Source organism: Paenibacillus sp. FSL P2-0173, from assembly GCF_038008045.1.
Lineage (GTDB): Bacteria > Bacillota > Bacilli > Paenibacillales > Paenibacillaceae > Paenibacillus > Paenibacillus polymyxa_B.
The window spans coordinates 1,265,198-1,322,868 of sequence record NZ_JBBOYK010000001.1 but is presented as its reverse complement, the minus strand read 5'-3'; the positions used below and the strand labels follow the sequence as shown (position 1 = coordinate 1,322,868).

Below are 57,671 nucleotides of genomic sequence, written 5' to 3'. Positions count from 1 at the left end.
CAACTGTCAGAGCAAATGCAACTGGCGTATGCTGAGAAGTTTGTAGGTCAGGTGCTGGAGGTCATTCCGGAAGTTGCGCCGAAAGGGACCGAAGATAGCGGCATACTCCATGGATATAGTGACAATTATATCCAACTGGCGTTTGAAGGTACTGAGGATCTGGTTGGCAAGGTATGCCGCGTGAAGCTGACGAAGGCAGGTATTAATGAAAGTGAGGGCCAATTGGTCCGCGTACTAGAGAATGGGCTGCAAACAGCTCTGTAAGAACAAAAAAAGCCTGAACAGGCAATAGAGATGGCAGACAAGGATTTCGCCTTTCCTTACAGAGAGGACGGAATCCTTGTTGCGCAAGGAAGGGAGATTACAGGATGGCAGCAAAAAAGGAAATTTCCGCAGGCGGCGTTGTGTTTCGCAAACAGGGGGAGCAGCTTGAAATTCAGCTCATTACTGACCGATATGGTAAGGTATCCTTGGCTAAAGGGAAAATGGAGTTGGGAGAAACAATCGAACAGACGGCTTTACGTGAAATTCGCGAGGAAACAGGGTTGAACGGGCGGATTATCCAGCATGTAGATATGATTGCTTATACGTATCAGCATCCAGAATTTGGGGAAGTAGATAAAGAAGTACACTATTATCTCGTAGAGGCACTGGATGGGGATTTACAGGCACAGATCGAAGAAATTAAAGGAGTTGCGTGGCATACGCCTGAGGAAGCATGGCGTCTCCAGCGCCAGGGTGGATATGACAATAATGATGTCATTTTAAGCAAGGCGCTGTCCATGCTAGGAATTAACGTTTGATTCTGTGGGGAGATATACGATCCTCTAAACGCGTCCACACAGGTAGATAGCAGAGAGGCAAAACCAGCAGAGAGCTAATAACGTTAAACAGAGTTTGGGCATGGGCTACTTTAGCTCCGGGCTCGGTAGATATCCAGGCAGCGGCCATCTCCAGACCAGGGATCAACGGCATAAAGAGCAAGGCTCCGCCTACGTTCAGCAGCACGTGGGACCAGGCCACAAATTTGCCGGACACGCTGCCGCCAACAGCGGCAATCAGGGCGGTTACGCAGGTGCCTACATTGGAGCCGATGACGATGGCGATCCCCACATCGGCTGGCAAGGCTCCCGCAGCGGCAAGGCTAATCGCCATGCCAATGACGGCTGCGCTACTGTGAACCAGCGCGGTCAGACAGGCTCCAGCAGCGAAGGCCCACCACATGTTGGCCGCAGCGTGATCAAGAAACCAGCGGAATAGTCCGGCCTGCTCAATCCAGGGGCCGACTGTTTGCATTACGCGGATACCTGCCAGAATCAGCGAAAATCCAGCAAAGACGAGGCTGATATATTGTACAGCCTGCGGACGGCTAAGCCCATTGGAGCCGGGTGAAGCTCCGGCGGACGCATACTGGCGATTGGGGACAGCTTCACCCCACAGGACGGCAGTGCTCCAGCATAGCAGTGAGCCGCAGAGCAGCGGAACAGCCAGCATGCCAAGCTGGAGCCCCATCAGCTCAGTGGTCAGGCAGGTGCCGATATTGGTGCCGAGAATGATGCCGAGCGTGCGGCCGTAGGTCAACAGCCCGGCGTTGACCAGTCCGATCGTCAGCACCGTTACGGCGGTGCTGCTTTGCAGCAGGGCCGTAATGCCTGAGCTGAACAGCATGCCCCGCCAAGGGGAAACTGTGGCGCGGTTCAGCCAGCGGGTGAGGAAGGGGCCGGCTAAATGCCGGAGGGCTGCTTCCATCAGCTTCATCCCGCCCAAAAAAATAAACAGCCCGCCGCACAGTGGGAGTATAACATGTATAAACACGGGCATAGCCCCCTTTTCTAGGTAAAAATACTTATGTAACAGCCTATGATCTGTCGGGGACAGCCATGACAAGCATGGCTGAGCTCTTTTTTACGGAACGATATTAAGGACTTTGAGTAATCCAAGAATGGGAGTGAAGGATTTTGCCTTCAGTAATATTAGAACGCAGCCGTAAAAAAAGGCTGGAGCACGCACACCCTTGGGTGTTTAAAAACGAAATAGCCAAGATCGAAGGGGACCCAGAGGCAGGCGATTTGGTCAGTATCGTTAACCATCAGGGGCGTTATTTGGCGACAGGTTACTATAATCCAGCTTCACAAATTACAGTGCGTGTGATGTCCTACGAGCCGCTGGAAGCAATGGATCAAAACTTTTTTGCCCAACGCTTGCGCAAATGTCTGGAGCACCGCGAACGTTTTGTGACCGGGGGAAACGCTTATCGGTTGGTGTACGGCGAGGCTGATTTTTTGCCTGGACTGATTGTAGATCGATTTGGTGATGTGTTAGTCGTGCAGTTGTTAACGCTTGGCATGGATCGGCGCAGGGAAGAAATCAGGGATGCGCTCGTTGAAGTAGTGGGTCCTGTTGGTATATATGAGCGAAGTGATGTATCCATCCGTGAGCTGGAAGGATTGGAACAAACGAAGGGTCCTTTGTACGGTGATTGCCCGCGTCATGTGGTAGTGACGGAAAATGGCCTGCAAATCAAGGTTGATATCGTAGAGGGCCAGAAGACGGGTTATTTCTTTGACCAGCGTGAAAATCGTGCGGCCATAGCACCGTTGATGACAGGTTGGGGAGCACGTAGTGGAATTACGCTACAAGAAGTAGCTGCAGACTCAGGGGATGCGGGCACAACGGTCATGAAGCCAGTGAATAAAAGTGGTAAGGTTGTTGAATTCCCATTCTGGGATGGCGCAACCGTATTGGAATGTTTTTCGCACACGGGAAGCTTTACGCTCAATGCATGTAAACATGGTGCTAAAAAAGTAACTTGTCTTGATATTTCTGAGCATGCGATTGAAAGTGCGCGGGATAATGTCAAGCTGAACGGTTTTGAGGAACGCGTTGAGTTTGTCGTCGACGATGCTTTTCAATATTTGCGCAATCAAGTGAAAGGTGTAGAGGAACGCAATGCACGAGCCGGGGGCAAAGGAGATACATCCAAGCCGCTGACAGCAGGTGGCGGACGCACCTTTGACGTGGTCATTCTTGATCCGCCAGCCTTTGCCAAAACGAAGAACGCTGTCAAAGGAGCTACACGTGGATATAAAGATATCAACCTGCACGGGATGAAGCTGGTCAATGAGGGCGGCTATCTGGTGACAGCGAGCTGCTCATTCCATATGCGGCCAGAGTTGTTTTTAGATACCATTAAGGAAGCGGCGGCAGATGCCGGCAAAATCCTTCGTCTGGTAGACTGGAGAGCGGCTGGTAAGGACCATCCTCAAATTTTGGGTGTGGAGGAAGGCCATTACTTGAAATTCGCCATCTTTGAGGTGCGCAGCCGGACACAGCTGTAGGTTTCATACAAGGTCAAAGTCAATCGCCTTTTTGGTGATTAAATAGGTAAAATAGACTCGTTTAGGTATAAATCAGTCCTGTAGAGAAGGCATGCACCAAGCCAATCTGCGGGACTGATTTGTTTTTTTAGAGGGAGGAAGAATTGCTACAACATGGCAAACGTACGTTCTTTTCTCCCTTGCCTGATATGCTATACTGTTTAATAGAATGTTGTTCGTTGGAAAGGAGGCCGCATCATGTCGGTTCGCTTGTTGATTGGCCGCTCTGGGAGTGGTAAAAGTACGTTAATCCGCAATGAAATGACGTCTATGTTACGCGAGGAGCCGCTAGGTAAGCCTATGCTGTTACTTGTACCGGAGCAATCGTCATTTGCTTCTGAGCATGCGTTACTTACAGAATCCGGAAACGGTATTCAGGGGTCGGTGCGCGCCCAAGTGATGGGATTTCATCGTCTTGCCTATTTAGTTATGCAGGAAACCGGGGGTTCAGCACTGGTGCCTGTAACGGAAGAAGGCAAGAAGATGCTTTTATATAAAATTATTCGTCGTCGCAAGGATGAACTGAGTTTGTTTAAGGATTCGGGAGACCAGCTCGGCTTTGTGGATCGGTTGAATACATTGTTTACGGAGCTAAAGCAGTATGGAAATGATACTCGGTCTGTACCGGAGCAACTGGAGCGAATGAACGCTGCTGGAGAGTCAACTCCGATTTTGCGCGGCAAGCTCAAAGATATCAGTCTAATCTATGAGGATTTTGAACGAGAGCTGACGCTTAAATATATTGACGGTGAAGATACGCTGCGCATGCTGGCAGAACAGATTGCTGAGTCTTCCCTTGTGCGTGGGGCAGATATTTGGATGGATGGCTACCGCAGGTTTACACCACATGAATACAAGGTGGTGGAGCAGCTTATGCTGCACGCTTCTTCGTTGACGGTGGCGCTGACTTGCAACCGCAGCTACGAGAGCGGACAGCTTCCGCATGAGCTGGATTTGTTTCATCCCTCAGCGGCTACGTATGTAAAGCTCAAAGGAATGGCAGACGAGCTGATGATAGAGACGCAGACACAATTACTGCGCCCTGATCCGCTGCCGAGATTTAAGGAGCGTCCGGCGTTGGCGTATTTGGAGGCTAACTTTGAACATCGTACAGGGTTACGGAATCAGGAACAATGGATGCGGCTGCAGCAGCTACGAGAGCAGTGGACAGAAGAACAGCCGGAAGGCATAAAACTGTACACTGCGGCTAATCGCCGTGCAGAGCTGGAAGGGGCTGTACGCGAAATGCGTCGTCTGGCCCGAGATGAGGGCGCTCGTTATCGGGAGATGGCCCTGTTTGTACGTCATATTGAAGATTATGAGCCATGGGTGGAACCGATATTCAAACAATATGAGGTTCCAGTATTTCTGGATCAGCGGAGAAGTGTTTTGCATCATCCCTTAGTGGAATTGATTCGGGCTTCGCTGGATATCGTGCAGCGTCGTTGGCGATATGAGGATGTATTCCGTGCGGTCAAAACAGACCTTCTCCTGCCGCTGGATGGTCGGGTAAGTCGTGAGGAGATGGACCGTTTGGAAAACTATGTACTAGCCTGCGGAATACAAGGCAGCCGTTGGACAGACGGTCGCCCGTGGCAGGCTGTGCCCAGCTTGTCACTGGAGCTGGAGGAGCAGGAACGGAGCCGTCAACGGGATGAAACGTTGGATTTGATGGAACTGTGCCGGGATGTGATCGTGACGCCTTTACGTGCGTTTGAGAAACGTGTCGGCAAGGCACGAACTGCACTTGAGAAGTGTGAAGCGGTATATCTGTTACTGGAGGATGCAGAAATCGGCCACAAGCTGGACGCCTTCATTCATCAGGCAGAGGAAGCAGGAAAACCTGAGCAGGCGAAGGAGCATCGTCAAGTATGGGATGCGGTGCTTGAACTACTGGATCAAATTGTCGAAATGATGGGTGATGAGAGGCTGGATACCTCTTTGTTTGCGGGTGTGCTGGAAACGGGATTGGCTGAGTTCCGTATGGGACTTGTTCCGCCAGCTCTGGATCAGGTTCTAGTCGGAAACACGGACCGTACACGTGTGTCCGGTATTCAACATGCCTTTGTACTAGGTATGAACGAAGGTGTGATGCCGGCTGTGTTCCATGAGGACGGTGTGCTGAATGAGCAGGAGCGTACGGCATTAAACGAACGAGGCGTAGAGCTGGCGCCGGATATGACAAGACGTCTGTTGGACGAACGTTTTCTCGCTTATACGGCCCTTACTTCAGCCGGTAAAAGCCTGTGGATGAGCTATGCAGTGACTGATGAAGAAGGGAAGTCGTTGCTGCCGTCTGAGTTAGTACGACATGTGCGGCACCTGTTTCCTAGTCTGGACGAGCGTCCACTGGCTGGATACCCTTTGCCTGGAGATGCTTGGACGACGCAATGGGAGTATGCTTCTCATCCGTCTGAGGCATTGCCGCAGCTCATTGCGCAATTACGACATTGGCGACGTGGCGGTGACATTTTATCTCCTTGGTGGGAGGTATATAACTGGTATGCAAGCCAGCAAGGGCGTGAGAAAGACAAGCTGCGTCAGCTGTTGACCTCACTTTTTTACGAGAACCATGCCGAAATGCAGAAAGAAACGAGCCGCCGTCTGTACGGCAGCAAGCTGCGTACCAGCGTATCTCGTATGGAACGTTTTGTGGCATGTCCATTTTCGCACTTTGCCTCTCACGGTCTTCGTTTGAAGGAACGTCAAATGTATCGCCTGAAGGCCCCGGATATCGGACAATTATTCCATGCAGCGCTTGGAGAGATGGCGATCAATTTGCGTAAACGCAATGTCAGCTGGGGCAGTCTCAGCACGGAGGAATGCCGCCAAGAGGCGGAAAGTACAGTGGAGCGTTTGGCTCCTCGTCTGCAAGGCGAGATTTTAATGAGTTCCAAGCGGTATGGCTACATTTTGCGTAAATTGAAAGACATCGTGAGCCGTGCCTCGTTGATTTTAGGTGAACATGCGCGAAGAGGTAGCTTTGAGCCGATTGGGCTGGAGTTGGACTTTGGGCCGGGTCAGCAGCTTCCTCCGTTAAGCTTCCGGTTAGATAACGGCGTTGTGATGGAAATTGTCGGACGGATTGACCGTGTAGATGTGGCAGAGGGAGAAAAGGGGTTACTTTTGCGTGTCATCGATTACAAATCTAGCCAAAAGGATCTCAAGCTGCATGAAGTGTACTATGGCCTGTCCTTGCAGATGCTCACCTACCTGGATGTGCTGCTGAATGCGGCGGAGGAATGGTTGGGCGAGACGGCTTATCCAGCGGGTACACTGTATTTTCACGTCCACAATCCGATGTTGCAGTCGCCTAACGGTCTTAGCGCAGAACAGGCCCGTCAGGAGCTTTTAAAACGTTTTAAGATGAAGGGATTATTGCTCGCGGATCGGGATGTAGTTGGGCAAATGGATACAGCATTGGACAAGGGATATTCCTCTATTTTACCTGTTGCGGTGAAAGCAGACGGCAGTTTTTATAGCAGTGCTTCGGTTGCTTCGCCGGAACAGTGGGACAGCCTGCTAGCTTCGGTACGTCATAATATCCGGACGATTGGCACACGGATGACAGAGGGCGATGTGGCCATTGAACCTTATCGTATCCAGCAAGAGACGGCTTGTACCTTCTGTTCTTTTAAGCCTGTTTGTCAATTTGACGACAGTCTGGACGGTAGTGGCTACAATCAATGGGGTAAACCCGGTAAGGATCAGATCTGGAATCTGCTGGGTCATACACAGGAAGGGAAAGGAGGAATGGACCAATGATAGGCACGTCAAACACTAAAGGCATGCCGAAGCCGGAAGGCAGTATGTGGAGTGATGACCAGTGGCGTGCAATTTCGGAATCTGGTAATAACATGCTGGTCGCGGCAGCGGCAGGGTCTGGTAAAACAGCGGTGCTCGTAGAGCGTATTATTCGTAAAATCGTCGATCCCCAGCTCGGCTTCAGTGTGGATCGGTTACTGGTAGCGACCTTTACGAAGGCTGCCGCCGCCGAAATGCGTCAACGGATACGCGAAGCGTTGGAACGTGTACTGGAGCAGGAACCGGAAAGTGAGCATGTACGCCGCCAGCTATCGTTGCTGAATCGGGCCTCGATTACGACGCTTCACTCATTTTGTATGGAGGTCATCCGCAGGCATTATCAGGCCATTCCCCTTGATCCCGGTTTTCGGATTATGAATGAGCATGAGACAGAATTGCTGCGTCAGGAGCTTCTAGAAGAACTGTTTGAGGAGAAATATGAGGCTCATGATGAAGGCAGTACATTCCGCAGACTGGTCGACTGGTTCAGTGGAGAACGCACCGATGATGCAATGTACGTGCTTGTTCAGCGGCTGTATGATTTTTCTCAAAGTCATCCTTGGCCAGAACATTGGCTGCGGGAGACAGCGGCAGCATTTCGTGTACAGGATGTAGCCGCTTTGGGAGAGACTCCCTGGGTTCGCAGTATTTTGGCGGATGCTGCACTTTCATTGCGTGGAGCAGCGAGCTTGCTGGAACAGGCGCATGAAACAGCTATGCAGCCTGGCGGTCCTGCACCTTATGCCGTGACGCTGCAAGAGGATGCGGCGATGGTGAAGGGATTGTTACAGGAGCTGGAGACACAGCCGTGGGCATCTCTATATGATCATTTTCAGACAGCTTCCTTCGGTAAGCTCAAGCCCGTCAAAAAAGATCAGACCGAGCCTGCATTGCAGGAACGGGTTAAAACGCTGCGTGAAGCAGCCAAAAAAATGATTACAGATATGAAGGCTTCCCTGTTTGGCAGGAGAGCAGAAGCCTATTGGGAGGAGCTGCACGCCGCGGCTCCGCTGATGGACGAATTGATAGAAACCGTGATTGTATTCGGGGAACGATTTCAACAACACAAGCAGTCAAAAGGGTTGGTGGACTTCGGGGATTTGGAACATTATTGTCTGAAAATATTACGACATCCCGATTCTACTCCGTACAAGCTACTACCTTCCGACGCTGCGCTCGAATATAAGGCGCAATTCGACGAGGTGCTGTTGGATGAGTATCAGGATACGAATACCGTACAGGAAGATATCGTTAGGCTGGTATCACGGGAGGAACCGGGTAACCGTTTTATGGTGGGCGACGTGAAACAGAGTATTTATCGGTTTCGGCTGGCGGAGCCGGGTCTGTTTTTGAATAAGTATCAACGGTACGGCATGCAGGAGCAGGAAGATGGCTTATTAATTGATCTGGCGCGTAATTTCCGCAGTCGGGAGGAAGTTGTCGATGCGGTCAATTTGGTGTTCCGCCAGATTATGAGTGTGGATGTGGCGGAAATTGAGTACGATGAACGAGCATGGCTGGTACACGGCGCATCCTATCCCGACCAGTCGGATCAAGACCCTGCATCTGTATATGCACCTGAGCTGCTGTTAGTTGATAAGGGTGGACATGGTCTTTCTGAGGCTTCGGAGCTGTCCGAAACGGGGGACGAATCTGCTTTACAGGAAAGTGAGCTGGCTGAGCTTGTGGAGTTAGAAACGGCACAGTTAGAGGCTCGTGCGATCGCGCAACGGATTAAAGAACTGACCGGAGACACTGGACAACCACTGTTGATTTACGACAGAGGATTAAAAGCGATGCGTCCGGCAGTCTACGGTGATATCGTCATTTTGCTTCGTTCCGCAAGCGTGTGGGCCCCCCTAATTGTGGAGGAACTGCGGCTTGAGGGCATTCCGGCCTCCGGGGAGCAGACGACAGGCTTTTTTAAAGCAACGGAAGTTGAGGTAATGTTGTCTCTGCTGCACATTATTGATAATCCGCAGCAGGATATCCCGCTTGCATCAGTGCTTCGTTCGCCGATTGTCGGCTTGACCGAAGATGAACTGGCACAAATTCGGTTGGAGAAGCCAGATGGATTGTTTTATGGCGCATTGCTGGCGGCGGCTGAGGCTGACCCACTGGAAGAAAGCGAAAAAGGGATTTCAGCTGAGATCATGGAGTTGGATATTTTCCCAGAGGACTCTTTATCTTCATCTGACTTTGGTAATAGAAATGACGGGAATACATTGTCTGCCCGACTACGTTCATTTTTGCGTAATTTGGAAGCCTGGCGGCATGAAGCCAGACAAGGCAGCTTAAGTGCATTGATTTGGAATGTGCTGGAGGAAACAGGATATCTGGATTGGGTCGGTGGACTGCCTGGCGGCTCACAGCGCCAAAGCAATTTGCGGGCGCTATATGACCGAGCGAGACAGTATGAGACTTCTACGTCCAACCGAGGATTGTTCCGATTTCTGACCTTCATTTCCCGTCTACGGGAGCGAGGCGGTGATTTAGGATCAATTAGCGGAGGGACTGAACCCGATCAGGCTGTCCGCATTATGACCATTCATAAAAGTAAAGGACTTGAATTCCCTATCGTGTTTATTGCCGGGACAGCAAAAATGTTCAATCAACAGGATCTCAATGCGCCGTTTCTTATGCACAAGGAGTTGGGGTTTGGTCCTAAATATGTGGAGGAACAAAATCGTGTCAGCTACCCTACGCTGCCTAATTTAGCGATCCGCCGACGCTCACAGCTGGAGCTATTGGCTGAGGAAATGCGGGTGTTATACGTGGCGCTTACACGTCCGCGCGAAAAGCTGATTATGACCGGAACCGTGAAGGATCTCGCTTCGCGCGCAGCGGGTTGGGCACGTGCCAAAGAACATACGGAAATTGTCTTACCAGACTATATGCTGGCGGCAGGCCGCAGCTATCTGGACTGGGTAGGTCCCGCTTTGATTCGGCATCCTTCTGCTACTTTGTTGAGGGAAGCCGCAGGTGATCAGGATGGGTACTATCACAGGCTGGAACATATGCTGGGAACAGACTGGTTATTTAAAATCGTGGCCTCGGAAACACTTTCCGGCTCTCGTGTGAACTCAGATCATGAGGAAGAGGTGTCGGGAGAAGAGCGCCAAAAGAAGACAGAAGCACTGAGAAATGCGGAGCTAATCGACTTGAACGAAGAGAGTGAAACGGATATTGAAGCTGCTCTTTCCTGGATTTATCCGTATGAACGGGCTGGCAAGACGGCAGCCAATACATCGGTTACTGAGATGAAAAGATGGCTGGAAATGCAGGAGATGGGTTCGGACGATTGGCTGAATCTATCTACCTCCCTACTAGCAGAGTTACCGGAGGATCGGGAGGATTCTCACACTGGGGGAAGTCAATTACACTTGCGCAGACCTAAGTTTATGGGGAATCAGCGTCTGACTCCAACGGAACGAGGAACAGTCTATCATACGTTGATGCTGCATTTGCCACTAGATGGGGGGATGAGCGCCGAAGTTATTGAGGAAACCAAGGCTCGTTTGCTCAATCAGCGTATGTTACTGGATGTTCATGCAGAGGCGCTAGATACGGATAAAATATTACGCTTTTTCACTAGTGAGCTGGGTAGCAGAATGCTGGGAGCATCCCATGTTCAAAGAGAGCTTCCGTTTACTTATACCATGCGGGCAACCGATTACTGGAACCACAGCTTACCATCGATGTCACCAGGACAAGAAACAGATTCGGAAGGTAGACAGGACGGCGATAAGGTGCTGATGAACGGGATTATTGACTGTCTATTTGAAACTCCTGAAGGACTCGTACTGGTAGATTATAAAACAGATCGGATATCTGAATATCGTACACTGTCCCATTTAACAGACCAATATCGATTTCAATTGGAGCTGTATGCCCGTGTGATCGAAGAGATTACAGGCAAGAAGGTTGCTGAGAAGTGGCTGTATTTTTTAGAAGCTGGAGAGAGTGTACGGCTGTAGTTATATAGATAGGGAGAGGAGGAATAGCATGCGGATTTTGCATACAGGTGATTGGCATTTGGGCCGCACGTTGGAAGGACGCAGCCGTTTAAAGGAGCAGGAGGCGTTTTTGGAAGAATTGGCGAAAATGGCTGACGATCAGCAGGCCGATTTGATTATGATGGCTGGAGACGTATACGACTCAGTCAATCCATCGGCCGCAGCCGAGCAATTGTTTTATGAAACGTCTGCCCGTCTTACGGCTGGAGGAAGACCACTAGTCGTCATTGCGGGCAATCATGATCAGCCGGAAAGGGTATCCTCGGTCACACCGCTGGTGAGCGGGCGCGGAATTACATTGCTGGGACTGCCCCATGGGGAAGCGGTACGCGTTCATACACCGCGAACGGGTGAAATGGCATGCATTGCAGCCTTGCCATATCCCTCCGAGTCTCGTCTGAACGAGCTATTGTCTGAAGACGGAGATGAAACAGTATTGCGCGAGGCATACAGCCGCCGTGTGGGCTTGCTGATGTCACAGCTGGGTACAGCATTTCGGCCTGACACCGTTAATTTGTCGATGAGCCATATTTATGTGCTCGGCGGGCTGGAATCGGACTCGGAACGTCCGATTCAGGTCGGGGGGGCGTATACCGTAGATCCGTCTGCTTTGAGCATTGGGGCACAGTATACGGCTCTAGGACATTTGCATCGTCCCCAATATGTGAAGGGAGACGGGCTGATGCGTTACAGTGGCTCGCCGCTGGCTTATAGCTTTTCCGAAGCCGGACAAGCCAAATCGGTTACGTTAATTGACGTGGTTGCTGGCAAGCCTGCTCAGGTCGAGGAACTGTATATTACCAGTGGACGCCCATTAGTGAGGTGGCGTGCACGGGGAGGTCTGGAGGAAGTATATCGCTGGCTGGACGAAGGACTGGATGCCGATGCCTTTATTGATCTGGAAATTACGCTGGATGAAGCGATGTCGATGGGAGATATTCAGCGGCTGCGCAAAAGCCGTGAAGGCATCATTCATATTCGCCCAATGTATCCAGAAATGGCTGCCGCACAGCTGGAGCACCAACGATCAGAACTGCCAGTGCATGAGTTGTTCCGGGCATTCTATCAGCGGCAGACAGGTGGAGCACAGCCAGATGACGGATTAGTGCAGTTGTTTCTGGAACTGGTGGAACAGGATGATGCAAGAGAGCACGCTGAGGAGGATGACGCATGAAACCAATCCTTCTAAAACTGGCGGGGTTGCAAAGCTACCGGGAGTCACAGGAAATTCGCTTTGACGATTTGACCGAAACTGGACTGTTTGGAATTTTTGGCCCAACGGGTAGTGGAAAATCAACGCTGCTGGATGCCATTACGTTGGCTATGTACGGTAAAGTGGAGCGGGCAGTGAATGGTACACAAGGCATTATGAATCATGCTGAGGATACGTTGTCTGTTGCGTTTACGTTTGAATTAATGTCAGCTCAAGGGCCTCGTCGTTACCGTGTAGAACGACGTTTCAAACGTGCTGGAGGCGTATCGGTTAATAATACGCTTAGCCGTTTTATTGCGTTAACAGAGGATGGCGAGGAAGTGCTTGCCGATAAGGTGCAGGATGTGACGCGCTGTGTAGAGGAGTATATCGGCCTGAAAATGGACGATTTTACACGAGCTGTTGTATTGCCGCAGGGAAAGTTTGCGGAATTCTTGTCCTTAAAAGGCAGTGAACGTAGACAGATGCTACAGCGTTTATTCCATCTGGAGAAGTACGGAGATCAACTTGCACAGAAGCTAAGCCGTCGTGTGAAAGATAACGATAGCGCACTGAAAGCGTTAGAGGCGGAGCAGCAAGGGCTGGGGGATGCGAGTGCTGAAGCGCTTGAACATGTAGAGTTGCGTCTCAAAGAGGCGATTGCCAATGCAGAAGCTTCGCGTCGCGAGCTAGAGCGTGTCTCACGTGAATCGGAGGCGCTAAACAAAACCCGTGAGCTGGTCATCGAGCTCAGCCAAAGATCGAACGAGCTGGAGCAGTTGGCAGCACAGGAGCCGGGCATTGCTTTGCTGGAGCGCAAGCTTCGACAAGCAACTGCAGCCGAGGCATTGCTGCCTGCGCTGACGGATTGGAAGGAAGCCATTGCTGAAGCGGAAAAACGGCAAAAGACTGCCGAAGAAATGGAAGTCCTGGCCGCTACCGCGCAGGAGGCTGCGCTTGTGTCTGCGCAAGCAGATGAGCAGGCCCGGCAAGCACTCAGTGCCGAAGAACCGAAGCTATTGCTTCGGATCGACCAACTAGAGCAGGCGCTTCAACTGGAGCGTGATACGGAAGCGTTGCGGACCGAACGGGAACGTCTGGCGGCCGAGCTTGTGCAAAGCGAACAAACCCTTGCTGAACATGCAGAAGGACTCGCAAAGGAACAAGAGCTACAGACGCGAGGCTTGAAGCGACAGCAAGAGCTTCAACAGGAGCTAAAGCAAAATGAAGTGCGGGCAGATGAGCGGCGTATGCTGCAAGAGGCTGTGCAACGGCTGCAACAGCTGGAAGTCGCGAATGAGCAATTGCGTGAAGCTGAACTGGAGTACACCGCTCAGGAGAATCGGCTTGCGCAAGCTGACGAACGTTTACAGCTGACGGACCAGGAGACACAGGAGACAGAGGCACGGCGTTCTGCCCTTGCTGCACAGGCAGCTGATGGCATTGAGGCATTGCTGACGTTGGAGGCAGAGATCACCGTCGATATGTCGTCACTGGCCTCCGAGGAAGAGCAACTGCGCCACGAGCTCCGTGCCGAGGAGCTGGGCCGTCTTGCTCAGCATCTCGCTGCCGAGTTGCGCGAAGGCGAGCCGTGCGCAGTGTGCGGCTCGTTGCATCACCCCGCGCCTGCCGTCGTCGCGGCGCATAGCGCGGATGCCGCTGCGCCAGATGAGCTGCACCGCCTGCGGCTCGGTTTGCAGGAGCTGCGCCTTACACTGCGCCAGCAGTTGCATGAGCAGCGCAGCTTGCTGGCACAGCCCGCCACCGCAGACAGCGGCGCTGCCGCCACGGGCGAGCCTTTCACGCCTGCGGCAGCGCCAGCAGAGCCACGCGGTGCCGCCGCTTGGGCGGAGCGCTGCACGGCGCTGGAGCGTGCTGCGGCAGAACTAGCCGCACGTGCGCATATGCTGCCTACCGAGGCACAGGCGCTGCGCGAGGCAGACGCTGCCGGACAGCAGCGGCGTATCCGTGCTGCCGCCGAGCAGGAGGCAGCTGCCGCAGCGCTGACGCAGGCACGCAGCAAGCGCGAGGCATGCACCACGCGCAGCGAGGGGCTACGCGCCGAATGGGCGGCGCAGCTGCCGGATGTCGCTCCGGGCGAAGCCGCGGAGCGTTACCGCGCCATGCAGGAGCGCGACGGGCGTGCGGAAGAGCTGCGGTCCCGGCTGGAGACGAGTGTGACCTTCCTCGAAGGAAAGGCGGCGCGTGTTCAACAGATACAGCAGAGTATCATCGAGGAGGATAAAATCATTATTGCCCGCCGTACAGGGCTCCAAAGCAAAGATGATTCGCTTCGTGAAAAGCTAGCACAGCTCCGAAAGTGGGTTGGAGATGGCCAAGCGGCTTCATTGCTGGAAGAAGCGACCTCGCGACTGTTGGGACTTAAAAACGGAGCCGAAGCCGCGGCACGCCGCCGTACCGAAGCGGAAGAACGCAAGCAGCAAGCCGTTCATGCTTCACTGATTGCCCGGCAGGCCTCCGACTCGGCAGAAGAAAGACGTCAGATGGCAGAGTCCCGTTGGGGCAGCCGTCTGGAAGCATCCTCCTTCGCTACGGAAGCAGAGGTCATGGAATGCTGCCTGGGACCGGAAGAAGCCGCACGCTATGAGCGTGAAGTGAGTTTGCATCGAGAACGGGAAAAAGAGCTGTCTTCCCGCTTAAAACATGTCAAAGAGCAGCTGAATGGAGCAACGGTATCAGAGGAACAGTGGGAAACGGCCACTGCACAGCTACGTGATTGCCGTGCACGCGATGAAGAGGCGCTTCAGAATCGCGCCAAGGCTGAGCGTGATTTAGAGGACTTGCAGCATCGGCACGTCCGCTGGATGGAGCTGGAGTCCAATCGTATACATTTGCGTAGCGAAGCGGAAAAAATGTCCAAGCTCCAGTCTGTTTTTCGCGGCAATGCCTTTGTTGAATATATTGCCGAGGAGCAGCTCATGCAGGTCAGTCAGTCGGCTTCACGCCGCCTGCGTTTTCTGACCAAGCAGCGTTACGCGCTAGAGGTAGATTCCAGCGGTGGATTTGTCATTAGTGACGATGCCAACGGTGGGGTCAAACGTCCGGTATCGACCTTGTCCGGTGGCGAAACGTTCCTGACCTCCTTGTCGCTTGCGCTTGCGCTGTCGGCTCAAATTCAATTGCGGGGCCAATACCCTCTGCAATTTTTCTTTCTGGATGAAGGCTTTGGAACGTTGGACCCTGAGCTGCTTGACACAGTGATCACCTCACTGGAAAAGCTGCACCACGATCAATTGTCTGTTGGTGTGATTAGTCATGTGCCTGAACTACGGGCCCGTCTTCCGCGCAAGCTAGTTGTTCTGCCAGCAGAGCAGGCTGGAGGCGGCTCACGTGTGGTTATGGAAACTTTTTGAAGCAATGTGATACAGGTCACAGATACAGTTTCAAACTATTGTTATAATACAGCCAAGCCGACAAGTTAATCATACAGCACCCCGGCGGACGTATGCTGCGGAAGAAATCTTCCCATCATACGTCCGTTCAGAGGGGCTCTGCCAAGAGCTCCCGGGGTGCTTCTTTTTTTTTGCAAGCCGGAATTCGCCCAATTTGATGTAGCAAATAGCCCGTTTTTGAATAACATACGGTATACATGCAAGAGCCTAGGAGGAAACAACCATGGAAAAAAGCATGACAACCGAAAAAGTTACAGCACCGGAACAGACGGATGCTAAAACACTATGTCAAAAGCATATGCATCGTTATGTATGCGTATGGGTGAAGGACGGGACAATGTATGACGGCATTGTAGAGCATGTGGATGATGAAAAGATATACTTAGCCGTTCCTATGGGTGGAGACGAGATGGAGAATGTCAATGTTAATCTCCCATATCCGCCTAATAATTGTGGCTGCGGCTCCCGTGCATATGGTGGCTATGCGTCTTATCCTCCGTATCCGTACCCGTACCCGTATCCAGCACCCGCTTATGCATATGGGTTCCCATACGGACGCCGTCGCTTTAATCGTTTGATTCTGCCACTTGCAGCGTTGACAGCGATTAGCTTGCTGCCTTATTACTAATCCTATTTTCTTAGTCGTCAGACATAGTGAATTCCTGCTCTCTCCCGCCTACAGTTCTTGTGCAGTACAAGTGACTTTAAGGCGCATCCATACATTATCACCATGCAAGGCTGCTTCTTCCATTATGAAGAAACAGCCTCTTTTTCACGTAAAACATCCCGAATATGATTCAATGATTGAAACTGTATTAGTACAGTTCAATGAAATGAGGTATCCTGTTTATTCATAAACCATGGTAACATCTAGCGTGTAAAGAAACATAAGACGGAATAAGCATGTAATGAGTATGTAAAGAGCAGGTGGGAGGATATTGTGAAAAAATACGTTTCAATTTTATTGGATATAGAACTTAAAATTCGCGAGGGACAATATAAATCAGGTTACAAGTTGCCGTCGGTCCGTGAGGCTTCTGAATTATACAGGTGCAGCAAAAGCACGATTCTGCGGGCATATGCTGAACTTGAAAAGAAACACGCCATCTATTCCATACCGCAAAGTGGATACTATGTAGTGGAAAATTCGGGCGATTTACACCATAGCCATATTCAAGACTCCGTTGATTTTGCTTCGGCCTCCCCGGATTTGAATGTATTCCCTTATCTGGATTTCCAACATTGTTTGAATCAGGCTATTGACACCTACAAATATCATCTGTTCACTTATGGCGATTCGCAAGGGCTGGAAACACTGCGTCATACGTTGGTTTCCCATTTGGCTGATACTCAGGTGTTTGCAAAAATGGATCGGATTATCGTTACTTCGGGTGTTCAGCAGGCATTGGAGATACTCGCTAAAATGCCGTTTCCCAATGGCAAAGAAAAGGTTTTGGTCGAGCAGCCAAGTTACGATATATATTTGCGTTTTCTGGAGGAAGAGAACATACCCGTCAGTACCATCGTCCGGACAGCGGAAGGTATGGATTTTCACGAATTGGAGAATCAATTTAAGAACGAGAGCATCAAGTTTTTTTATACCATGTCAAGATATCATAATCCATTAGGAGTCTCTTACAACACAGAGGAGCGAAAAGCGATAGCTGCCTTAGCCGCCAAATATGATGTGTACATCGTAGAAGATGACTATATGGCAGATTTGGGGGCCGATCATCTTTTTGATCCCATTTATGCATACGACCAGACACACCATGTTATTTATTTGAAAAGCTTCTCGAAAATCATTTTCCCCGGCTTGCGATTAGGAGTTGCGGTATTGCCAGAAGTCCTATTGAAGACGTTTAACACTTATAAAAGATATGTCGACACATCTATATTGTCTCAGGCGGCGCTTGATATTTATATTAAAAATGGAATGTATGAACGCCACAAGCACACGATATATAAACTGTATTCGGAGCGCGTTCGTGCTCTTAACAAGGCTGTGGAACGATACAATCAGGCCGGATACGTTCAGACTTCAGCTGTAACTTCAGGAGTTTATATGCAGTTTAAACTGCCTCGGACGGTGAATTTGGAACGCTTGGTACAGTGTCTTTCCGCGAGGAACATCCAGGTTGTAGCTGGCAAAGGCTTTTATTTATCAGGCTATAGGGAACAAGAGAAATTTTTGCGCATAAGTATTTCGCGCGCACAGTTGGATCAAATTGATGCAGGGGTGAAAGCTATTATAGAGGAAGTTAGTAAGGGAAACTGGTATTAAGACCCTTTTTCCGTTATGATACATAAAGAAACATAAGTATAACCAAACATGGCTGTATATGTTTCTATTCAGTGTGGGAAATACATAACTTTGAATGCCGAGAGCAAGGGCTGTTTTTGTCTATTTGCTTATGATCGGCTCACTGCCAAAGGAGGGTTTTGAATGGACGATCTGTTTTTGAAAATTGTGGATGGAACCATCCCCAGCAAGAAGGTGTTGGAAACCGACAATGTGCTCGCATTTCATGACATCCAGCCTGCGGCGCCAGTACACGTGCTCATTATTCCAAAAAAATATATTCCTTCGATGAACGCTGTGACAGAGGAGGATCTTCCTCTTATCGCGGAGATTCATCGTGTTGCGGTTGAGGTTGCGAAAAAGTTAGGAATTGCCGAGTCTGGCTATCGGTTGATTAACAACTGTGGCCCAGATAGTGGACAAGCGGTGGGGCATCTGCATTATCACTTACTGGGCGGCGCCAAATTGGGTGCCTTGACAGGTATTTCGGACTCACATTTTTAAAAAATGACAGAGCTTGTCTTTTCAGTAATACGGATGTGAATGGAGAAAAATGGCCCTTTATGTATTCATTTTTTCTTATAGGTTGACACCTGGTTTCCGTTTCACCTATAATAAAATTTGATGAACCGTGTTATTGCTCTTGGACGGTCTGGTCGGAGGGAGGGAAAACTGGTGTCTGAAACTAAAGTTCGCAAAAACGAGACAATTGATGCTGCACTTCGTCGCTTTAAACGTTCCATTGCTAAGGATGGCGTATTGGCTGAGGTGAAGAAACGCAAGCATTATGAAAAGCCAAGCGTAAAGCGCAAGAAAAAGTCCGAGGCTGCTCGTAAGAGAAAGTTCTAGGAGGATCTAAGCAATCATGAATTTGAGCGAACGATTGAACGAAGATATGAAGCAAGCAATGAAGAGTAAGGACAAGTTCAAACTCTCCACCATTCGAATGGTTCGTTCTACGATTAAAAATCTTGAAATAGATTTGAAACGGGATTTGGACGACAACGAAGTGCTTGATATTCTGAGTCGTGAGATCAAACAGCGAAAAGATGCCCTCCATGAATTTGAAAAAGCCGGTCGTGATGAACTTGCGACAAGCACTAAAGCAGAAATAGAGATCATCGCTCAGTACCTTCCCGAACAACTTTCTGAGGAAGAAATTAAAGTTATTGTACAGCAGACCATCCAGGAAACCGGTGCTTCTTCGAAAGCCGAGATGGGGAAAGTAATGACGGCCTTGATGCCTAAGGTAAAAGGCCGCGCTGACGGTAAGCTCGTGAACCAAGCGGTTCAGCAATTTCTGCAATAAACCTGCGACAAACAGGAAAACACAACACCCTCTGTTTACAGAGGGTGTTATTTCTATATATGCGATGCCTACCATAGAATGTAATGATGAGAAGATTCTTTTATGTAAGCGCTATTATTAATTGTGTGAAACGTGATGTCCGTTGGGTGCGTAAAGTATCTGACAGCCGTCAGGATTAGCAATATACCCAATAATTTCACATTAAATCCTGAAAACTGTATAGTTTGTCTAACAAAGTTTGGTATGCTGTAATATAGAAAGATCGAAAGGGGGAGAGAAATGCATAGAGAAATGCATAGAGAAATGCATAGAGAACATCACCACTCCAGTCGCAAATTGATCTTTTTAACGTTATGGATTATGGTATCCGTTTTGCTGTTACCCTTAGTTCATTCTGAATCAGCGGCGGCCCAAACTAAAGGTGGAGCTGTGATTGTTATACCAGTTGATCAGGAAATTGAGCAAGGTCTGGGCAAATTTATGGAACGTGGATTTGCAGAAGCAGCAGATTCCAAAGCAGGTCTGATTTTACTGGATATTAACACTCCCGGTGGACGGGTAGATACAGCGGAGAAGCTGGGCAAACTGATTAAAGACAGTCCGATTCCGACCGTAGCCTATATAAGGGGCGAAGCGGCCTCAGCGGGTAGCTATATTGCGTTGAGCGCAAACAAGATTGTTATGAAACCGGGGAGTATTATCGGAGCAGCAGCGTTAGTAGACGGTAGGGGGCAGGCTATCACAGATCCAAAAACGGTAGCTTGGTGGAAGAGTAGCATGGCATCTGCCGCAGAAGCTGGTGGACGTAATCCAGATATTGCCAGAGGTATGGTTGACTCCAAAACGACCGTATCTATTCCAGAGATGAACTTTAATAAGGAAAATGGTCAGATCATTTCTTTAACCAGTGAGGAAGCGCTGAAGTTGGGTTATGCGGATCACATCGCGTCTTCCGAACAAGAAGTTATCCAGTGGATGGGTTACAGCACGGATGATGTAATTCATGTGGAGCGAACATGGGCTGAAAAAGCAGCCGAGATATTGACTAACCCAATTGTGCAGACGTTGCTTTTATTTATCGGTATCGCGGGTGTCGTTATTGAGCTGCTCGTACCCGGTTTTGGTGTACCGGGAATTTTGGGCATACTCGGATTTGGTTTGTATTTTTTTGGCAATTATATCGCTGGTTTTGCAGGTTCGGAGACGTGGCTGTTGTTTATTATCGGTCTGGCTCTGCTTATACTTGAAATGTTCATCCCAAGCTTTGGTATTTTGGGCATTTTGGGTTCAGTCAGCCTTGTCGCCGGAGTTGTTCGGGCAGCATACAACATGCAGCATGCGTTTATATCTTTGGGCATTGCCTTTGCAGCTGCGGTTGCTGTTGTGGCGATTATCGCGGTTGTATTCAAGGACCGAGGGATATGGAACCGTTTTATACTTAAAGAAAGTTTAACGGCTGAACAAGGCTTTTCTTCAGTTGTGAACCGGGAAATGCTATTAGGTCAACGGGGTGTCAGTCTGACACCACTTCGTCCAGCCGGAACGGTGCTGATCGCTGATGAGCGAGTCGATGTTGTAACGAACGGCGAGTTTATTGCTACAGATATGCCGATTATAGTATCCAAAGTAGAAGGTGGGCGAATTGTGGTCAAGGCTGACACTAGTGTCTAAACAAGTAAATAACAAAGAATTAGATTAATGGAGGATGATGCGAGTGTTCGAATCGGGTATTGTCAGCGTTTTGCTGATTGCCGTTGTAGTGATTATTGTATTGAGCGTATTTTTCAGTTTCTTCCCGGTGATGCTGTGGATTTCAGCATTGGCTTCGGGTGTGCGTATTGGCATCATTACGCTGGTAGCTATGCGGTTACGGCGCGTCACGCCAAGCCGAATTGTCAATCCGCTCATTAAGGCAACCAAGGCGGGTCTGGGATTGAACATTAACCAGCTGGAAAGCCATTTTCTCGCAGGAGGGAATGTAGACCGAGTGATCAATGCGTTGATTGCTGCCCAGCGTGCTAACATTCCGCTTGAATTTGAACGTGCGGCAGCGATTGACCTTGCGGGACGGGATGTTCTGCAAGCGGTCCAAATGAGCGTTAATCCGCGTGTTATTGAGACACCTACTGTTGCAGCGGTCGCCAAGGATGGTATCGAAGTGAAGGTTAAAGCTCGTGTTACCGTGCGTGCCAACATTGATCGACTCGTCGGGGGTGCCGGAGAAGAAACGATTATTGCACGGGTCGGTGAAGGTATCGTTACAACCGTAGGTTCCAGTAATTCGCATAAGGACGTGCTGGAGAATCCGGATTCAATTTCGAGAACTGTATTGTCCAAAGGTTTGGATGCCGGGACAGCATTTGAAATCTTGTCCATTGATATTGCGGACGTTGATGTAGGTAAAAACATCGGTGCTTTTCTGCAAACAGAGCAGGCGGAAGCCGACAAACGTATTGCGCAGGCAAAAGCAGAAGAGCGGCGTGCGATGGCTGTAGCGCAGGAGCAGGAAATGAAGGCACGTGTCGTAGAAATGAGAGCACGCGTGGTGGAATCCGAATCCGAAGTGCCGCTGGCAATGGCTGAAGCACTGCGTGGCGGGAAACTTGGCGTCATGGACTATATGAATTTGAAAAATATTGAGGCGGATACGCAAATGCGTGGCTCCTTAGGCAAACCGAATGAGAACTCGGGGAATGATAACAAGAACCGGGATTAATAACGGGACATAGCCGATGAATTACGGCAGCTAGGTGGTGAGTAATGAACTTTATCAGCTGGATCTTTGAACATTTGTATATCCTGATCGTGATTGGCTTTGCTTTGGTGTCCTTTTTGGGGAAAAGCATCCAAGGCACAGGGCGGAAATCTCCGCCACGAAAAGGTATGCCCACCTTTGGTGGTGATCATGGTTCTCGTGGGCCCTCGACGTCATCCAGACCCTTCACAACGGAACATGGGCAAGAGCAGCGCCAACAGGATGTTGCTGGGGAGTTGCAACGTCAATTTCCTAATGAACGACGGGTGGTTATGGAAGCTCGTCGTATAGAAGAAGTGGGCGATCGGTCAGAAACGGAAGAACGGATGGACCGGGATTCATTAGATAACGGTTCGACTCTAGAGGATCGGATCCGTGCTATGGAAGAAGAACGCAGATTGGTTTTAGCCCGTCTCGATCGTATATCCAACGCGAGGGAGTCAGGGGAAATTACAGATGCGCCAGAGATAGCTTCGCAAGACCGTAATACGGTGGATACGGCTGATCTGCGCAGAGGTGTGATTTGGGCAGAAATATTAGGTCCTCCGCGTTCCAAGCGCTATATGGGTGGAGGAAGACGTTAAAATGATAGTGGATCCGTCACGGCTTTGGCTGTGGCGGATCTTTTTTTGTGAGCTTTAGGAATACATAAGCATGCTCAGAATAAAAAATGAATTAACGACAATTGCTCTAATTACCTGACAACGAATGTGATAATCCCTTGTGCGCCCTAGGTTTCTCACATTTGTTGTCATCTAAAATGGTGGCATTTTGTCTAATTTAGGGTCTCGTTTATGAAAATATATTCGTGAAAAATGATCAAATGTAACAATATGAATGGAGCTTTCCAAAAGCAGTTTTCATTTTTTCTTTTTTATATATAATGTTCTCAATGATAGATACTTATGAAATTTACTCCAAATTTAGCTAAAATTTGATTTATATCGAGGTGATAAAACAAGATTATAAAAATGGAAAATTAATTTTTAGGAGGATGGGATGGATGGGAAATAGCTTGTTCAGAAAGAAGAGCATTGATCAGTTGATCGCCGCTACGCGGGGGGAAAAAGCACTCAAAAGGGAACTGGGTGCGTTTGATTTAACGATGCTTGGGATTGGAGCCATTATCGGAACGGGGATTTTTGTATTGACAGGTACGGGAGCAGTTACGGCTGGTCCAGGCTTGGTACTTTCTTTTGTGATTGCGGGACTCGCCTGTTTATTCGCAGCATTGGCTTATGCGGAGTTTGCATCCACCGTTCCAGTATCCGGTTCTGTTTACACTTTTACATATGCTACGATGGGGGAGCTATTGGCCTTTATTATTGGATGGGATTTAATTTTGGAATACATGCTGGCAGCCAGCGCCGTTTCTGCAGGTTGGTCGGGTTACTTTGTATCATTTTTGAATGGAATTGGCCTTCACATTCCGCTTGAATTCACTGCCGCACCGGGGACTTTAAAAGACCAAACTACTTATTTTAATCTCCCAGCTTTTTTAATTTTGATGGGTATCACGTTCTTGCTTTATTTTGGGATAAAAGAATCAAAACGGATAAACAACTTCATGGTAATTGTAAAGATTATTGTTATTTTATTATTTATCATCGTTGCTTTTAAATATGTGAAGCCAGATAATTGGACACCATTTATGCCGTTTGGGTTCAGTGGGGTGTTTGGAGCCGCAGCACTTGTGTTTTTTGCTTTTATTGGTTTTGATGCTGTTTCATCAGCGGCTGAAGAAACCAAAAATCCCGCTCGTGATCTACCGCGAGGCATTATTTTCTCACTCGTTATTTGTACGTTTTTGTATGTTATTGTTAGCGCGATTATGACAGGTATTGTGCCGTTTATGCAATTTGAAGGTATCTCTCACCCAGTGTCATTGGTATTGCAGGTTGCGGGCCAGAACTGGGTTGCGGGTATTGTAGATATAGGAGCCATCTTAGGGATGACAACAGTCATGCTGGTTATGCTCTATGGTCAAACTCGTATTATGTTTGCCATGTCACGTGACGGTTTAGTCCCTAAAATATTATCCAAGGTTCATTCCAAATATAAAACGCCCTACATTAACACGTTGTTTTTTGGTACTTTATCTGCATTAATGGGTGGGCTGATCCCGCTAGATGAGTTAGCAAGTTTGGTAAACATTGGAACCTTGTCAGCATTTATTCTGATTTCGGTCGCCGTCATCGTTATGAGAAAAACACAACCTGATTTGCCAAGGGCCTTCCGATGTCCTGGGGTTCCGTATATTCCGATCCTGGCTATCGTTTCATGTGGGGTGCTCATTCTTAATCTGAATGGCCAGACATTTATTCGCTTTATTATTTGGCTTGTCATTGGTATGGCTGTTTACTTCTTATACTCTAGAAAAAACTCTCTTTTGAATCGAGATACCGAAAAATAACTGTGTCATCTGATGAAAATCAAAAAAAGACAACCTTGTTTTCGATATGAAAATGAGATTGTCTTTTTTGTTGTAAATTTTGAAAGGACACATCTTTTTCCTCTGCAATATAGCAGCTGCTGCGAATTGTAAGTTTAGCCTCATAAATGCGGGGACTGGATCATAAAATGTACAGTACAGATATCTGTGGCGCTGGTGTAATGGCGTTCACTGATAATAAGAATATAAGATGAAAAGCCAGCAGCGTAGCTGCCATGAAACATCTATGGGTACCGAATGGCAATAACAGAAGATGAAAAAATAGCAGCGTGCTGTCATCAAAACAACATTAGCCGTTGGATAACAGATGTTTTGATGACAGGAAAGGAGATTTCGCCGTATGAGCCGGATGAGCCGCAAACTGCGAAAGTGGGCCAGCGAGACGCTGGAGCTTCCGCAGGACATTCTATTTGACCTGCCGCGGTTAACCCTCATCGGCAGCCGCCAGCTTTATGTGGAGAATCACCGGGGCGTGGTGGATTTCACACCGAATCAGCTCGTACTTGCACTTGAGAAAGGCAGGCTGAGGGTGTCCGGCCATGATTTAGTCATTACGTCTATTCTGCCAGAGCAGGTAAGTGTGGAGGGACATATAACAGATATCCAAATGGAAGGAACGGAGGAAGGCTCGTGAAACATCCTGCTTTAGCAATGCTGCGTGGCACGGTTACCCTTGCTGTCAAGGGCGAAAGTGTGGAAGCTTTCATTAATTTACTCACCGATCACCATATACCTGTTTGGAACGTGCGGCCGATGGGTACTAGACATGCAGAAATGAACCTTCTGCTGCCGCACGTCTTCCTCCTACGCCCGCTTTTGAGAAGGACAGGCTGTAAAATGCATGTTCTGAAGCGGCAAGGGCTTCCCTTTACTGTTATACGGCTTGCCAAACGTAAATTTTTTATGGCTGGATTGGCTTTGTTCTGGATAGGTCTCCTGCTGATGTCTTCGCTTATCTGGGACATTGAAGTGAAGGGGAATGATAAGCTCTCGACGGACTCCGTTCTCAAAGCCGCCCGACAGGAGGGGCTGTATCCGTTTCAATGGAGCTTTCGTCTTTCCAGTCAAGACAAGCTTTCCCGTGCGCTCATGCAGAAGCTTCCAGAGGCATCCTGGATCGGTGTGGAAAAGCAGGGTACTTTGGTAACGATTCAGGTTGTTGAAGCTTCACAGCCTACCCCTGCGCCGCTCTACAGCCCACGTCATATCATCAGTAAGGCAGACGCGGTAGTCACTGAGATTTTTGCCGAGCAGGGTCGTCCTGTCGTGCATAAAAATACACGTGTCAAAAAAGGAGCCATCCTCATCTCGGGAACGCTTGGAGATGAGGAGAATCAGCAGCAGGTCGTAGCCAAAGGAGAGGTTAAGGGTCTTGTATGGCATGAATACGAAATTAGCAGTCCTACGCTGCAACGCAGCAGCACGTATACAGGTAACAGTCACGACCGCTTGTATCTGGTGTTAGGCAATCGTGCGATACAATTGTGGGGATATGGGAAAATACCTTATTCTACACATAAAACAACAGTTGAACATGATCCGCTAACTTGGCGTTCCTTCAAACTTCCGATGGGTTGGATGACTGAAAGTGTGAGGGAGACAAAGATACAAGAGCAGAAGCTTACGGAAGCAGAAGCGAAAATGTCAGGAATAGAAGGCGCGCGAGCTGATATTTTAGCTAAATACGGCAAAGGAACGAAAATAATGAGCCAAAAAATTTTGCATGAGAAGAGAGAGAATGGTAAAGTTTATATGAAAGTGCTTTTTGAAGTGGAGCAGGATATTGCGGAAGAACTTCCGTTAGTTCATAACCAAGGAGAATGAGGCTATTTGGCAGAACAACAACGCAGCATACAAATTGCATTGAACAATGCGGGAGAAGGACAGGCGTTATTTGGCCCGCAGGATTCCTTTTTAAAATTAATCGAAGCCGCTATTCCAGCAAAAATAGCATCTCGTGAGGCAGAAGTTAATGTTTTTGGTAATGCTCACGAGGTGGAAGTGCTCGAACAATTGTTCGATGTATTACTCCAGTTAATTCGCAATGGGTATATACTGACCGAAAGGGACGTCCATTATGCGATTGAATTGGCAAAAGATTTGCGTGCTGATCAGCTGCTCGATTTGTTCAAGGGTGAAATTACGACGACGTTCCGGGGGAAACCGATTCGCGTCAAAACGATTGGACAAAAGCACTATGTAACCACGATTAAGAAACGCGATATTGTATTTGGAATTGGCCCGGCGGGTACGGGTAAAACCTATCTGGCTGTAGTGCTGGCTGTAGCTGCCCTGAAGGAAGGTTCAGTCAAGCGCATTGTACTGACTCGTCCTGCGGTCGAAGCAGGGGAGAATTTAGGTTTTTTACCAGGGGATTTGCAGGAAAAGGTTGATCCGTATTTACGCCCATTGTATGATGCCCTATACGATGTGATGGGCCCAGAGCAGACTGCAAAGGCACTGGAGCGCGGGTTAATAGAAATTGCTCCTTTGGCTTATATGCGGGGACGTACGCTGGATGATTCATTTATTATTTTGGACGAAGCGCAAAACACCACACCCGAGCAAATGAAAATGTTTTTGACTCGACTTGGTTTCGGCTCCAAAATGGTCATTACCGGCGATGTTACGCAAATTGATTTGCCTCGTGGCAAAAAATCCGGTCTGATTGAAGCGAATGCGATTTTACAAGGGATTGAAGAAATAGGCTTTGTCCAGTTTGCAGAAGAGGATGTTGTCCGTCATTCCCTAGTTCAAAAAATCATTGTTGCTTATGACCGTATTGCCGAAAATCATGGATAGCCATTCAATCACGAGTATGGTGTGTACGATCAGAAAAAGTATAAAATGAGCAGTGTAGCTGCCTTGAAAAAGATGATGGAGAGGGATTGTTTTAGATGACCTCGAAGGAATTATCTAAAGGGAAAACGTTCCAGCATAGAATGAATGGATGGAAGTATAGCGTGGCGACACGCTATCTTCTGTTTTTATTTTTGGTGGTTCTTTTTTATGTAGGCTTTGCATCCAAGCTGCTTCCCGAGCGTTATGACATTCGGGTAAATCAACCGAGTGAAAAGGAAATTGTCGCCCCGATGCAGCTTCCTAACAGTAAGGCGACTTTGAAGGCTCAAGAGGAATCAGCTGAACGTGTGCAGCCCATGTATACCATTGTGCCAGTTCGCAACGATAACCTGATTACTGGTATTTTGGATCGAATTGAACGGCTCAATCAGGATGATCAGGTTTCCAGAGCAGATAAGATTTCGATTTATAAGGATGAGATTCCGCAACGTGCACGGGAATTTGTGCAAAATTTTGTGAATAACAGCCGTAATGCGGATGCCTACCCAGATAAGTTGCTGGATGAAGTGCTGGAAAAAACGAAAGAGCAAACGTACCGAATTCCAGAGGAGACATTCATTAAAATTCCGCGCCTTACATCTGAGGATATTGCTGAAATGCGGCCTGTTGCCCGTGAGATTGTGACAGGGTTGATGAATGATCAAATTACGGATGCCCAGACAGCTCGAGCCAAGGTAGCGGAGCGGGTTAGTACAAGCTCGCTTACCAAGCGTACCTCACGGGAGGTTGTTCAGGAACTTGCAAGGCTTGTGATTACCGCCAACAAGTTTTATGATGATACAGCTACGAAGGACGCCAAGGTACAGGCTCGTGAAGATACACCGACAGTTTACATTAAACAGGGTGAAGTACTCGTCAAGAAGGGTGAGATTATTACCCAGGAAATCTACACACTGCTTGATGAAAATGAATTGCTCAAGGATAAAATCAATTATTGGCCACAATTTGGCCTACTGATGCTGTCTATGATGCTTGCGTTGGGCCTGTTTATGTATATTCGTCAATTCCAATCACGAACACGAAACTTCAAGTATAATAATGCGCAGTTGCTCATGCTAGTATTAATCTTTGTGATTACAGTGGGGGCAATGATGTTAATTTCCATACTGCAGAACAGTGAACGTTCCTATCTCGGCTATCTGGCGCCTATCGCGCTTGGAGCTATGCTCGTAACGCTGTTGCTTGATATGTCGCTGGCTTTCGTATGTGCCGTTATATTCAGTATATTGGCTAGTGTTATTTTGAATGTCCGTCAGGGACAAATTTTTGACTTTAATTTTGGGTTTTTTGCTCTTGTGGTCTGTCTGGCGGCGATTTTCTCTACCCATCGAGCCAGCCAGCGTTCAACACTGTTCAAAGGGGCGATCATGGTATGCCTGTTCGGGGCCCTGTCTGTTTTTTCTCTGGCACTGATTGACCAAGGGAATTGGACTCAAACGACGACGCTCTATGGGGTAGCTTTTGCTTTTGCAGGCGGTCTGATAACAGCAATACTTGTTATTGGGCTAATGCCATTTTTTGAGTCTACCTTTGGTATCTTGTCGGCACTGAAGCTTGTTGAGCTGTCGAATCCCAACCATCCCTTGCTCCGCAAGCTGCTTACGGAGACACCGGGAACGTATCATCATAGTGTAATGGTGGGTAATCTGTCAGAGGCCGCAGCGGAGGCTATAGGAGCAAACGGCTTGTTGTGCCGGGTTGGTTCGTATTATCATGATATTGGTAAAACCAAGAGGCCTTCGTACTTCATTGAAAATCAAAATGGGTTGGAAAATCCACATGATACAATAGAGCCCAAGCTGAGCAAATCCATCATTATCGCCCATGCTCGTGACGGGGTGGAAATGCAATTGGATTACAAGCTACCCAAGCCAATTCGCGATATTGCCGAGCAGCACCACGGAACGACATTCTTACACTATTTTTATCACAAGGCGTTGCGTGAGGCTGAAGAGCGAGGGGTGGAGCCTGACTTCACGGAGGATGATTTCCGTTATCCGGGACCGAAGGCTCAGTCTAAAGAGTCTGCTGTGGTGGGAATTGCTGATAGTGTGGAGGCAGCAGTTCGTTCCTTACGGAAGCCGACGGTGGAACAGGTAGAATCCATGATTGAGAAAATTATTAAGAGCCGTCTTGATGATCACCAATTTAACGACTGTGAGCTGACCATGCGGGAGCTTGATATCGTGGCTCAAACCCTCAAGGAAACAGTAATGGGGATTTTCCATTCTCGTATTGAGTATCCAGAGGAAAGGCCCAAGTCTGAAAATGGAAAAGCTTAATATAACTTGTGCACGAAGCACGGTTAGAGCACTAGAATTAAAAGGAGCGGTTGGCATGGGCCTTCAATTAGCTTGGAATAATGAACAAAACGATATGGTAATTAACGAATCCTTGATTACGTTGCTGAACACCTTATTGGAGGAGGCAGGCAAAGTGGAAGGAGTCACAGACGGTGAGGTAGCCCTTACCTTCGTTAATGATGAGCAAATTCATGAGTTGAACAGGGACTATCGGGGAATTGATCGTCCCACCGACGTGTTGTCTTTTGCTATGAAGGAGACACTGGATGAAGAGCTTGAAATTATTTACGAACCGAATGAAGAAACTTCAATGAATGATGTACCGGATGTTCTGGGGGATATTATAATCTCTGTACAGACAGCGCAAGCTCAGAGCGAAGAATACGGACATTCGATTGAGCGTGAAATCGGTTTTTTGTTTGTTCACGGCTTTCTGCATCTGTTAGGCTATGATCATCAGGATGATGTGAGTGAAGCTGAAATGATGGGCAAACAGGAAGCTGTACTGGCTCAAGCGGGGTTGACAAGGTAATGAGACGTCAGCCTTGGAGAATGACCTTTCGCTATGCGGCAGAAGGCGTGATGTACGCTCTGCGTACGCAAGTAAATATGCGGATACATGTGGTCATGGCGCTCTTTGTCATTGTAGCAGGCTTAACTCTGCACATCTCCCGGCTCGACTGGTTATTCGTCTGCGTGGCTATCGCTATAGTCATTGTAGCCGAACTGTTCAACACCGCTGTTGAAGCAGCGGTGGATCTCATCTCACCTGATATTCATCCGCTGGCCAAAGCGGCTAAAGACACCGCCGCCGGAGCCGTGCTCCTGGCAGCGGTTTTTGCTGTAATTATTGGTATATTTGTGTTTTATAGGCCTATGTTAACGTTAATTAGTTCGCTGTTTTAATGGAAAAACCAAAATAAAATAGGTGCTTAATCGCGCTGGAGGAAATGAAATGGCTAAGAAACACTTTAAATCAGGCTTTGTCGCAATTGTTGGCAGACCCAATGTCGGAAAATCAACACTGATGAACCATGTCATTGGGCAGAAGATTGCCATTATGTCGGACAAGCCGCAAACTACACGCAACAAAATTCACGGCGTATTTACTACAGAGGACACACAAATTGTATTTTTGGATACACCGGGGATTCATAAGCGCCAGTCAAAATTAGGCGATTACATGAATCAGACTGCTTTTAATACGTTGGGTGAAGTAGAAGCGGTGCTTTTTCTTATTGACGCTGCTGAGGGTCTAGGCGGTGGCGACCGTTTTATTGCGGAACAGCTTAAACAAGTAAAAACGCCAGTTATCTTGGTGCTGAATAAAATTGATCGCATTGAGCCGGAAGCGTTGTTGCCACTGATTGAGCAGTATCGCAAGTTGTACGACTTTGCAGAAATCATACCGATCTCGGCCAAAATGGGCAACAATGTAAACACCCTGCTGGAGCAGGTGCAAAAATACTTGCCAGAAGGTCCGCAATATTATCCGGATGATCAAATTACCGACCATCCAGAACAGTTTGTCATCTCCGAACTGGTTCGGGAAAAAATTCTGCATATGACACGTGAGGAAGTACCCCATTCTATTGCGGTTATGATTGAAGACATGAAAGTGCAGGATAATGGGGTAGTGCATATTATGGCTGTTATTTTTGTAGAGCGTGACTCCCAGAAGGGGATCATTATCGGCAAACAGGGAGCCATGCTCAAAGAAGTGGGCAAACAGGCCCGCCAGGATATCCAAAACCTGCTAGGCTCCAAGATTTTCCTGGAACTTTGGGTTAAGGTCAAAAAAGACTGGCGCAACCAGGAACGCGTCCTTCGTGACCTTGGCTTCCATCGCGACGCTTAAAAACAGAACTTGATTCTACGTCACTTTAGTTCAAGGGTTTATTGAGGCTAAAAAAATTGATATTAAATAAATATGTATAGTTGTTGTAAGCATCATAAAAAGGCCGTCCCGATCTCTATGACTGAGATAAGTAACAGTTTTTTGGTCATTCAAAGCGCCGCGCATATGCGGCGCTTAACTCTTGCTCTTTTTACCCCTTTCTTCCAGTGATGAAATAAGGAGTGCTTTTAAAAGAGTTATTGTAACTGTGTGCACATTGTAGCGGAGCGGTGTTATAACCCTCATACAGTAGCCTTTTTCAACGTAATCCATTAATTTCATCGCATACTTCTCCCCTCTTCGCATCATCCTATTTTTGAGATGCAAACGTCATTTCCGAAGAAAGGATGAATACGATTGCGAGATTTTTCGTGGAAGTATTTTGCGATGACTGGAGATGTCGGTGCGTATCTGTTATATCGGGAGAGCGCCGTGACAAGGGAGCAAGACACGGATGAGGGAGAGTCGGACGAGCATGAAGAAGCCCGTGAATAGTACAAGCCACTGGCTTCTTCGCGAATGTTTGGGGGAAGAGGCATGCTTTACAGGGTGGAAGGAATCGTCATCCGCAGCATGGATTACGGTGAGGGGAACAAAATTATTACGCTTTGCACCGAAAGCGGAGGCAAAGCAGGCGTGCTGGTCAGAGGTGCAAAAAAGTCCAAAAGCCGTCACGCTGCTTTAACGCAGCCGTTTACGTACGGTGAATTCGTTTTTTTTCGAAACACAGGCTTAGGCACGTTGAATGCCGGTGAAATCATCCAATCCCACCATACATTACGCGAGGATATTACTAAAGCTGCTTACGCTTCTTATGCTTGTGAATTACTCGATCGGGTGCTACAGGATGAGGAAACAGGCGCGTTCTGGTTTAAGCAGCTTAAAGCATGTTTGGAGGCGCTGGAGAGTGGCAAAGATCCGCTGATCGTCATGAGTATTTATGAATTTAAAATATTGCAGGCGGCCGGATATGCTCCTCAGCTTGATGCATGTATTTCAAGTGGTCAACAATGTGCTGATGAAGATATGTTTGTCAGTCCGAGGCTGGGCGGAGTTTTGTGTCGGAGCTACAAGCATTATGATCCAGCTGCATTGAGCGTGACTCCACGTACATTGAAGTTGCTGCGCTTGTTCGCCAGAATGGATTTGAATCGGCTCGGCAACATTGACGTAAAAGACTCCACAAAGCTGGAGATCAAACATGTCATGCGTCAGTTCATGGATATGCAGTTGGAGGTCAAGCTGAAATCCCGCAATTTCTTGGATCAGCTCGACAAGTACGATATGTGAAACGCCCTATTCTCTTGACTGTATTGCTGAAAACGTGTAATATCCTACTATATATCTCCTTCGGGAGCAGATGCATTGAACGAGAAAGTAGCGGGATGTATTCTCTGTAATTAGCGAGTTGGGGACGGTGTAAGCCCAGTGGGAATTCTTCGTGAACAAGGCACTCGGGAGCGTCTGAATGGACACGGAAAAGAGGATTACGATCTGATTGGTGATGTAGGATCGCAATCAAGTAGGGTGGAACCGCGGGAGTCAGCTCTCGTCCCTACGTCTGTACAGGCGTAGAGGCGGGGGCTTTTTGCTGTCTCTAGCAAGGCTTTTGGGATAAAGTAGCCCTGTACATACGAGCTTAATGAGAAGAAATCACCAACATTTGAGGGAATTGGAAAGGGAGCGTGTACCAATGAATTTTCAGCAGATGATTTTAACGCTGCAACAATTTTGGGCTGAACACAACTGTATTATTGTACAGCCGTATGACACGGAAAAAGGGGCAGGCACGATGAACCCGATGACGTATTTACGTTCGATCGGACCTGAGCCGTGGAACGTAGCTTATGTTGAGCCTTCTCGTCGTCCGTCAGACGGACGTTATGGTGAGAACCCGAATCGCCTGTATCAGCATCATCAGTTTCAAGTAGTTTTGAAGCCTTCACCGGATAACATTCAGGAATTGTATTTGGAGAGTTTGAGCCGTTTGGGCATTAACCCTCTGGAGCATGATATTCGTTTCGTTGAAGACAACTGGGAAGCACCAACGCTGGGAGCGTGGGGCTTAGGTTGGGAAGTATGGCTGGACGGTATGGAAATTACTCAATTCACGTATTTCCAGCAAGTGGGCGGTATTGATGCCAGTCCAGTTGCCGTAGAAATCACGTACGGTATGGAGCGTCTTGCTTCCTACATCCAGGACAAGGAGAATGTGTTCGATTTGGAGTGGGTCAATGGAATCACGTACGGTGATGTCTTCCACCAGCCTGAATTTGAGCATTCTAAGTATACGTTCGAAGTATCTGACGTCAAAATGCTCTTTACTCTTTTTAATATGTACGAAGAAGAGGCAAATAAAGCGATGACGCAGCATCTTGTGTTTCCAGCCTATGATTATGTGCTGAAATGTTCTCATGCGTTCAACTTGCTGGACGCTCGCGGAGCGATCAGTGTGACAGAACGGACTGGGTTTATTATACGAGTGCGTAATTTGGCGCGTCAGGTGGCTGCGACCTATCTGGAGGAGCGCGAGAAGCTGGGCTTCCCGCTGTTGAAGAAAGGAGGTGCGGCAAATGTCTAAGGATTTATTGTTTGAGATCGGGTTGGAAGAAGTCCCTGCACGTTTTATCCCGAATGCAATTCAGCAGTTGAAGCAGCGTATGACGGCGTGGCTTGACAGTTCGCGTATTGCTTATGGTGCTGTAGAGGTTTATGCTACACCTCGCCGTTTGGCGGTACTTGTCAAGGAAGTAGCGGAGAAGCAAGAAGATATTAACGAAGAAGTTAAAGGTCCTTCCCGCAAAATCGCACTCGACGAGGCTGGTAACTGGAGCAAGGCTGCACTAGGCTTTGCTCGCAGCCAAGGTGTTGATCCTGAACAGTTCACGTTCAAGGAGCTTGGAGGCGTGGAATATATTTACGCAACTAAGAGCAGCATAGGTGTACCAACAGCGGATGTGCTATCCGAAGGTTTATTGCACATTTTACATGCCATGACATTCCCTAAATTCATGCGCTGGGCAAGTTATGACTTTAAATTTGTTCGTCCGATCCGCTGGTTGATTGCCTTGTTTGGTAGCGATATTGTTAATTTGGAGATTGCCGGCGTGCAGTCAGGAAATGTGACAAGAGGGCATCGTTTCCTGGGACAGGATGCCGTAGTAGAAAGTCCAGCTGACTATGTTGAAGTGCTTCGCAAGCAGCATGTCATTGTGGACATTGAGGAACGTCAATCGCTTATTGTAAAGCAGATTGAAGCGCTGGCTGCCGAAAAAGATTGGACGATTGCGGTCAAGGATGATTTGCTGGAAGAAGTGCTGTATTTGGTGGAAACCCCAACAGTACTGTTCGGAGGTTTTGATCCTGCGTTCCTGAACATTCCGAAGGATGTACTCATTACTTCCATGCGCGAACATCAACGCTATTTCCCAGTGCTGGATCACACAGGAGAGCTATTGCCATACTTTGTTACGGTACGTAACGGAGGAAGTCAATCGCTGGAAGTCATTGCTAAAGGGAATGAAAAAGTATTGCGTGCGCGGCTGTCTGATGCCAAATTCTTTTATGAAGAAGATCAGAAGCTGGAAATTAAGGATGCACTCTCCAAACTGGAAAGTATCGTTTTCCACGAAGAGCTGGGAACGGTTGGAGACAAAGTGCGCCGGATTCGCCGTATTGCTGATGCTCTGGCAGAGAAGCTTCGCGTTTCTCCAGATACACAGGAGTCGGTTAGTCGAGCAGCGGATATTTGTAAATTTGACCTGGTAACACAAATGGTATATGAGTTTCCAGAACTGCAAGGTGTAATGGGTGAGGATTATGCTCGTAAGGCTGGAGAGAAGGAAGAAGTGGCAAGAGCGGTGTTTGAGCATTACCAGCCTCGTTATGCAGGAGAAACGGTTCCTTCAACGAATGCTGGAGCGATTGTAAGTATCGCAGACAAGATAGATACCATTACAGGCTGCTTCTCTATCGGTATTATTCCAACAGGTTCACAGGACCCTTACGCGCTTCGTCGCCAGGCAGCAGGTATTGTGCAGATATTGTTGGATCGCAAGCTTTCGGCTACGTTGTCTGATGTGTTCAATATCGCGCTCGATGTGCACGGCAACCTTGGAAATATGAAACGTTCCGCGGATGAAATACGTAAAGAATTACATGAGTTTTTCGGATTACGCGTGAAGAAACTATTGTCTGAGACACTTCGTTATGACGTTGTGGATGCAGTGCTTGCAGCTGGATATGACGACGTCGCTTCCGTTGTTAACCGCGGAACTGCGTTAATGACTGCCGTTCAAACAGGTGAGGTATTCAAAGCAACAGTTGAGTCCTTTAATCGTGTAGGTAATCTGGCTGCTAAAGCAGTTCATAAGTCAGTTAATACGGGTGAGTTTACGGAGCAAGGCGAAAAAACGCTTTACGAAGCATGGTATAGCGCTTATGAATCTTATAGCGTAGCTTTACAGGAAGGTGATGCGACACGGGCGTTAGCGCTTGCTTCATCCATTACCCCTGCGGTGACGGCATTCTTTGATTCCGTTATGGTTATGGCTGAGGATGATGCTGTTCGTAATAATCGTTTGGCATTGCTGGCTGCTATTGACTCAGAACTGAAGCGTTTTGCCGATTTTTCCAAGCTTGTAGTTTAAACGTCAGTTGTGGTAGTATGAACAACTTGAAAAAATGGGTATAAATATACGGAACGGTGTAAGAGTAATCTTGCAGCCGTTCCGTATTTTACTCGAATGCGGATGGAGATGGGGGATGCTCATGGAGGGAACCGGAACTTTACTGGATGTGCGGATCGTTGTTGACGGGGACGCTTGTCCTGTTAAAAGTGAAATTGCGGAGATAGCTTCCCGTTTTCATATTGAGGTTATTATGGTATCTTCATATGATCATCTCATTCAGGGCAGCAAAGGCGTAAGCATCGTTAAAGTAGACCGAAGCGACCAAAGTGCCGATCTCTATATTGCCAATCATATCCGCCGCGGCGATATTGTAACCACCAATGATTATGGTCTTGCTGCACTTGCCTTGGCAAAAGGTTGTGAAGTGATGTCTTTTCGCGGAGCTATGTATCGAAACGATTCGATAGATTTCATGCTTGACCGACGTCATACTTCTGCCAAAGAACGGAAAAAAGGACGTTATGGAAAAGGTCCTAAACCGTTTACATTAGAGGATCGTGAAGTTTTTCAACATAAACTGACAAAACTTTTACTTCGCTTGCAGGAGAATGAGTAACGGTATCGAATTATATTTACGTGCTAAAGAGATGAAGGTGGTTAATATGAGTGCCGGACAAGGTAACATACCGGACGATATCATTGAGTCGGTTTTACAACATCATGATATTGTAGATACGGTAAGCAAGTACGTGCATTTGACCAAGCAGGGGAAGTATATGAAAGGCCTCTGTCCTTTTCATTCCGAAAAAACCCCTTCATTCACCGTGACACCGGATCGTCAGATTTTTTACTGCTACGGCTGCGGCGCGGGAGGCAATGCCATCAAATTTATGATGGAAATCGAAGGACTATCCTTTCCCGAAGCTGTCAGGACAATGGCAGAAGAAAGTCATATCCCGCTCGGCGAATGGCAGGGACGTGATTCATCGCATCAGCATCCTGAGTTGGACAGGCTGTTGCAAGCGTATGAGTTAACTTCTAAGATGTACCATTTTTTGCTTAAAAATACGGAGCACGGCAAACCAGCGATGGAGTACTTGCGTTCACGGGGATTCAGTGACAAGATCATTGATCAATTTCAAATTGGCTATGCACCCAACCGATGGGATACGATCGTTCAGTTTCTGGAGAAGCGTTCTTTTGATCCCGTGGAGATGGAAAAGGGAGGGCTTATTTCTCCCCGGCATGAGGGTGATGGATATGTGGATCGGTTCAGAGATCGTATCATGTTTCCCATTTGGAATCGCAACGGAAAAGTTATTGCCTTTGCAGGCCGTATACTTGGTGAGGGACAGCCGAAGTATTTGAATTCACCGGAGACCAAGCTATTCAACAAGAGCCGAACGCTGTACAATCTTCATCATGCTAAAACCTCAATTCGCAAGCTCCGCCAGAGTGTTCTTTTTGAAGGCTACGGTGATGTCATCTCGGCATGGGAAGCTGGCGTACAAAATGGGGTGGCTGCCATGGGCACTGCTCTAACGGAGCACCATGCTACGATGTTAAAAGGACTGTGCGATGAGGTCATTATTTGTTATGATGGTGACCGGGCAGGACAAGCTGCTGCGCTTAAAAATTTTCCGCTGTTGGAAAATGCGGGACTTCACGTGAAAGTAGCGCTGGTCAGTGACGGTATGGACCCGGATGATTTTATCCGGCAATACGGCGGCGAACGATTCCAGCGTCAAATTATCGAAAGTGCTGTTTCAACGGTGAAATTTAAGCTTATATATCTGAAAAAAAACCATATACTGCAAGAGGAAGAAGGAAGAATCGCGTATTCCCGCGAAGCATTAAATGTCATTGCACCTCTGTCATCCCCGACTGAGCGGGAAGTGTATCTGCGCGAAGTATCAGCCGAAGTCAAGGTGGATTTTGAAACCTTGAAGCAAGAATGCAATTTACTGCGTCAATCCCTGCAAAAAAAACAGAACTTTGGGGATAATAACGAAAATGGGTGGAATAATGGTAGGCATAAAAAAGGGCAGGTCTCCACACCTAATCTGTTGCCGGCTTACCATGTGGCTGAGCGCAGGCTGCTTCACTGGATGATGCAGGATTTAGAAGCTGCAGAGTATGTAGAAAAGCATCTGGGCGACGCCTTTAATATTGAGGATCATGCAGCAATTGCTGCTTATCTATATGCCTATTACGCGCAAGGGAAGTTACCAGATACAAGCCGTTTTATTTCATCTTTGCAAGACGACCGGCTGGAGAAGAACGTAAGTTCGATCATGATGATGGATGCTCCAGGCGTATGGGCACCGCACATTTTGGATGATTATATTCATCAGGTGCGAAAATTTCCATTGCAGGAGCAACTGGATTTGAAAAGGGAAGAAATGAGAGCCGCTGAGCGCTTGGGTGACTTTTTGCGCGCAGCACAAATTGCAAGTGAGATTATAGCCCTAGAGAGACAATGAACACACAGAGGTCGGATGTTTCTAGGGAGGAGGGAGTCGAAAGATGGCGAATGATCAGCATACTGAACTGGAGACGGAACTAACACTGGATCAGGTCAAAGATCAACTGATTGAGTTGGGTAAAAAAAGTTCTTCTCTGAACTACAAAGATATCATGGAAAAACTGTCGCCGTTTGATCAGGACCCCGAGCAAATGGATGAGTTTTATGAGCAACTGGGTGACTTGGGGATTGAAGTTGTGAATGACAACGACGAAGAAGTTACCAGATTGCGTCAAAATGACGACCCGGAAAACAATGATGGGGATGATTTTAATTTCGATGACGATCTGAGCCTGCCTCCCGGTATTAAAATTAATGACCCGGTCCGGATGTACTTGAAGGAAATCGGTCGTGTACCGTTGCTTTCTGCTGATGATGAGGTGGAGCTTGCCAAACGGATCAATAACGGCGATGAAGAAGCTAAGCGTCGGTTGGCAGAAGCGAACTTGCGTCTGGTTGTAAGTATTGCCAAACGTTATGTTGGTCGCGGAATGCTTTTCCTGGATCTGATTCAGGAAGGTAATATGGGTTTGATTAAGGCAGTAGAAAAATTTGATTACGAAAAAGGCTTTAAATTCAGTACGTATGCAACCTGGTGGATTCGTCAGGCCATTACGCGCGCAATAGCCGATCAGGCGAGAACAATCCGTATTCCGGTGCATATGGTGGAAACGATCAACAAGCTGATTCGCGTATCGCGTCAACTGTTGCAAGAGTTGGGGCGCGAACCTACGCCGGAGGAAGTGGCTGCCGAGATGGAGCTGAGCGTGGAAAAAGTACGGGAAATTATGAAAATTGCCCAAGAACCTGTTTCATTGGAAACACCAATTGGTGAAGAGGATGACTCACATCTGGGGGATTTCATTGAGGATCAAGAAGCATTGGCGCCTGCAGATGCGGCTGCCTATGAACTTCTGAAGGAACAGCTCGAGGATGTACTGGATACGTTAACCGAACGGGAAGAGAATGTTTTGCGTCTCCGCTTTGGTTTGGACGACGGAAGAACCAGAACCCTTGAAGAAGTGGGTAAAGTGTTCGGTGTTACACGTGAACGTATTCGTCAGATTGAGGCCAAAGCGCTGCGTAAGTTGCGCCATCCAAGCCGCAGTAAGCGACTGAAGGATTTCCTCGAATAGAAGCGTAACATTGCGGACCTTCTGCGGCTTGAAGCGCGCAGGAGGTCTTTTTTTATCTCATGGCAGCCTTGGTGGAGGGGAAGAAGCTTGGACCAGGAGAAAAAACGGGCAATACTGTTACATGAAATTGAGCATTGGCGGCGAAGTCGGCTGCTCCCTGAGCAATATTGCGATTTTTTGTCTAACCTGTATCGGGAGGACGAAGATCCGTCGCAGAGCCAGAACCGTAACAACACCGGGCTGCTTACATATCTTAGACACGGGCATGGGATCGCTTGGCTTCTTGGTTTTGTCATTATTTCCTGCATTTGTTTGATCGGTTTTTATTTTACCGCTTTTCCGTTGGCAATGCAAATATTCTCGGCAAGTGCAGTTACTACGATTTGCTATGGAGTGGCCGCATTTTGGCGGTCTTCCGAAAAGAGTATGAGTGCGATGTTGAGCACTTTAGGCAGTGCGATTATGCTGGGTTCGGGTGTGTGGATCATTCAGCTCCATCAAGGTGAAGCTAGGGTTTGGTTTCTTTTGCTCGTAGGCCTATGCGGTGTGGTATGGTGTCTTGTGGGATTAACTTTGCGGATCAGCTTACTTCATTACTGTGGTCTTGCTGGGCTGCTTTTAGTGTACGCGGTCCTTATAGGCCGCTACTGGCCTACAGCAACTTTAGTGATGCTTGAGGCATTTTGGATTTTGCACGCAGTATTGTTGATCTGGCTAAGCTGGTGGGTACATCGCCGCTTTCCGGGTCTCGCTTTGATTTATTTCGCTATAGGCATGACACTAGCATTCATGGCTGAAGCAGACATGATTATCCTGCGCCATCAAGCGGCGGGTGATGTGGTATTTTACAGCATACTGAAGTTGGCATTTGTTGTAGGAATTTTATTTTGGACTCGAAAAAAATGGATTACGTGGGTGACGTCATGAAACTTTCTCAACGATTACAATATATTATGGAACAAATTCCTGCCGGGAGCAGACTTGCGGATATTGGCTCGGATCATGGACTACTCCCTGTGGCTGCAGTGCGTAGTGGCAGAGTACCGCAAGCCGTGGCGGGTGAGGTCAACGATGGTCCGTTACGTGCGGCTCAAAAGCAGGTGGCCGAAGCAGGTCTTACTGATCGCATTGCGGTTAGAAAGGGAGATGGCTTGGCTGTAATTAAGGCCAATGAGGTTGATGTTATTACGATAGCCGGCATGGGTGGTGCCTTGATCGCTTCCATTTTAGAGCAAGGGAAAGACAAGCTTGTTTCAGTGAAACAGCTTGTTCTACAGCCTAACGTAGGCGAGGATATCTTACGCCGTTGGCTCATCGAACATCAATGGGTACTAACAAGTGAACATATTATGGAAGAAGACGGAAAAATATATGAAATTCTGACGGCCGTACCTGATTCGATAAGCCCACTGAAACAGGATGAGCTGTATCAACCATGGAAACTTCCCGATAGTTCGCTGGTACTGACACAGGATTTGTTAATGCAACTTGGACCGCTATTGGTCAAAGCACCGAATGAAATCTTTTTTTATAAATGGAAATTGGAGATTCGCAAGCTTGAGGATGTGCTGGCACAAGTGGCACGATCAGATCAGGAATCCGCACAGCATAAGCGGGAGCAATTGCGCAAGCAAATTGAACAGCTAGAGGAGGTACTTGCATGTTTGCCAAAGGACAGACAGTGATTAGCTACATGGAGCAGCTGGCTCCGAAATACTTGGCAGTTCCGGACGATAGAATCGGGCTTCAGCTGGGTAGTCTGCAAAAGGAAATCAAAAACATATTAGTAGCCCTGGATGTTAATGATGAGGTTGTCGAAGAGGCAATCCGCATAAAAGCTGATCTCATTATTGCACATCATGCGATTATATTCCGCCCACTTAAAGCATTGAACACGGATCAGCCTGCGGGCAGATTGTATGAAAAGCTGATCAAGAATGATATTGCTGTCTACATCAGTCATACGAATCTGGATACGGCTGAGGACGGCATGAATGACTGGATGGCGGAAGCTCTGGGTATTCAAAGTGAAGGTACGCTGGAGGATGTTCACACCGAGCAATTATTCAAGCTTGTTGTTTTCGTACCCAAAACACATCATCAACGGGTACTTGATGCCGTATTAGGGGCGGGAGCTGGACATATCGGCAACTACAGCCATTGCAGCTTTAACATTGACGGCTACGGAACTTTTGTGCCGGGTGAAGGCACACAGCCGTTTTTGGGTGAGCCGGGTAAAATGGAACGTAGTGAAGAGGTTCGTATCGAGACCATTGTACCGCAGGGTGTACGAAGTAAAGTTGTTCAAGCGATGCTGAAGGCTCATCCTTATGAAGAGGTGGCTTATGACCTGTACCATATGGATTTGCAAGGCCGTAGCTTTGGTCTGGGGCGGGTAGGCAAGCTCAAGGAAACCTGCACGTTACGGGAGTTTGTCGATGTTGTAAAAAACGGTCTCAACGTCGAGCATGTACGTGTGGTGGGCGACTTAGATCGTACGATCAAAAAGGCAGCCGTGCTTGGGGGCTCTGGTAGCCGTTATGTGAACAAGTCGCTCTTTAAGGGAGCTGACGTATTAGTCACGGGGGATATTGACTATCACACGGCTCAGGATGCCCTTATGGCGGGGATTGCTATTATTGACCCTGGACATAACGCTGAAAAGATTATGAAGCCTAAAGCTGCAGAGTGGATGCGTAAACGCTTGGTAGAAGGTCGATACTCAACGGAAGTACATGTATCTCAGGTGGAAACCGAGCCTTTTCAATTTTTGTAAAACCAACGCCTATGAGAAAATAAAGGGAGTTTTCTACTTTTTACAATATTTTCAGGGTTGTATCATGCGCGCGTTCCCTGTATACTATGTAATGTTGTTCGGAAAGTTTAACAGACAATCGCTGGTGGCGTGAGCCACGAGAGGAAAGTCCGGGCTCCATAGGGCAGGATGCTGGATAACGTCCAGTCAGCGCGAGTTGAAGGATAGTGCCACAGAAATGGACCGCCGATGGCCGCTTGCGGCACAGGCAAGGATGGAACCGAGGTGTAAGAGACCCCGAGGAACGCTGGTGACTTCGTTCCTGGTAAACCCCATCTGGAGCAAGACCTAATGGGACACAGCTTCTTCGCGAAGCAGCCTTAGCCCGAGGCGTGTCTAGGTTGGTCGCTGGAGCTGGATAGCAATGTTCGGCCTAGATAGATGATTGTCGCTTGTAGTGGGAGGGTAGTTCCCGTCTGTACCACGAATAGCACAGAACCCGGCTTACGGAAAACTTTCCCCACTGCAACACCTTAAAATGTATAAATTTAACTTTTGTAAATGACCTGTTTGCATGAAAGCTTTTAATCCAAATGTATTTATTGAATTAAAAAGGGTGTGTCATATTCCAACGGGAATCATGGCACACCCTTTTTAACATACCGTATTACGCAGACATAGTGCCTTCTTAGAATGAAGCCCCCAGCATAATTACTGGGGGCTTTCATTTTAATTTTTACTTCCTCTACCGTAAAACCGTTCGAGGATGAGGCACGTAGTTAGCGTAGCAACGCATTTGAATCTGTAGAAGCGAGGCCTGCACCTTTGTCCCAGATTCCACCATACTATTCAAATTCCAAACGAATCAGGGGGTAACAGCGATCGTAAAATCAAATGATTCGTGAAGCGGCCTCACGTACATATCCTGCCAACTCCATCATCACACGCTTTTTACCACACTTTCCTCTGTGTACATCTTCAGTGCTCGATCCAATCGGTCAACCGCTTTAGGAAGCAGGGAAGGATCCGTATGCGTGAAGTTGATCCGCATGTGGTTGCTGCCACTTAGGTCAGCATAGAAGACTTGTCCGGGGACAAATGCGACTCCTTCCTGAATTGCGAGTTGCAGCAACCGATCAGAACGGAAGCCCTCGGGTAGGGTAACCCACATAAACATACCGCCAAGTGCATCATTCCAGGTGATTCCTTCCCATTGACGTTCTTTCATCAGCGATGTGAGACGTAGCATACGAGTGTAGTACTCGGCGGACACGGTACGAATATGTCCGTCCAAGTCAAAAAAGTCCAATAACTCATTCAAAGCACGTTGATCAATACTGCTGGAGTGCAGATCGGCAGATTGTTTGGCATTGGCGACCTTAACGACAATTGCTTGATTAGCTACCAGCCAACCAGAGCGAACACCAGGAGCAACGGTTTTAGAGAATGTAGAAGTGTACATCACATGACCGTCTCCACCTAGCTGTTGATCAATTGAGAAAAGGGATGGAAAGTTAAGGTTTTCGTCAAATTTAAGACGTCCGTAAGGATCATCTTCAAAAATCAAAGTGCCGTATTTACGGCATAGTTCAACAACGCCCGTTCTGCGTTCCATACTCCAAACACTTCCTGCTGGGTTGGAGAAGGTGGGGATGACATACACGAATTTAGGCTGATGTTTTTTGATCTTGGCTTCAAGATCTTCTAATCGCATACCGTTAGAGTCTGTATCTACACTTACAATGTTGGCACCATAGGAATTAAATACCTGAAGAGCTGCCAAATAAGTAGGGGACTCCACCAATACAGTATCCTGCGGATCGAGCAACACACGCGAAACCAGATCAATGGTCTGCTGTGAGCCCGTCGTCATGATGATATTATCTCTGGTGACGGAGATGCCTTGGGATGACATGATTGCTGCAAGACGTTCCCGTAGAGGAATGTAGCCCTCGGTTAGGCCGTATTGAAGAGCGGTAGTACCGCCGAGACGAAATACCCGCTCATAGGCTTTAGCAACAGCTTCGATGGGGAAAAAGGCATCGGCCGGAAGGCCGCCTGCCAGAGATAATACATCTGTTCCCTGTGTCAGCTTTAAAATGTCCCTTACCATGGACGAGCCCTGAGTACGAGCCATACCCGAAAATTTGTGTTCCAATCCAATCATCTCCTGTGTTCTATACTGTACTATGAAATTTGTTGTATTATATCGATAATGAAGTATAACAGTAAACGTCTAAATGTAACAGTTGATTTTTGGAGGGGACGGTTCCGATGCATATTGATCTCAGCCGCAATAGCAGTGTCAAATTATATTTACAGATTGCCAAAACATTAGCAGATCGCATCCAGTCTGGATTGCTGCCTCAGGGCACAAAGCTTCCCTCTGTCCGTCATTTGTCCAGTCTGCTTGCGGTAAGTCCCGTAACTGTAAGCAAGGCGTATGCTGAGCTGGAGTCTATTCATTTGGTTACCTGTACACAGGGAAAAGGTTGCTATGTAGCGGAGCCTTCGGTAGCTGTTCAACGTGAGGGAGCGCAGGATTTGTCATGGCAAATGTCGCTGATCGATTATTTGCCGCGCGCACAGTTATGGAGAAACTTTAACCATAGCAGACAGTTTCCTTATTCTTTTCATATAGCAGCAATTCAACCGGAGCTTCTTCCTACACGCGAAATCATCGCTGATACTCAACGTCTATCCTCTGGAAATCCCGATGCAATGGCAGCATACGGGACTTTTGAAGGTGATTTAGCGCTGAGGGAAGTGTTTGCAGATCACCTGAACGAACGCGGTATATGCACAGTGGCAGAACAGCTGCTCGTGACTAGTGGTGCCCAACAGGGCATTGACTTGGTGGCACGGACCTTTGTTGGTTCTGGTGATGTTGTCTACATGGAGGCTCCTACATATACCGGGGCCATTGATGTGTTTACCAGTCGTGGTGCCAAAGTAATTATGATTCCGATGGATGAGCAGGGCATGAGGATTGATATCCTCACACGTCTCTGTGACACTCATCCCCCAAAACTAATCTACACGATACCCACCTTTCATAATCCTACCGGAGTAACTTTAACGATGGCCAGACGCACACAATTACTGGATCTAGCTCAAAGTTATCATTGCCTCATTGTTGAGGATGATCCATTTTCCGACCTATACTATAAAACAAAGCCGCCACTCTCTATCAAGGCGCATGATCAGTCCGGACATGTGATATATATCAAAAGCTTTAGCAAAACCGTTGCTCCCGGCTGCCGTATAGCTTGTGTAGCGGCCACTGGCAGTGTAATGGATCGTTTGGTGGCTGCCAAGTCTACTACGGATTTGGGGAGCCCTCTATTAACGCAAAAAGCGCTATTGCCCTTTATCAAGAACCGACTTGATCAGCATCTTGTTAGGTTGCGGGAACAAATGCGGGATCGGTTGACAGTCGCGTTGCATACGCTCCAGCGCTATGCTCCGCCAGAGGTCAGCTGGTATGCCCCCGAAGGCGGCTTAAATGTGTGGATTAAGCTTCCTCCTAATGTTGATATTCCAGAATTGGAGCGGCTGGCTGACCGAGAAGGAGTTTCCTTTTTACCTGGTGCAGTATGCTATGCAGGTGGTATGGACAGTAATCATATCCGTATTTCTTTTTCGTATGCGGACAAGGAAACACTTAAAACAGGTCTTCACAAACTGTGCCGTTTGTTGGGCGAACTGCTTGATCATTCGGTCATTGTTGAACGGAAGCCTATTTTATAAGGGATATTTGTATTAGGGGGTAAACATCCAAGCACAGCACCCGCCTTCATAATATGCTGTACTAATTCACCGAAAGGAGTTGCACATTATGAGTCATTGCCCTTACGACCCGATCGTGTGCCCGCCGATCCAATTTGTAAATCATCAATTTTTTCCACAAGTCGTGCCTGTGGTTCATCCGATTGAAATTGTTAATCAGACGCACATTGTACCTGTACCTCATCACGTATTTCCGGTGAGTATAAAGGACCCTGGAGAACCTTGCTGTCATACTCGCAGCCATGGCAAGCGTCCTGTTCGCAGTAGTTCCAAGCGTTAATAAAGCCCAAAAAAGCAGCCATGGAGCAACATGGCTGCTTTTTTCCAATAAGGAATCTTACGTTTCCAGTTTCTTTAATATTGATTTTAACTTGTCACTTAAATGCTGTGGATAGAATTGCAAAGGAACATATGGACGTTGTGCTGCTTTCAACGCTTTATACACGTCAATTTGACCATATCCGAAATATTTGTCATGCCCGGGTGTGCCCAAGTCAATTACGCTGCTTCTCATTAAATCCATAACCTCTTTGTTGGTCAGATCGGGGTTAATGGATCGAATCAGTGCAGCAAGCGCTGATACATGGGGACTGGCCATTGAAGTACCCGACAGTGCAGCATATTGGTTCCCTGGGTACGTACTGGCAATACTTGCACCTGGAGCCATGACGTCTACATAATCTCCATAGTTAGAAAAGGATGCACGGTGCATAGAAGAATCTGTAGCGGAAACGGCAAATACTTCAGGATACGCTGCTGGATAGCCAGGTCGTTCCGTATTGTCATTACCTGTAGCTGCAACTAATACGACATCTTTATCATAGGCGTATTTGATTGCATCATGCAAAAATTCAGCTTGTGCGTAATTGCCCAGACTCAAATTGATGACCTTGGCCCCATGATCAGCTGCCCATATAATACCTTCTGCAACCGAGTAAGTCGTACCGGAGCCGGATTGGTCAAGTACCTTAATCGGCATGACTTTGTTGTACCATGTCATGCCAGCGACCCCCTCACCATTATTCACGAGGGCAGAAATGATGCCAGCGACGTGCGTTCCGTGACCGACGTCATCATAAGGCTTTTCAGACGGATTTACCACGTTATGACCTGAAAGGATTTGACCTTTTAGGTCGGGGTGATCCAAATCTACTCCCGTATCTACGACAGCGACAATTACGTCCTTGCTGCCTTTGCTTAATTTCCAACCCCGGTTGGTTTCAGTAGCCGGCAGATTCCATTGATAGCGGGAAAAGAGCAAATCATTGGGGATTGAGCTGTCCGCTTTGATGGGTGTTTTCTCATTGGTTAGATACATATAGTGAGGCTCAGTATAAAGCGGGTTCCACTTTCTTGAAAAATATTGCTTTAGTTCCTTGAAATTCATCTTATCCGAATGAAATACATAGGTATAACCAAGCTTGCGACCTGGCTCACAGTGTAAATCTGCTGCAATTTCCTGCAGTTGTCGTGAATCAGGATTGTGACGGAAGCGAACGACAATTTCGTTTTCGAAATAATGGCTTGCATTTTCGTTGTCATGGCCCGTCTTGACAGTAATATCGTGCAATGTGTCGGGATGTACGGATTCGATTTTGTAGCTGCCTTCTTTTGGATAGGGAATCAAACGCAAATTCTTCCGCTGATGCTTCTCCACGTCACGCAATACTTGCTGACTGACCAGGGCAGCAACGCCGCATGTTCCGTCAGCCGATGGTTCTGCCATGACAAAATATTTACCGCCTTCAGCCTGAAATGCAGCAGATTCGTAGGATTTATTTTGCATGACGGAACGGCGAGCCGCAGCCAAGCTGCTTTTGATTTGAGGATGACTGAGCAGACGAGTTTGTGCTTTGCTGCCCGTATAGGTGCTCGTGTTCCCGTCGCGTGTGTGAATCCACAGTAACGTATGAAGATGACTGTGCGATTGCTGCAGTGTGCGAGTAAACTGTCTTTTCTGATCAGCAGTTTTACCATCAAGCTCCCGCATCACGTATTGAATATCCTGCCTTGCATCCATGCGTGTGAGGGTATCCGTAGCGGACAGGTCCAAAGCCAACATTCCTTTTTTGAGCTGCTTCTCTTGCTGTGGCACCATCTTGGCCGTATATTCGGGCTGTGGTGTAGGGCGATGATCACGGGAAGGCAGCATCAGTGTGATGAGAAGCACCCCGGCAGCTGCTCCTAGCAGGGGTTTTAACCATTTTCGCCGAGACATGGGACCGTCCTCCTTGAGTATTCATAAATTTATGGTTTAGCGTGAGGAGGTTGGCATGTTTTTATACCTTTCAATGCTCATTTGTGGTAGGATAAATACTGAAAATTACAGCTCTTTCGGTTAGAAGGGACTATTTTCGGGTAACCAAATTGATGAACAAGCAACAAATAAGGGGGAGCTGCCTTGATGTCAGCAGTCAACGTACAAAAATTATGTGAGTCGGCGCAGGAGAGACTGAAAACTGCCGTGAAACGGGTGGAAACATTCCTCAATGAGCATGCTCTGCCGCAACTGGCTACAGATGGCAATGAGGAGTCCGTACTTTTTTACAAAGGCTTTTTGTCGGATCTCCGTCATGTCCTTGTTTTTTCCGAAGTATCTTATGAAAAGCTGGGTGTGGCTTTACGCCGTGCCAATTTTGACGTCGATTTTGCGGAAAAGGCATTGTATAACGTTTACCATGACTGCGTGAACAGCTTTTTTTATCCCAAAAATGAATCTTACGCAGAGGATGGACGCTATGCGTATACGGGACAAGATGCTATCCGCTTCCGTAAAACGCCAGTGCCAGCCGCTCGCGAAGTGATCATGGACATTACGAAAAATTTTGAAGAATTGCGTGATGATCTGACTTATTATGAAAGTGACTATTTGACTCAGCGCCGGATGCAGACTCGACGTACTCATGCCTAAAGCATTCAACGGGGAAGATCATTTCTAATCAAAAACTAAAACAAGACAAGCAAGCCGTTTTCTACTTGCTTCCTGCCATTTTGGAGGAGGTGAAGGAAGCGGCTTTTTTCGTATGTCACCAACTGCCATATACCATGAACGCATAGGTGCAGGGTAGCGGGGGGACAATGAATCCGAGGTGATGATCATGAGCCAAGAGGCCAAGCCAATCGTTAAGTGTAGCGTAGCCAATTGCCATTATTGGGGAGAAAACAACTTGTGCAAGGCAGATTTGATCATGATTGAAGTTGATGGTCATGCCGGAAAGAAATTTAAAGAAGAATATGCGGGGGAAAGCTTCAGTTCAGAAGAACGTGATAAGGCTGCCACGTCAGCCGCAACCTGTTGCCACACTTTTAAGCCGAAGTCCGTGTGAATTTTATTACGCGATTCATTTCGCATTTGGAGGTGCAGTTTATTATGGAAGATCATGAAAACGACAAGCATCAGAATGAAGAGCATGTTAGCCGCAAACGTGTAGATTACCCCCGTCACATTCATGAACGATCTGCCAAGCGCCGTAATGATCGTGAAGAATATGCAGCAGAGGTTGCTCCCGGCTCAGTTGTGACTCGACATGAGGTCAAAGGTGAAGAGCAGATTATAAACAATAGTGGTCGTATTTCTGGCTATATTGGTCTGGCTGCAGGAATTGCCTCATTGTTTATGTGGTCAATTGTGCTGGGGCCTATTGCTGCAGTTTTAGGTTTTTTTGCTTATGTGAATGGCAGCAAAACGACCGGCATTTGGTCGATTGGTCTTGGGGCGCTGGCAACATTGAGTTATTTTGCTTTTATCCCGTTCGTTCGTTGACCCTACTGGAGGAAAAAGCTCAGTTTTCTTTTGTATATCCGAGAAAAATCATCTTAGTGATATAATTACATTAAAGCTGATCTATAAAGCTCCGCTGTCTTTTCGACAGAAACGGAGCTTTTTTTCATTAAAAGGTATGGAAGTACATAGTAAAAAGTTGTATCATAGCAGTAATGACAAGCTATTTGGGATACAACAACTATAGAAAGTTGGGAACACCACATGCAAATTGATCCGCGCGTGTCCAAGTCCATGTTAGACATGCAGCTGTTAAATAATATGAGTGCTACAACCCAGACGGGTACAACGGACGCTTTTTCCGGATTACTGGAACAAGTAGGTCAGTTGGAAACAGATGGTGCTGTGACTCGAGAAAATTCAAGTGATGTTACCAGAGACGAAAACGGTTTACTATGGCTTCAATTGGGACCTTCCAGGGGAACGGCTTCGTCACTGTATCCCGCTCCTTCCAGTACAGCAACAGACGGACCCACAACACCTACAGCATATGATGATTTGATTAACGAGGCTAGTCAGAAATACGGCATTCCAGTAGCGTTGATTAAAGCAGTTATTGATACGGAATCTTCATTCAATCCGTCGGTCACTTCTTCGGCCGGAGCCAAAGGGCTTATGCAGCTTATGGATGCTACGGCTCAAGGTCTGGGAGTCAGTGACCCATATGATCCTGTTCAAAATATTGATGCAGGTGTTCGTTATTTGTCTTACCAGATTAAACGGTTTAACGGACAAGAAAATATGGCGCTGGCTGCATATAATGCAGGCCCCGGACGGGTGCAGCGGCTTGGTGTAAATAGTGATGAACAGTTAATGGCTGTACTGGACAAGCTTCCGCTGGAAACGCAAAGATATATTACCAAAATTCAAAATGCACGTGAAAAATATACGATCTAAGCCCTATAGCTTATAACGAAAAAAAGTGCGTAATTTCAATTAGATTAGGTCCGCAGACAGGATCAATATGGGGAAAGCGTGTCGCTATAATGTAGCAGCCTTTCCCTGTTTTGGTCTTTTTTTGTTGCAGTAGTTATAGGGCGGAAAAGGGGAGTGCAATGAAATATTTTGATTATGCCGCGACAACTCCACCTTTTGAAGAGGTGATTACAACAGTTGCCGAGGTCATGAGACGCCACTATGGGAATCCATCTTCAATGCATCGGTATGGAGAGGACGCGGATAAGTTGCTTAAGCGTTCGCGCGAAGTATGTGCTGCGGCTTTGGGAGTGTATCCATCAGAGATTGTCTTCACATCCGGAGCAACGGAAAGCAACAATCTTGCTATTAAGGGAGCAGCTTTGCAGTATCAGACCAGAGGCAAGCATATTGTTACTGTATCAACAGAGCACCCGTCTGTGTACGAAGCTTGCAGACAACTGACAAATCTGGGCTTTGAGGTTACATTTTTACCTGTCGATGCGGAAGGGCATGTGAGCGCCGAACAGGTTTGTGCCGCTGTCCGTAAAGATACGATTTTAGTCAGTATTATGCATGTCAATAATGAGACGGGAAGGGTGCAACCGTTGCATGATATCGGAGCTGCGCTCAAGAAACAGTTCCCCCGTGTGCTATTTCATATTGACGGTGTACAGGGGTTTGGAAAGCTACCGGTTGATATCCGGGGCTGGCAGGCTGATCTGTACAGCCTCTCTGCGCATAAGCTGCGTGGACCCAAAGGTGCTGGACTACTATTCGTTCGGGAAGGTGTGGAGCTTTTCCCACTGCATAGTGGCGGCTCTCAGGAGCAGGGTTTTCGTGCAGGTACGGAAAATGTACCGCTGCTAGTCGGTATGTCTAAGGCGGTACGGTTGGCGGGCGAACGGCAAGTAGAGACAGCACGCCGTATGACCGAGTGGAGAGAACGGGTGGTCTCAGAAGTGAAGACAATCCGTCAACTGCGGCTGAACAGCGGGGAAGAAGCGCCGCATATTGTCCACTTTTCGTATCCGGGCATGAAGGCCGAGGTAATGCTGCATACGCTGGAGCAATTGGGTGTGGTAGTATCCACCAAATCGGCTTGCTCTTCGAAATTGGCTGAACCCAGTCGGGTGCTGCTGGCGATGGGATGCAATGAGGCGGAAGCGTCTGGCGGCATTCGTATCAGCTTCGGTGATGAGCATTCGGAACAGGATATCGATGAGCTTATACTTGCACTGCGACAGGCTGTAGCCAAGCTGGAATCCCTTGAAAGGTGGAAACGTTAAAATGCACTATGATATGTTGTTACTTCGCTTCGGTGAATTTACATTAAAAGGGAAGAATCGGACTCGTTTTGAAAAGGCAGTACTGAATCACGTGAAGCTGCTACTCAAACCGTTTCCCGGTGCTTCTTTGCGGAAGGAATTTGGACGGATTTATGTGGTTCTCGGAGGAGAGCCTTATGAACAGATCATTCAAGTGTTACAAAAAGTGTTTGGCATCACGACAATAAGTCCTGTCAAAATGGCTCCTGTCGAGCTTGGTGCTATAATTGAGACCGCTGTAGCTTTGATGCGTGAGCTGAATGTGGACGAGGGAACGACTTTCAAGGTAAATGCCCGCAGAGTGTGGAAGGAATTTGCCCATTCTTCACAAGAGATGAACCATTTAATTGGTTCTCCTATTTTGCGAGAGTTTCAAGCGTTGAGGGTCGATGTACATCGACCAGATATTGAGTTACGTGTGGAGGTTAGAGAGCAGGCGGCCTATATATTCAGCGATGTTATTATGGCTGTAGGGGGCTTTCCGTTAGGAACGAACGGTAAAGCTATGCTGCTGCTGTCTGGTGGAATTGATAGCCCGGTAGCAGGGTGGTCTTCCATGCGTAGAGGATTGGAAATTGAATGTGTGCATTTTTATAGCTATCCGTTTACAAGTGAGCGTGCGAAAGAAAAGGTCATTGAATTGGCAAGGGTCTTAGCAGGCTATGCGGGTCGGATTAAAATCCACCTTGTGCCGTTTACAGAGGTGCAGACGGCCTTTACGCGCACTGGACAGGATAATCTGATTATTACGTTAATGAGACGGTCTATGTTACGAATTGCAACGATGCTGGCTGAGCGTGAAGGAGCACTGGCACTCGTGACGGGCGACAGTCTGGGGCAAGTCGCTAGTCAAACGTTATCCAGCATGAATGTGATTGGCCGTTCGACAGAATTACCATTGCTGCGACCTCTCGTAATGATGGATAAGCAGGAGATCACGGAAATCGCAAAGCAAATTGGCACCTACGATCTATCCATCCTTCCATATGAGGATTGCTGCACATTGTTTGTTCCCAAATCCCCAACCACCAATCCGAATTTGTGGGTTGTTCAAAAGATTGAAGCCTCTATTCGGGATTTAAATGCCTTGATTGAACAGGCTGTGGCTGAAACGGAGACACTTGTCCTGGAGACAGGTGGAGCTATAGAGGGGCGTAAAGAGGAAGTTATACAGGAAGATTGGTTTTAAAATAAAAAAGCAGACCCACCAGCTAATTTGGGTCTGCCTTTTTATTTTAGTTAAAACAGTTTTTGAATCATTTTAGACGGCTTTTTCTCGACTGGATACTGCTCTGCGATTTTGAAGATATCCTGTGAGCAAAATACCAGCCATAACTGCGGCAATAAACAAGATACGCAGCGCAGGGTGCTCGGTAAAATAGGGTTCCAGCTTACGTTCTTCAGTAATCATATTAGAGGCTGTATAACCAAGAACAGCCGATCCCAAATAGATAATCCAGGGAAATTTATTGATCAGTTTGATAAAAAGAGTGCTACCCCATACAACGATCGGTACGCTAATTAACAGGCCAAGCACTACAAGTAGCAAATGCTGCTGGGCCGCGCCAGCAACCGCAATCACGTTGTCCAGACCCATAGCCGCATCGGCTACAACAATCGTGCGGATAGCACCCCATAACGTTGTTCCCGCTTTGACTTCGGTATGGTCCTCCTGGTCTACGAGTAACTTATACGCGATCCAGACTAACATGACACCCCCGATGAGTAACAACCACGGTACTTGAAGCAACCAGAGTACCACAATGGTGGCTGCTATGCGAATGAGCAGGGCACCACCGGTACCGTACAGTATCGCTTTTTTTTGCGTGGCAGGAGGCAGCTTTCTGGCGGCAAGTCCAATTACAATCGCATTATCTCCTGCGAGCAGAAGATCAATAAATATCACATTAAGCAGTAGCCAAAAGAACTGAAGTCCGGACATATCAATCGTTCTCATCTCCCTGATTAAACATCCTAAAATCATTGTATGTTGTTTATTTTAATACCCGTTTTTCGGAAATACGATTCATTATATTGCTGTTTGTTATTGATTTCAAGGTCTTTACTCAACAAATTTGACATCAATTTTTAATAAATGATGACTTATTTGACAAGGCTTATAAGCATAGCCTCGTCCTATTTCGCATACAAGTAGGATGGGGGTGTTTGTACACATGGAGCATATCATTTTGCTGTTGAAAATATTAATGATTAATTTGGTATTAAGCGGTGATAATGCAGTTGTTATAGCCATGGCGAGCAAAAACTTGCCTGCAAGGCAGCGGAGTCAAGCTATATGGTGGGGGGCAGTCGGTGCAGTCCTCCTGCGCTGTGTTTTGACTTTTGTAGCTGTCATTTTGCTGGGCATACCCTTTATTCAGGCGGCAGGCGGTCTACTTCTGTTATGGATTGCGTTTAAGCTGCTTTATGAGAATGAGGATCATGTGGGAGTCAGAGCAGAAACAACCATATGGAAGGCTATACAGGTGATTCTGGTAGCGGACTTTGTGATGAGTCTAGATAACGTATTAGCTATTGCAGCCCTAGCAGATGGGGATATCGCCATTATCGTCATTGGTATTGCAATTAGCATTCCGATTGTCGTCTGGGGCAGCAACGTGATTGCGATCTGGCTTCATCGGTTCCCTGTACTTGTTTTGCTTGGATCTGCAATCCTGGCTTTTACGGCAGGAGAAATGCTACTCCGTGATCCCCGATTGGGTGTGTGGTTAGCAGGTGCGGGGGAGCTAATACATGCATGGTTACCGGGACTTTTGGCCGCAGCAGTTGTCATTGTAGGAATATATCGTCAGTTACGAGCTCGCCATATTTGAACGTAGTTTTTTTGGAAAACATCGGCTAAAATATACTTAAAAACAATCACATTAAAAGACCTAAAAACAAATTCAGCAAACAAAGGAGACCACGATGAATTCCGGAAAAGAGCGTATGATCGGAGTGGGCATTGTTGCCGTAGGACTGATTATTTTGTTGGGGAAACTGGGGACGTTCTCCTTCTTGGGACGAAACTTTTGGCCTTTGCTGTTTTTAATACCTGGAATCGTACTGCATGCAATGTACATGAAGCGTAAAGTTTCACCCTTTATGTTGCTGCCGGCAGGGATTTTGTCGGTTTATGGCTTCTTATTTTTGCTCTGCAATATTTGGGGCTGGCATTTAATGGCCTATTTATGGCCTTTGCTACTTCTAGGTGTGGCGATTGGATTATGGCAGTACGCCATTAATGATATTTCGCTTTCTCGTAATGTTTATACAGGGGGCGTGATATTGGGGTTGATATCGGTGTTTTTATTGGTCATTACCCTGCTAAGAACGGGCATCATATATGTTATTGCAGTTTTACTGATCGGAGCTGGAACCTGGTTGGTCCTAAACAACCGTGGCAAACGCAAAAGGTAAAACGACAAGCTGTGAGATTTTATGGCGGTAAATTACGGAACAGGCAATAATGTCTTGCTTTATGACATATTTCAACTATAATATAATGGATATGATAAGAGCGTCGGAGATTTCTGACGCTTATTTTAAGGTTTTCACGCGAATCGGAGAGAGAAGCTGTCTGTACAAAGCCTGAAACATATAGAAGGCTGGCAGGGAGTGGGCCTAAAGAACGATTGTTAGCCTTGAATCAGCACTGCTTCAGGATAGAGACACTATTTTGATATACGGAAAGGATATGGATACAAACCATGCATGCAAGAGAAAACATTCGCAATATTGCGATTATTGCCCACGTCGACCACGGAAAAACGACGCTTGTCGACAAGCTGCTTCAACAGTCCGGAACATTTAGAGAACACGAGGCTGTTCAGGAGCGCGCCATGGACTCCAACGATCTGGAGCGTGAACGCGGTATTACGATTTTGGCTAAAAATACAGCAATCACTTACAAAGATTACCTGATTAACATTGTAGATACACCGGGACACGCCGACTTTGGTGGCGAAGTGGAACGGATTATGAAAATGGTTGACGGTGTTTTGCTCGTCGTTGATGCTTACGAAGGTTGCATGCCGCAAACGAAATTCGTACTGCGTAAAGCGCTGGAACAAAATCTGACGCCTATCGTTGTAGTGAACAAAATTGACCGTCCGGCAGCTCGTCCGGCAGAAGTCATTGACGAAGTATTGGATTTGTTCATTGAGCTGGGTGCGAATGATGAGCAATTGGAATTCCCTGTTGTGTACGCTTCGGCGCTGAATGGAACATCCAGCATGGATGCTGAAAAGCAAGACGATAACATGCAAGCATTGTACGAAACAGTTGTAGAGCACATTCCGGCTCCAACTGAGAAAGTAGATGAGCCTCTTCAATTCCTCGTAACACTGATGGACTATAACGAATACCTTGGCCGAATTGCAGTAGGTCGTGTAAACCGCGGTATCATCAAGCAGGGGCAAGCAGTCACAGTTATGCAGCGTGATGGTAGCAGTAAATCAGCGCGTATTGAGAAGCTGTTCGGCTTCCAAGGTCTGAAACGTATTGAAACTGACCAAGCGGGCGCTGGTGACATTGTGGCGATTGCGGGAATTAAAGATATCAACATCGGTGAAACCATTGCCGATCCAAATCATCCTGAAGCATTGCCTGTACTGAAGATTGATGAGCCAACGCTGCAAATGACCTTCCTGGTTAACAACAGCCCATTCGCAGGTCGCGATGGTAAGTGGGTAACATCCCGTAAATTGCGTGAGCGTCTTCTGAAAGAACTCGAAACGGATGTCAGCTTACGTGTTGATGAAACTGATAGCCCGGACGCCTTTATTGTATCCGGACGTGGTGAGTTGCATCTGGGTATCCTGATTGAAAACATGCGTCGTGAAGGTTACGAACTGCAAGTGTCCAAACCGGAAGTTATCGTCAAGGAAATTGATGGTAAGAAAATGGAACCAATCGAACGTCTCCTCATTGATATTCCGGAAGAAAGCATGGGCGCGGTTATGGAAAGTTTGGGCTCCCGTAAAGCCGAAATGGTTAACATGATTAATAACGGCACCGGACAGGTTCGCTTGGAATTCCTGATCCCTGCACGTGGTCTGATCGGTTACACTACAAACTTCCTGACTTTGACTCGTGGTTACGGCGTAATGAACCATGCGTTTGACAGCT

Annotated in this window: 50 protein-coding genes and 1 other RNA gene (2 of these 51 running past the window's edge); 46 read left to right on the top strand and 5 right to left on the bottom strand. The window is 47.5% G+C overall.

From position 1 onward, the window contains the following. Together mtaB and MKX30_RS05805 are read left to right on the top strand one after the other, a co-directional pair. On the top strand, positions 1 to 264 hold the end of the coding sequence (mtaB, locus tag MKX30_RS05810) for a tRNA (N(6)-L-threonylcarbamoyladenosine(37)-C(2))-methylthiotransferase MtaB (RefSeq protein WP_069080378.1). It extends 1,080 nt beyond the left edge of the window; 264 of the gene's 1,344 nt are visible here — the last part of the coding sequence; its start codon lies off the left edge, out of view; it ends in the stop codon at positions 262 to 264. A 104-nt stretch (positions 265 to 368) separates the two neighbouring features. Beyond that, positions 369 to 803, top strand: coding sequence for an NUDIX hydrolase (locus tag MKX30_RS05805; protein WP_013311157.1), 435 nt, complete (start codon positions 369 to 371; stop codon positions 801 to 803). Here the strand turns inward: MKX30_RS05805 and MKX30_RS05800 are convergent. Next, the gene (locus tag MKX30_RS05800; protein WP_023989500.1) at positions 793 to 1,815 is read right to left on the bottom strand and encodes a Na/Pi cotransporter family protein; all 1,023 of its coding nucleotides are present in this window, start codon (positions 1,813 to 1,815) and stop codon (positions 793 to 795) included. The two genes, MKX30_RS05805 and MKX30_RS05800, sit on opposite strands and share 11 nt — an antisense overlap. A 143-nt stretch (positions 1,816 to 1,958) precedes the next feature. On the opposite strand from MKX30_RS05800, the gene MKX30_RS05795 reads away from it, so the two are divergent. The 21 genes from MKX30_RS05795 (at position 1,959) to era (ending at position 31,643) form a co-directional block, all read left to right on the top strand. Then, the gene (locus MKX30_RS05795) at positions 1,959 to 3,338 is read left to right on the top strand and encodes a class I SAM-dependent rRNA methyltransferase (RefSeq protein WP_341062572.1); all 1,380 of its coding nucleotides are present in this window, start codon (positions 1,959 to 1,961) and stop codon (positions 3,336 to 3,338) included. A 237-nt stretch (positions 3,339 to 3,575) separates the two neighbouring features. Next, positions 3,576 to 7,142, top strand: coding sequence for a helicase-exonuclease AddAB subunit AddB (addB, locus tag MKX30_RS05790; protein WP_076264700.1), 3,567 nt, complete (start codon positions 3,576 to 3,578; stop codon positions 7,140 to 7,142). Continuing rightward, positions 7,139 to 11,158, top strand: a complete 4,020-nt coding sequence (addA, locus tag MKX30_RS05785; protein WP_341062571.1) for a helicase-exonuclease AddAB subunit AddA — start codon at positions 7,139 to 7,141, stop codon at positions 11,156 to 11,158. The genes addB and addA overlap by 4 nt, the downstream gene beginning before the upstream one ends. Before the next feature lie 28 nt (positions 11,159 to 11,186). Beyond that, positions 11,187 to 12,371, top strand: a complete 1,185-nt coding sequence (locus MKX30_RS05780) for an exonuclease SbcCD subunit D (protein WP_053325790.1) — start codon at positions 11,187 to 11,189, stop codon at positions 12,369 to 12,371. After that, positions 12,368 to 15,763 carry an AAA family ATPase gene (locus MKX30_RS05775; RefSeq protein ID WP_069080382.1) on the top strand — a complete coding sequence of 1,132 codons (3,396 nt, stop codon included), beginning with the start codon at positions 12,368 to 12,370 and terminating at the stop codon, positions 15,761 to 15,763. The genes MKX30_RS05780 and MKX30_RS05775 overlap by 4 nt, the downstream gene beginning before the upstream one ends. 262 nt (positions 15,764 to 16,025) lie before the next feature. Beyond that, entirely contained in the window at positions 16,026 to 16,430 is a 405-nt protein-coding gene (locus tag MKX30_RS05770; protein WP_028540454.1) for a hypothetical protein, read from the top strand. Positions 16,431 to 16,742: 312 nt separating this feature from the next. Next, on the top strand, positions 16,743 to 18,086 hold the full coding sequence (locus MKX30_RS05765; RefSeq protein WP_053325788.1) for an aminotransferase-like domain-containing protein: 1,344 nt from the start codon (positions 16,743 to 16,745) through the stop codon (positions 18,084 to 18,086). A gap of 162 nt (positions 18,087 to 18,248) precedes the next feature. Beyond that, positions 18,249 to 18,608 (top strand): histidine triad nucleotide-binding protein, encoded by a 360-nt coding sequence (locus MKX30_RS05760; protein ID WP_053325787.1) that lies wholly within the window; start codon positions 18,249 to 18,251, stop codon positions 18,606 to 18,608. A 171-nt stretch (positions 18,609 to 18,779) separates the two neighbouring features. Next, positions 18,780 to 18,953, top strand: a complete 174-nt coding sequence (rpsU, locus tag MKX30_RS05755) for a 30S ribosomal protein S21 (RefSeq protein WP_005547957.1) — start codon at positions 18,780 to 18,782, stop codon at positions 18,951 to 18,953. A gap of 16 nt (positions 18,954 to 18,969) precedes the next feature. After that, a complete protein-coding gene (locus tag MKX30_RS05750) occupies positions 18,970 to 19,413 on the top strand; it encodes a GatB/YqeY domain-containing protein (protein ID WP_013311146.1) in 444 nt (147 codons plus the stop codon). Between the two features lie 303 nt (positions 19,414 to 19,716). Then, positions 19,717 to 21,084 carry an NfeD family protein gene (locus MKX30_RS05745; protein ID WP_069080417.1) on the top strand — a complete coding sequence of 456 codons (1,368 nt, stop codon included), beginning with the start codon at positions 19,717 to 19,719 and terminating at the stop codon, positions 21,082 to 21,084. Between the two features lie 37 nt (positions 21,085 to 21,121). Further along, a complete protein-coding gene (gene floA / locus MKX30_RS05740; protein ID WP_043922497.1) occupies positions 21,122 to 22,129 on the top strand; it encodes a flotillin-like protein FloA in 1,008 nt (335 codons plus the stop codon). Positions 22,130 to 22,173: 44 nt separating this feature from the next. Beyond that, the gene (locus tag MKX30_RS05735) at positions 22,174 to 22,752 is read left to right on the top strand and encodes a hypothetical protein (protein ID WP_023989490.1); all 579 of its coding nucleotides are present in this window, start codon (positions 22,174 to 22,176) and stop codon (positions 22,750 to 22,752) included. A gap of 419 nt (positions 22,753 to 23,171) precedes the next feature. Then, on the top strand, positions 23,172 to 24,581 hold the full coding sequence (locus MKX30_RS05730) for an amino acid permease (RefSeq protein ID WP_160790003.1): 1,410 nt from the start codon (positions 23,172 to 23,174) through the stop codon (positions 24,579 to 24,581). Between the two features lie 379 nt (positions 24,582 to 24,960). Further along, complete coding sequence (yqfC, locus tag MKX30_RS05725; RefSeq protein ID WP_023989488.1) at positions 24,961 to 25,254, top strand: sporulation protein YqfC; 294 nt, start codon at positions 24,961 to 24,963, stop codon at positions 25,252 to 25,254. Then, on the top strand, positions 25,251 to 26,444 hold the full coding sequence (yqfD, locus tag MKX30_RS05720) for a sporulation protein YqfD (RefSeq protein WP_023989487.1): 1,194 nt from the start codon (positions 25,251 to 25,253) through the stop codon (positions 26,442 to 26,444). Before yqfC ends, yqfD begins: the two co-directional genes overlap by 4 nt. 6 nt (positions 26,445 to 26,450) lie before the next feature. Next, a complete protein-coding gene (locus MKX30_RS05715; RefSeq protein WP_013311138.1) occupies positions 26,451 to 27,422 on the top strand; it encodes a PhoH family protein in 972 nt (323 codons plus the stop codon). A 95-nt stretch (positions 27,423 to 27,517) separates the two neighbouring features. After that, on the top strand, positions 27,518 to 29,764 hold the full coding sequence (locus tag MKX30_RS05710; RefSeq protein ID WP_028540460.1) for an HD family phosphohydrolase: 2,247 nt from the start codon (positions 27,518 to 27,520) through the stop codon (positions 29,762 to 29,764). 55 nt (positions 29,765 to 29,819) lie between these two features. Next, the gene (gene ybeY / locus MKX30_RS05705) at positions 29,820 to 30,317 is read left to right on the top strand and encodes an rRNA maturation RNase YbeY (protein ID WP_023989485.1); all 498 of its coding nucleotides are present in this window, start codon (positions 29,820 to 29,822) and stop codon (positions 30,315 to 30,317) included. Then, positions 30,317 to 30,691: a diacylglycerol kinase family protein gene (locus tag MKX30_RS05700; RefSeq protein ID WP_053325783.1), complete on the top strand. Its 375-nt coding sequence runs from the start codon at positions 30,317 to 30,319 to the stop codon at positions 30,689 to 30,691. The genes ybeY and MKX30_RS05700 overlap by 1 nt, the downstream gene beginning before the upstream one ends. A 49-nt stretch (positions 30,692 to 30,740) precedes the next feature. Then, positions 30,741 to 31,643 carry a GTPase Era gene (gene era / locus MKX30_RS05695; RefSeq protein WP_013311134.1) on the top strand — a complete coding sequence of 301 codons (903 nt, stop codon included), beginning with the start codon at positions 30,741 to 30,743 and terminating at the stop codon, positions 31,641 to 31,643. A 174-nt stretch (positions 31,644 to 31,817) separates the two neighbouring features. On the opposite strand, the gene MKX30_RS05690 is transcribed toward era, so the two are convergent. Continuing rightward, entirely contained in the window at positions 31,818 to 31,964 is a 147-nt protein-coding gene (locus tag MKX30_RS05690) for a hypothetical protein (protein WP_023989483.1), read from the bottom strand. Positions 31,965 to 32,039: 75 nt separating this feature from the next. On the opposite strand from MKX30_RS05690, the gene MKX30_RS05685 reads away from it, so the two are divergent. The 12 genes from MKX30_RS05685 (at position 32,040) to rnpB (ending at position 43,250) form a co-directional block, all read left to right on the top strand. Then, entirely contained in the window at positions 32,040 to 32,177 is a 138-nt protein-coding gene (locus tag MKX30_RS05685) for a YqzL family protein (RefSeq protein WP_013372137.1), read from the top strand. A 42-nt stretch (positions 32,178 to 32,219) separates the two neighbouring features. Continuing rightward, entirely contained in the window at positions 32,220 to 32,972 is a 753-nt protein-coding gene (gene recO, locus MKX30_RS05680) for a DNA repair protein RecO (RefSeq protein WP_023989481.1), read from the top strand. A gap of 138 nt (positions 32,973 to 33,110) precedes the next feature. Next, the gene (locus tag MKX30_RS05675; RefSeq protein ID WP_155613687.1) at positions 33,111 to 33,257 is read left to right on the top strand and encodes a hypothetical protein; all 147 of its coding nucleotides are present in this window, start codon (positions 33,111 to 33,113) and stop codon (positions 33,255 to 33,257) included. 118 nt (positions 33,258 to 33,375) lie between these two features. Beyond that, entirely contained in the window at positions 33,376 to 34,263 is an 888-nt protein-coding gene (glyQ, locus tag MKX30_RS05670; protein ID WP_069080383.1) for a glycine--tRNA ligase subunit alpha, read from the top strand. Next, complete coding sequence (gene glyS / locus MKX30_RS05665; RefSeq protein WP_028540461.1) at positions 34,256 to 36,331, top strand: glycine--tRNA ligase subunit beta; 2,076 nt, start codon at positions 34,256 to 34,258, stop codon at positions 36,329 to 36,331. Before glyQ ends, glyS begins: the two co-directional genes overlap by 8 nt. Before the next feature lie 121 nt (positions 36,332 to 36,452). After that, positions 36,453 to 36,929, top strand: a complete 477-nt coding sequence (locus MKX30_RS05660) for a YaiI/YqxD family protein (protein WP_013311130.1) — start codon at positions 36,453 to 36,455, stop codon at positions 36,927 to 36,929. Then, on the top strand, positions 36,922 to 38,796 hold the full coding sequence (gene dnaG / locus MKX30_RS05655) for a DNA primase (protein WP_025722118.1): 1,875 nt from the start codon (positions 36,922 to 36,924) through the stop codon (positions 38,794 to 38,796). Before MKX30_RS05660 ends, dnaG begins: the two co-directional genes overlap by 8 nt. Positions 38,797 to 38,839: 43 nt before the next feature. Beyond that, a complete protein-coding gene (gene rpoD, locus MKX30_RS05650; RefSeq protein WP_007431230.1) occupies positions 38,840 to 39,973 on the top strand; it encodes an RNA polymerase sigma factor RpoD in 1,134 nt (377 codons plus the stop codon). Between the two features lie 87 nt (positions 39,974 to 40,060). After that, on the top strand, positions 40,061 to 40,900 hold the full coding sequence (locus MKX30_RS05645; RefSeq protein WP_053325781.1) for a hypothetical protein: 840 nt from the start codon (positions 40,061 to 40,063) through the stop codon (positions 40,898 to 40,900). Beyond that, positions 40,897 to 41,658 carry a tRNA (adenine(22)-N(1))-methyltransferase gene (locus MKX30_RS05640; RefSeq protein WP_053325780.1) on the top strand — a complete coding sequence of 254 codons (762 nt, stop codon included), beginning with the start codon at positions 40,897 to 40,899 and terminating at the stop codon, positions 41,656 to 41,658. The genes MKX30_RS05645 and MKX30_RS05640 overlap by 4 nt, the downstream gene beginning before the upstream one ends. Continuing rightward, positions 41,634 to 42,749, top strand: coding sequence for a Nif3-like dinuclear metal center hexameric protein (locus MKX30_RS05635; RefSeq protein ID WP_341062568.1), 1,116 nt, complete (start codon positions 41,634 to 41,636; stop codon positions 42,747 to 42,749). The genes MKX30_RS05640 and MKX30_RS05635 overlap by 25 nt, the downstream gene beginning before the upstream one ends. Positions 42,750 to 42,851: 102 nt before the next feature. Next, positions 42,852 to 43,250: RNase P RNA component class A (gene rnpB / locus MKX30_RS05630), an RNA gene on the top strand. 418 nt (positions 43,251 to 43,668) lie between these two features. On the opposite strand, the gene MKX30_RS05625 is transcribed toward rnpB, so the two are convergent. Further along, the gene (locus MKX30_RS05625) at positions 43,669 to 44,886 is read right to left on the bottom strand and encodes an aminotransferase-like domain-containing protein (protein WP_023989474.1); all 1,218 of its coding nucleotides are present in this window, start codon (positions 44,884 to 44,886) and stop codon (positions 43,669 to 43,671) included. A 116-nt stretch (positions 44,887 to 45,002) separates the two neighbouring features. Here MKX30_RS05625 and pdxR point away from each other — a divergent pair, with 116 nt between their 5' ends. After that, the gene (gene pdxR / locus MKX30_RS05620) at positions 45,003 to 46,478 is read left to right on the top strand and encodes a MocR-like pyridoxine biosynthesis transcription factor PdxR (protein WP_053325778.1); all 1,476 of its coding nucleotides are present in this window, start codon (positions 45,003 to 45,005) and stop codon (positions 46,476 to 46,478) included. Between the two features lie 88 nt (positions 46,479 to 46,566). After that, positions 46,567 to 46,797, top strand: coding sequence for a hypothetical protein (locus MKX30_RS05615; RefSeq protein ID WP_071558470.1), 231 nt, complete (start codon positions 46,567 to 46,569; stop codon positions 46,795 to 46,797). A gap of 57 nt (positions 46,798 to 46,854) precedes the next feature. Here MKX30_RS05615 and MKX30_RS05610 read toward each other — a convergent pair whose 3' ends face one another. Further along, positions 46,855 to 48,735 (bottom strand): S8 family peptidase, encoded by a 1,881-nt coding sequence (locus MKX30_RS05610; protein WP_075154459.1) that lies wholly within the window; start codon positions 48,733 to 48,735, stop codon positions 46,855 to 46,857. 186 nt (positions 48,736 to 48,921) lie between these two features. Between MKX30_RS05610 and MKX30_RS05605 the strand changes: the two genes are divergently transcribed. From MKX30_RS05605 to thiI, 6 genes are all read left to right on the top strand, one after another. After that, a complete protein-coding gene (locus MKX30_RS05605) occupies positions 48,922 to 49,428 on the top strand; it encodes a YpuI family protein (RefSeq protein WP_023989471.1) in 507 nt (168 codons plus the stop codon). A 187-nt stretch (positions 49,429 to 49,615) separates the two neighbouring features. Further along, positions 49,616 to 49,843, top strand: a complete 228-nt coding sequence (locus MKX30_RS05600; protein ID WP_013311120.1) for a DUF1540 domain-containing protein — start codon at positions 49,616 to 49,618, stop codon at positions 49,841 to 49,843. 44 nt (positions 49,844 to 49,887) lie between these two features. Then, entirely contained in the window at positions 49,888 to 50,280 is a 393-nt protein-coding gene (locus tag MKX30_RS05595) for a hypothetical protein (RefSeq protein ID WP_071558472.1), read from the top strand. A 222-nt stretch (positions 50,281 to 50,502) separates the two neighbouring features. Next, positions 50,503 to 51,195, top strand: a complete 693-nt coding sequence (locus MKX30_RS05590) for a lytic transglycosylase domain-containing protein (RefSeq protein ID WP_023989469.1) — start codon at positions 50,503 to 50,505, stop codon at positions 51,193 to 51,195. A gap of 158 nt (positions 51,196 to 51,353) precedes the next feature. Beyond that, positions 51,354 to 52,502: a cysteine desulfurase family protein gene (locus tag MKX30_RS05585; RefSeq protein WP_075154458.1), complete on the top strand. Its 1,149-nt coding sequence runs from the start codon at positions 51,354 to 51,356 to the stop codon at positions 52,500 to 52,502. Between the two features lies 1 nt (position 52,503). Further along, a complete protein-coding gene (gene thiI / locus MKX30_RS05580; RefSeq protein WP_075154457.1) occupies positions 52,504 to 53,730 on the top strand; it encodes a tRNA uracil 4-sulfurtransferase ThiI in 1,227 nt (408 codons plus the stop codon). 72 nt (positions 53,731 to 53,802) lie between these two features. Here the strand turns inward: thiI and MKX30_RS05575 are convergent, their stop codons facing one another. Next, positions 53,803 to 54,498, bottom strand: coding sequence for a TerC family protein (locus MKX30_RS05575; protein ID WP_025722107.1), 696 nt, complete (start codon positions 54,496 to 54,498; stop codon positions 53,803 to 53,805). 217 nt (positions 54,499 to 54,715) lie between these two features. On the opposite strand from MKX30_RS05575, the gene MKX30_RS05570 reads away from it, so the two are divergent. From MKX30_RS05570 to typA, 3 genes are all read left to right on the top strand, one after another. Continuing rightward, positions 54,716 to 55,375, top strand: a complete 660-nt coding sequence (locus MKX30_RS05570; RefSeq protein WP_023989465.1) for a TerC family protein — start codon at positions 54,716 to 54,718, stop codon at positions 55,373 to 55,375. A gap of 94 nt (positions 55,376 to 55,469) precedes the next feature. Beyond that, positions 55,470 to 55,961: a LiaF transmembrane domain-containing protein gene (locus tag MKX30_RS05565; RefSeq protein ID WP_023989464.1), complete on the top strand. Its 492-nt coding sequence runs from the start codon at positions 55,470 to 55,472 to the stop codon at positions 55,959 to 55,961. A gap of 290 nt (positions 55,962 to 56,251) precedes the next feature. Next, on the top strand, positions 56,252 to 57,671 hold the 5' portion of the coding sequence (typA, locus tag MKX30_RS05560; RefSeq protein WP_013311112.1) for a translational GTPase TypA. Its footprint extends 422 nt past the window's final position; 1,420 of the gene's 1,842 nt are visible here — the first part of the coding sequence; its start codon is at positions 56,252 to 56,254; its stop codon lies off the right edge, out of view.

Excerpts from the sequence above, each read along its gene's own strand:
- MKX30_RS05635 (WP_341062568.1), top strand. The coding sequence starts at position 41,634 with ATGTTTGCCAAAGGACAGACAGTGATTAGCTACATGGAGCAGCTGGCT.
- MKX30_RS05595 (WP_071558472.1), top strand. The coding sequence starts at position 49,888 with ATGGAAGATCATGAAAACGACAAGCATCAGAATGAAGAGCATGTTAGC.
- MKX30_RS05605 (WP_023989471.1), top strand. The coding sequence starts at position 48,922 with ATGTCAGCAGTCAACGTACAAAAATTATGTGAGTCGGCGCAGGAGAGA.
- MKX30_RS05565 (WP_023989464.1), top strand. The coding sequence starts at position 55,470 with ATGAATTCCGGAAAAGAGCGTATGATCGGAGTGGGCATTGTTGCCGTA.
- MKX30_RS05745 (WP_069080417.1), top strand. The coding sequence starts at position 19,717 with ATGCATAGAGAACATCACCACTCCAGTCGCAAATTGATCTTTTTAACG.
- MKX30_RS05775 (WP_069080382.1), top strand. The coding sequence starts at position 12,368 with ATGAAACCAATCCTTCTAAAACTGGCGGGGTTGCAAAGCTACCGGGAG.
- MKX30_RS05640 (WP_053325780.1), top strand. The coding sequence starts at position 40,897 with ATGAAACTTTCTCAACGATTACAATATATTATGGAACAAATTCCTGCC.
- MKX30_RS05700 (WP_053325783.1), top strand. The coding sequence starts at position 30,317 with ATGAGACGTCAGCCTTGGAGAATGACCTTTCGCTATGCGGCAGAAGGC.
- MKX30_RS05735 (WP_023989490.1), top strand. The coding sequence starts at position 22,174 with ATGAACTTTATCAGCTGGATCTTTGAACATTTGTATATCCTGATCGTG.
- floA (WP_043922497.1), top strand. The coding sequence starts at position 21,122 with ATGCGAGTGTTCGAATCGGGTATTGTCAGCGTTTTGCTGATTGCCGTT.
- MKX30_RS05780 (WP_053325790.1), top strand. The coding sequence starts at position 11,187 with ATGCGGATTTTGCATACAGGTGATTGGCATTTGGGCCGCACGTTGGAA.
- era (WP_013311134.1), top strand. The coding sequence starts at position 30,741 with ATGGCTAAGAAACACTTTAAATCAGGCTTTGTCGCAATTGTTGGCAGA.
- MKX30_RS05590 (WP_023989469.1), top strand. The coding sequence starts at position 50,503 with ATGCAAATTGATCCGCGCGTGTCCAAGTCCATGTTAGACATGCAGCTG.
- rpoD (WP_007431230.1), top strand. The coding sequence starts at position 38,840 with ATGGCGAATGATCAGCATACTGAACTGGAGACGGAACTAACACTGGAT.
- MKX30_RS05750 (WP_013311146.1), top strand. The coding sequence starts at position 18,970 with ATGAATTTGAGCGAACGATTGAACGAAGATATGAAGCAAGCAATGAAG.
- addA (WP_341062571.1), top strand. The coding sequence starts at position 7,139 with ATGATAGGCACGTCAAACACTAAAGGCATGCCGAAGCCGGAAGGCAGT.
- MKX30_RS05710 (WP_028540460.1), top strand. The coding sequence starts at position 27,518 with ATGACCTCGAAGGAATTATCTAAAGGGAAAACGTTCCAGCATAGAATG.
- thiI (WP_075154457.1), top strand. The coding sequence starts at position 52,504 with ATGCACTATGATATGTTGTTACTTCGCTTCGGTGAATTTACATTAAAA.
- MKX30_RS05660 (WP_013311130.1), top strand. The coding sequence starts at position 36,453 with ATGGAGGGAACCGGAACTTTACTGGATGTGCGGATCGTTGTTGACGGG.
- MKX30_RS05730 (WP_160790003.1), top strand. The coding sequence starts at position 23,172 with ATGGGAAATAGCTTGTTCAGAAAGAAGAGCATTGATCAGTTGATCGCC.
- ybeY (WP_023989485.1), top strand. The coding sequence starts at position 29,820 with ATGGGCCTTCAATTAGCTTGGAATAATGAACAAAACGATATGGTAATT.
- dnaG (WP_025722118.1), top strand. The coding sequence starts at position 36,922 with ATGAGTAACGGTATCGAATTATATTTACGTGCTAAAGAGATGAAGGTG.
- MKX30_RS05615 (WP_071558470.1), top strand. The coding sequence starts at position 46,567 with ATGAGTCATTGCCCTTACGACCCGATCGTGTGCCCGCCGATCCAATTT.
- glyQ (WP_069080383.1), top strand. The coding sequence starts at position 33,376 with ATGAATTTTCAGCAGATGATTTTAACGCTGCAACAATTTTGGGCTGAA.
- addB (WP_076264700.1), top strand. The coding sequence starts at position 3,576 with ATGTCGGTTCGCTTGTTGATTGGCCGCTCTGGGAGTGGTAAAAGTACG.
- recO (WP_023989481.1), top strand. The coding sequence starts at position 32,220 with ATGCTTTACAGGGTGGAAGGAATCGTCATCCGCAGCATGGATTACGGT.
- MKX30_RS05585 (WP_075154458.1), top strand. The coding sequence starts at position 51,354 with ATGAAATATTTTGATTATGCCGCGACAACTCCACCTTTTGAAGAGGTG.
- yqfC (WP_023989488.1), top strand. The coding sequence starts at position 24,961 with ATGAGCCGGATGAGCCGCAAACTGCGAAAGTGGGCCAGCGAGACGCTG.
- MKX30_RS05570 (WP_023989465.1), top strand. The coding sequence starts at position 54,716 with ATGGAGCATATCATTTTGCTGTTGAAAATATTAATGATTAATTTGGTA.
- MKX30_RS05690 (WP_023989483.1), bottom strand. The coding sequence starts at position 31,964 with ATGAAATTAATGGATTACGTTGAAAAAGGCTACTGTATGAGGGTTATA.
- glyS (WP_028540461.1), top strand. The coding sequence starts at position 34,256 with ATGTCTAAGGATTTATTGTTTGAGATCGGGTTGGAAGAAGTCCCTGCA.
- MKX30_RS05760 (WP_053325787.1), top strand. The coding sequence starts at position 18,249 with ATGGACGATCTGTTTTTGAAAATTGTGGATGGAACCATCCCCAGCAAG.
- MKX30_RS05610 (WP_075154459.1), bottom strand. The coding sequence starts at position 48,735 with ATGTCTCGGCGAAAATGGTTAAAACCCCTGCTAGGAGCAGCTGCCGGG.
- pdxR (WP_053325778.1), top strand. The coding sequence starts at position 45,003 with ATGCATATTGATCTCAGCCGCAATAGCAGTGTCAAATTATATTTACAG.
- MKX30_RS05575 (WP_025722107.1), bottom strand. The coding sequence starts at position 54,498 with ATGAGAACGATTGATATGTCCGGACTTCAGTTCTTTTGGCTACTGCTT.
- MKX30_RS05770 (WP_028540454.1), top strand. The coding sequence starts at position 16,026 with ATGGAAAAAAGCATGACAACCGAAAAAGTTACAGCACCGGAACAGACG.
- MKX30_RS05600 (WP_013311120.1), top strand. The coding sequence starts at position 49,616 with ATGAGCCAAGAGGCCAAGCCAATCGTTAAGTGTAGCGTAGCCAATTGC.
- MKX30_RS05805 (WP_013311157.1), top strand. The coding sequence starts at position 369 with ATGGCAGCAAAAAAGGAAATTTCCGCAGGCGGCGTTGTGTTTCGCAAA.